We start from the raw sequence: 57671 nt of genomic DNA on the forward strand, positions 1-57671 counted from the left end.
AGACCATCAGATCATCGTCACCGGTCCCAACGGCCATGTGGGCGTTGATCGTCCAGCACAGGCCGCCGAACATCTTGATCTCCCGAAAGCCCTCCGGACCGGCCGCCGCGGCGACCGCCGACCGGATCCGCTCGGCCAGAACCTCGTTGTAGGACATCGGGAGCCTCCAGCCGCATAACACTCAGGTTCTCGAGGGACCTGCCGTCCCCTGTGGGATCTATGCGAACCCTCCCCAACGTGGCGAGGTCACATCAACGTCAGCGTAGCTTCGGCGCGCGCAGAGGTGCTGCACACCGCCGGCTATATCCCTGCAACGACAGCCGCGACTAGTCATCCCGCGAGAGAGATCGTTTGTACCGAGCGCGATCTCGGGCCCACCACAGGATCAGCCACACGCCTGTAGCAAACATGGCACCCAACCAGAAGTCGAGAGTCACGCTGTCACCGTCCTATCTGTGATCATGTTCGGCGCTCTTGTGGGCGCCGTCCTTTCCTGGCCCGATCCCGCTGAACGATGATCTCGCTGGTTCTCTCGGGGAGGTCGATGGGTGGCAGGTAGTCGTCGGTCCGGTTGAAGATGTCGCCGTTGAGCATCTTGTCGGCGGCTTCTTCGTTCCCTTCGGCCTCGGTGACCTTGATGAGGTCGAGACGGCAGACCTCGTCGTAGGGGGCGGCCTGGCAGGCGACCTCGGAGACCTGACGGGCAACGTCCAAGTCTCCTTCGGCGAGGGCGTCGGTGACGAGGAGGTGGGCGGTGTCGACGATGGCGCAGCCGATTGTCTCGTGGACGCGTTCGCTGTCGAGCAGCCAGCTCCACCCCTTCTCCCGCAGCAGGCTGAACGGTGGCCCCTGGACGAGCGACATCGCCGTCTTCAGGTCGTCGATGCCTTCGGCTCCGCGTGCCTGGCCGCGGACGCGCAGCCGTCTGAACAGGTCGAGGTCGACCAGGACTTCTCGCAGCTGGTAGGTCTTAACGCCGGTCTCGAGGTAGGTGGGCGTTTCGTTCGCGGCGGGCAGGTAGGGCTGCCCGGTCTGCGGGTCGGTGCCGAGCCAGGTCCGCAGGGAGCTGATATCGGTTCTGGCTCTGGATGCCGCGATGCCGAAGGCGTCGGCGATCTCGTTGGCGGTGGCACCCTTGGGATGCAACGCGAGGTAGGCGAGGATCTCGACGAAGTAGGGCTTGCGCTTGGTGATGACCGTCTTGAGCTGGCCGAACGCCATGGCGTTGACCGGACCGAGCACCGTCAGCCGGGGGCGCGAGCTGGTGGGGTTGAGCCAGTCGGCGAGGTCGTCGTCGAGAGTCGGGTCGGTCTCGCGCACGGTTCGGGCGACTTGCTCGGAGACGACGGGGGCGAGGGTCCCGATGTCCTGCGCGGTGGTGGCGGCCGTCGCGGTGTAGTCCTCGGTGGCGTTGGGCAAGAGGGATCCATCGCCTGCCGGACCCACATCCTCACGGGGTTCGGTCAGTTCCTCTCGCAGCGCCCCGGCCTGGTCGGCGAGGGCGCGCCAGCCGGGCGCTGGCTGCTCGAAGGTCGGGGTCTTGATCGGCTCGCTCTCGCGGGTCACGTCGACGATGGCGGCGCAGGCGGTCGCTTCCTCGCTGGTGAGCCCGGCCGCTTGGAGGTCGAGCCCGAGGGTCGGCGCGTGCAGCTGCCCGGCGCGGTCGACATGGATCTCAGTTGCCTCGGGGACGGTTGCAGACAAGGTGAGCAGTGCAGCGCCAACCCAGGGGGCGGGCGTGGTCAGGAGGGGCGCGAGCTCGGCCGTCCCGTCGCTGATTGTGAGGATGACGCGGTAGGGGTCCGGGTCACCCCAACCGATCCCTTTCGACGTTGTCAGGTCGCGGGTGAGGGAGGGCACGATCTGGTGCCCGTCACGGTGGTGGTGCAGGCGCACCTGGTCGAGCGCGGCAAGCTCGTCACCGAACCCGATCACGGTGACCTCGACGAGCGTCGACCACGGGTTGAGGGCCAGCTCGGCGGCGATATGCCGGGCCAGCCCCAGAGCCCGGTCCGGGTCACCGCTCAGGGCCACGATGCCCAGCTGCTCCAGGTTCACCAGGTGCACACCGGTTGCGTCGCATCCGATGGTCACGAGCATGGGGTACGGCGGGAGCACGCCGGGCTCGTCAGGCAGGGACTCATCGAGGCGGATCGTCCACTCTCGGCCGCTGCCGGTCCAGGGCTGGGGAAGGTCGCCATCGTGGACGAGGCGCAGCGTCACGCTGCCTGTCGCAAGGGTCGCCGTGAGCAGGGCCGGCGGCGGCTGTCCTGCGTGGGCGCATGCTGCGGCCAGGTGGTTCAGGACACGGTTCAGCTGCTCGATGGGTGCGGTGAGCGGAGCGCCGGAGACGAACGCTGTCTTCTCGACCGCTCGCAGCTCGTCTGGGGGAGGGGCGATGACCTGCCCGGGCCGGCGGTAGCGAAGCTGGGTGTTGCGGTGCGCGCGGACCGCGGCCAGGGTGAGCGCGGCCAGGACAGCGCCTGCGCCGCTCAGCCCCGGCAGCAGCCATCCGGGTGCCGTTGTCTCCGCCTCGTCGGCTGCAGCCTCATCGTCCGCGGCGACGCTGGGGCCAGGCGCGGACTCAGGTGACGGCTCGTCAGTGGCGTCCGTGGGAGCAGGCGTCGGCGTCCGCTCCGCTGGGGGTGTCACGGCGGTCGGTGGTGGGCTGGTTGGCCCTGCAGTGGGCGGGGTCGCGTCTGCAATCGCGGGCTGCTCGGTCGCTGCTGTTGCGGGTTGGGGCTGTACGGGGATGGTGATCTGCCAGCCGGGGCGGATCAGGTCCGGGTCGGTGAGCCGTGCACCATCAGGCTGGACCGTGTGGCGGGTGGCGTCGAAGAGTTCGGGGTAGCGCATCGGGTCTCCGAGGCTGGCTTCGGCGATCTCGGAGAGCGTGTCACCGGGTTGGACGACGTACTCGTCGCTCGCGGGATTGGGTACCGCCTCTGGAGCATCGCGGGGCACCTTGAGGACCACGCCCGGGGTGATGAAGTCGGGTCTGCCGCCCAGCAGGGAGACGTTGAGGTCGACGATCTCGGGGAATCGGGTGCCGTCACCGAGGAGTCGGTCCGCGATCTTCCAGAGACTGTCTCCGCGCTTGACCGTGTAGTCGATGCTCGACCGCTCAGAGGTGGCGTTCACGGTGGCCTGGGCGGGCGCGGCCTGCGGGAGGACGGGCGCTGGAGAGGCAGCCGCCGGGGGAGGGGCGTGGTGGGCGGGCGCGGCCGCGACAGCGTGGGCGGGCGGGGCCGGGAATGCCGCGACGACCGTGGGAGGGGCCATGAACAGCAGTGCTGCCACGGCGACGAGGCGACCGACCGCTGCCTGCGGCCCATGCAGACCAGGTAGCGAGGGAGCCGGCAGGCCGCGGATCTGGGCAACGGCCTCCAGGACGACCCAGATGGCGACGAAGGCCCACGCGATCCACGCCACGGCGGCGATGACGACCAAGGCCAGGGTGCCGTCGTCGGGACTGAGTAGCAGGGCCCGCAGTTCCGCCAGGTCGGTGTGCCACGGGGCGGCGCCGATGGCGACGAGCAGGAACGGCACTCCAGCGAGGAGCAGCAGGATGGCCAGGGTGGCGGCCAGCCCCATGAGTCGCTGACGAAGGGTGGGTGGGGTCACTGCTCGCTCCCTCCCAGGCTGCGGACGACGCGCGCCGTTGCGGTGCTGGTGACGGTCAGGTCGCGGATTCCGATGATGCTCAGGAACTTGGGCTTGTAGGTGTCGGTGACGATGACCGTGATCGTGTCGCCGCCGGTGATACGGACGTTGCCGATGACGTCGGCGGCTGCCAGGTATGCCTGGGCGGCGCTGTGTGCTGCCTGCGGGTCGAGGGTGACCTGCTCGCCCATGATGGCCGGTGCGGCCTGTACCCGTTCTCCGCCGGTGCGGGCTGCTTCGGCGGCGATGTTGTGGGCACGTTGTTTTGCGTGGACGTGCCCGCCGAGGTCGACGGCCAGGCCGACGAGCATCATCATGATGAAGCCGGTCACGGCGAGCCAGATGGTGATGGAGCCACGTTCGCCCCGGCTGGGATGCGTCATCCTCGTTCTCTCCAGGTGTCGATGGGCGAGCTGCTGGTGGCCGTGATGAGCCGGCTACCGGGGACTCCAGGCACTGAAAGGTCGGCCAGGTCGAGGCGGCACTCCACGGTGGCGGTGACCGAGCCGGGTTCGCCCACTGTCTTGGCGAAGTCGGACACGTCGACGGTCACGGTCACGCTCAGGCACCGGATGCCTTGGTTGGCCAGGCTGGCCTGGCCGGCGCTCTGGGCGCCCTGGGACGCCTGTGATGCCGACCGGGCGATCGAGGCGGTGCGGGCGGCGTCGGCGGCGGCGGACTCGACCGCGGAGTGGGTGATGGCGGTGCGGCCACCGAAGATGATCAGCCCGACGAACAGCATGAAGGCTGGCAGCCCGATCGCGGCCTCCACGGCGGCTGAGCCACGCTCGATCCGACCACGTCTGCACCTGGTCACGGGGCCGTCAACCTCTCCACGGGCAGCGAAGCGGACTGGACGATCGCTGGCGTCCAGCCCGGGATGACGCTCAGGGCGTGCCCGGTGACGGCAACGGTGACCGTGGTCGCGGTGCGGTGTGCGGACGCTCGTGCGTTGACGAGCACGTCCTCTCCGCCGGCTTGGGTGATGAAGTCGGACGCGGCCGAGACTCCGTCGGAGGTGCTGCCGTTCTCGCCCGCTGCGGCTCTCGCACCTTGCTGGGCGGCAGCGATCGCCACGGTGCGGGCGTGGTAGAAGAGCGCGGCCTGCATCCCCAGGAACATCACCGCGAACAGCGCAGGGAGCAGGACGACCATCTGGATCGAGGCCGAGCCGTGTTCTCCCGCCCGCCTGCTACCGGATGTTGGCGGCCTGGGTTTCCACATAGGCCCTCACAGCCGCGACCACGATGCCGACGATGGCGATGACGGCAACCGCCCAGAGCACGTGCTCCGTGGTCACCGAGCCCTTCTCATCGCGGACCCGCACGCGGGTGTCGAGGCCGAGATAGAAGGTGAGGAGGAGTGCGAGCAATCGGTTCATCTGAGTGTTTCCTTTCTGAGGCGGTTCCCTTTGGATGGTGTGGTTGTCAGGTGCTGCCGAACATCCGCAGCACGGACGGGGCGACCAGCAGGGCCATGAAGATGACCCCGAGCAGGGAGCCGGGAATTGTCATCCGCTCGCCGACCGCGTTGGCTTCGCTGATCTCGTCGTTGAGCATGGCGGTGCGCATCGCGGCTGAGCGGGCACGCAGGTTGGTGTAGACCGATGCGCCCTCTTCCCCGGAGAGGCGCATGATGTCGGCGAAGTCGTCCAGCTCGGGTAGCCCGAGCTCGTCGGCCAGAGCGTGCAGGGCATCCCACGGCGGCTGGCCGGACCAGCGGGAGCGGGTCAGCTCTTCGGAGAGCCTGGTGAAGACCCACGAGTTGCCGACCTGCGCGGCTGCCTCCATCGCTTGGCGCACCCCGGAGCCGTTGTGACGTTCGAGGGCGACCAGGTCGATGTAGGCCCCCAGTGCGCGAGTGAACTCGAGACGAGCCTTGCCAGCATCATCGACGGCGTTGTAGTTGGGCAGGAAGAACATGACCACGGCCAGGGCGAGCGAGGCAACGGCCGGGATAGCGACGGGGAGCCCGAGCCCGATCTGGTCGAAGAAGAACCCCAGCAGCGGCGGGATGAGCAGCCCCATGAGCGCCATGACGATCTTGTCGCCATAGAAGCGTGCCAGCGGGATCCGCAGCAGCGCCAGCTCCCGGTGCGGGGTCCGGATCCACAGCGCCGGCGGCAGTGCCTTGAGCGCCCACACCCCGATTCGCTCCTTCCCCGTGGCCGAGGTGAGCGGGCCGACGGCGTTTGCGCGGGTGCGGCCGGGCGTGAGCCGGGCCAGGGCCTCGGCCAGGTCGGGTTCGGCCGGGATGAAGCGGGCAAGGAGCAGGACGACACCGAGGCTGAGCAGCGCGCCGCTGAGCAGAGCCAGGTTCAGTCCGGTGCTCATCGGGCGCCCTCCCGCACGCTGGTGGGGGCCGGGGTGAGGAATCTGGGCGATGCCTGTCCGATCGCCATGCGCTTCAGCCACAGGAGCGTTGCAATGTAGGCCGCAAGCAGCGAGACCAGGACGATCTGCCCGAGCGGGCTCCGGTAGGGCTGGACGTAGCTTCCCGACATCGACAGGACGACCAGCACCCCGACGCTGATCAGCGTCACCCACCGGGCGGTGGCGCGAGGCTTGGCGCGGTCCGCCTCGACCTGACGGCGGGCGCGCACATCGGCCGCGACCGACTCGGCGAGAGCTTCGAGGACGCTGGCCAGCCCGGCGCCCCTGCGTCGGGCGCCCAGAATCAGGTTCGCCGCGACCAGGTCGCCGGTGGCGTCGTCGAGCTCATCGGCGAAGGCCCGCAGCGCGTCCTCGGTGACCCACCGGGCCCGCAGCCGAGCCACCAGGCGGGTGACCTCGGGGGCAATCGCGGCAGGGGTTGACCGCAGCGTGGCCACCAGAGCCTGCTCAAGACCAACCCCGACGGTCAGCACGCCCGAGAGAGAACGGGTCCATTCCTCCATCGCCTCCAGCCGCTCGATCCGCGCGGCGGCCGAGGAGGAGGAAAGCAGCACGGGCAGCCCGACGAAGGCGACGGGCACCAGCACCAACGCCAGCACCCACCCGGTGACGAAGTAGGCGACAACGCCAGCGGCGCACCCGGCGACGATGAGGATCCGGGTCTGTTTGCTGAGCCTCCGCACGCTGCGTGGGCGGGAGGGGCGCTGCACCACGGGGGAGGGGCGCAACCCCACGAACAGGCCGATCACTCCTGCGACGACCAGCCCGCCGGCCAGGGCGGGGACCAGGGCGTTCATGAGCGCTCCTGGGTGTGCGCGAGATAGCCGGCGACGTCGAAGCCGTGCGCCGCGAGGTCAAGGTAGGCGTCCGGCAACACGGCGGGCACGGCCGTGCCGTCAGGGCCGGGCGCGAACACGTGGGTCGTGGCGTAGCCGGTGTCACGCTCGCCGGGGTCCAGGGCGATGATCTCGGCGACCCGGCGCAGCCGCGTCGTGTGCCCGCCCTCGTCGATGGTCCGCAGGTCTAAGTGGACGATCACGTCGATAGTGGCAGCCAGTTTGCTGGTCGCTAGCGCGTGGGTGACGTGCGGGCCGGCCTCCATCGCGCACGTGACCAGCTTGCGGATCGCTGCGACGGCGTCGGAGGCGTGCGTGGTGGAGATCGACCCGGTTCCCGACTCCATCGCTTTGATCATCGCCCAGATCTCCTTGCCTCGGACCTCGCCGACGATCTGGCGCGAGAGGTTGAAGCGGAAGGAGTCGACGAGGGCATCGTCGAGGGTGAACTCGCCAGCCGCCCGGCCGTCCGGGCCGCGCTCGCCCGAGCCGGGGCGCGCCTCCCACGGGTGGACGATCCGGTGCCGGTCCGGCAGCTCGTGCAGGTGCAGCTCGTACTCTGTCTCGAAGGTGCCCAGCGCCTCCTTCGGGTGGAACTCGGCGCACAAGGCCCGCACCAGAGTGGTCTTGCCGGCTCCCTGAGAGCCCGAGACGACGATGCTTTTGCGGGCCCGCACCGCCGCACGCAGGAAGGAGGCCGCGACCGGTGAGAGCATCTGGCGGGCCACCAGGTCATCGAGGGTGATCTCCATCAGCCTGTGACGACGGATCACCACGGACGGGCGCGGCGTGACCCAGGCGGCAGCCGCCAGCCGGGACCCGCCGTCGAGGCGCAGGTGCAGCCTGGGTTGGGCCGCAGAGAACCCGCGAGCGTTGACCTCCGAGCGTGAGGCGAGGAAGACGAGGAAGTCGATCAGCTCCTCGTCGGAGTCGGCAACCGGGGGCCCGTCGACGAGGGAGCCGTCAGTGAGCTCGAGCAGGACGTTGTCGTGGCCGGTGATGATGATGTTCTCCACCCGGTCGTCATCGACCAGCGGCTGGAGACGTCCCAGCCGGAACAGGGAGTCGAAGACGGCCCGAGCCAGCGCATCCTGCTCCGGGCCGGACAGCGTGGGCAGGCCGGCGTTGACGCGGTCCGCGACGGTGGTCTCGATCAGGTCGAGCACGACCGTTCGGCCCAGCTCCTCCTGCGCGATCCGGTCCAGCCGGGCCCGGTCGGCGGCGACTGCCTGGCTCAGCTGGTCCGAAGCCTGGGCGCGCAGAGCAGCCACCAGGGGCCAATCCACGCTAGCGCCGTTCGGTGCGGCGCTCTCACTCAGGGGGCGCCCCGCCCCTAAGAGCGGGTCACCGGGGACGTCGCGCCCATCCTTCGTCGGTGGCGCGGGCTGGGCGAAGAGGGGGAGTTGGGGGAGCGCGCCCGGGTGGTCTTCAGAGACTCGGGTTGTCATGACGGGGTTCCTTCGAGCAGCTCGGTGCGACGGCCAGCGATCGTGGAGTGGATCGCGGCGATGGCCGAGGTCAGCGCCCGCGCCAAGGGTCTGGTCTGAAAACGCTTGGGCGGAGCGGCTCCACGGGAGAACACCGCAGCCGAGTCGGGGTCGTCGGGCAGGGACGCCAGCACGGGCAGGTTCACGACCCCGGAGACTTCACGGGCGGTGTAGGGCTGTCCCTCGCCGACGAGGATGACCGATGACTGGTGCCAGTCCCCAGGGCCGCGTCGGAACGTCTCGGCCCAGGAGCGCAGTGCCGAGAGGTTGGGCAGCGTGGTGCGGCTGAGGAGCAGCGCCAGGTCGGCCGCCTCGAGGAGAGGTTCTGGTGAGCCGTGCATACCCAGTCGACCCGCATCAACGATGACGTCCTGCCCGGTGCTCTCCAAGTCGGCCAGAGTCTGCGCCAGGGGAGCCCACAGATCGCGCACCGCCCGGGCTTGGGTGTGGGAACGGATCCCGGCGACGAAGGAGACGGTGGTGCCCTCGATCGGACGTGCCACGTCGGCGAGCGCATCCTCGAGGTCGCTTGCGGTCAGTGCCAGCTCGATCAGCCCTGCCTCGTACTCCCGCGTCCCGCGGAAGTAGCCGGCGAGCAGGTTCGAGCCACCGGTGGGGTCGGCCTCGACGAGCAGCACCGGACGTGGCCACAGCAGCGCCAGTCCAAGTGCTGTGGTGGTCACCCCGGGCGAGCCGGATGCCGAAGCGAGGGCCAGGACTGCCATCAGCGCTCCCTCGAGTCCAGGACGAGGGTGATGTTGCCGGTCGCGATCCGGGTGGCGAGCACCGCGGCGTCCACTCTCGGCACAAGCAGGTCGACAACGGTCTGCCCGCTCTGTGTAGAGGTGTGGACGCCGACCACCGTGGCCTCGCTGGACAGCGGCGTGCCAGCCGGGAGGGTTTCACCCTGAGCAGGGGTGACGACAACACGCACCCGGTCGCCGTACTGGAGCTCGAGCCCTGGAGCCCGCTCCGGGGTCAGCGCGATACCGACCACCGACTGCCCCTCGTTGGGCACCACCTCGGTGGTTAACGAGTTGGGCGTCAGCAAACCGCCCGCCGCGATGTCCAACGCGGCCCGTTGCCCGACGACCTGGTCGAGTTCAGCGGAAGAGACCGGTGTCAGGGCCGGGTCGGCGCTAACCCGCAGCCGGGCCAGGTCCTCGGCACCGATCACCTCGCCGCGCTCGATGGTGGTCCGCGCGACGAGCACCTCCTGGGTCGTGGTCGTGGCGGTCCACGCCCAGCCGGCCAGCAGAGCGCCGACACAGATGGCGCCGATCGCGGCGACCACCAGCGCCGGCCTGCGCCGCAGCCTGGGCGGAGGAACGAGCGTGGACGCGCCCGAACCATCCTGGTTGATCGTCCCCTCGACCCGAGTGGCTGTGCTGCTCATCATCCCTGCCCTTCCGCTGGCCCGTTACTGCACGAGCACCTGCGCTTCCCCGACCGCGATCGCGACCGATCGTGTGAGACCGTCCATCCGGATCGTCCCGGTCTGCCCAGCCCCCGCCCACGTGACGACCCAGCTCGACGTGGCACTGACCGTGTACTTGGCGCCCGGTTTCGTCGAGCTCGACCTCTCGTACACGTGCCCGCAGTCGGGCGACTTCGACTTGCCGTACGCCGCCGTGTAGGGCGTGCCGGCAGTGGCGCACTGGACCACCGTGCCGTCGCCCATGTCCCAAGTGATTCGAAGGACCTCGGCGGTGGCCGTGACCGTGATCCCGCCGGCGCTGGCCGACGCCGTGATCGGTCCCACTGTGTGACTGTCGGCGTTGGCCGCCCACATCCAGACCGGCATCCCCACGATCCCGACGCTGCCTTCGCCCGGCTCAGGGGTGATGCCGATATCGATCGCCCGCAGGTTCATCTGCTCGACCGCCATCTCAGCGACCTCGCGTGGCGTCGGTCCCGCGCCGGAGTTCGGTGGCGGGTCGGGCGCCCAGATGAGAACCAGTTGGCCGGTCTGCGGTTGATAGCAGGTGTACACCGCGCCGTAGTCCGCGTATTCGCCCTCCCAGAAGGCGTCCCCTGGAGGAGGCTGAGGATTCGCGAGTGCGACATAGCACTGGTGCTGATTCGACCAGTACCCACGCTCGTTGCTGCACGGCACCGGTCCAGACGGCGGGTTCGCGATGCCACGCGCCGGGCCGTCCCAGAAACAGGCGACGCCGGACCCCGTGTCCTGCGGGCCGTCGTCACCACCACCTCCGGCATTGGGAGGGGTACCCGGCACCTCAACCGTGATGAGGCAGATCCCTGTCTCTGGATCGGTGACTTGACAGACCGGCTCGGCATGGCTTGCCGAAGGGACAAAGACCAGGAAACCGCCCAAGGTCAGAGTGAAGACAACGAGTCGAACTACGAGGTGGCGCATGGCGTCCGCTCGATGTCCTGGCTTGAGGCCACGCGCCACGCATCCTCCGGGTTGGTGTCCCACTCGTAGTTCGCCACCTGGAATTGAATCCAACCGGTGTCCGGTCGGTCAGGGCTGATGGCCGACTTCCCGTCCTGGTCGACGACGTCAACGCCGCTGACGTCGAAGCACAACTCGATCTGGACTGTGGGGACTTTGCCGGCGGAGGGGTCTGAGTTGTCGAGGTTGACCGACGTGACTTCCAGCTCGACGATCTTTGTCTCGCCGATCTGACGCAGCCCTTGTTCCCGTTCCCTCTCGAACAGGTTCCTCTGAGCGGTCAGTTCGGTGCTGATCGCGACATCCTCGAGAAGGGTCAGCGACCTGCTGGAGTCCTGGCGCAGTTGGCTGCGGACGTCGTAGAACTCTCGCAGTACGGCAGACGCTGCGTTGGCGGCGATCTCGCTGTCAGTAGGCGGCGTCGCAGTGGCGGTGCTGGTGGTGGGTGGCGCCGGGGAGGTGAGAGTGGGCGCAGCGCTGGTGGTGGGGCTAGGGACGGGAGCAGGGCCGTCGCTGGCGCACGACGTCACCGCGGCGACAATCAGTGCTGCCGTCGCGACACTCCCTGCCAGTCGTGTGCGCGTCATGATGAGGAACCTTCGCTCATCACCATGTCTGGTGTTGAGCTCAAACCGACGTCCTGCCGACCAATGGCGAGGCCGCCGTCCGAGCATCGTACGACACGCCTAGCGTTCTGAGCTCGACGAATGTCCATGTCATTTCCTTCTGCCTCGGCAGTCGAGATTTCGCCTTTCACAGTGCAGGTGTCCCGCGCCGATCGTCAGCCTGCGCCCGTCCTCCGCGAACCACCTCTCAGAAATGGGATACACGTCTTGCAGATCGAGGGGGGCTCCGTGCCCGGCTGGCTGTGGACGAACCGACCGAAACGGGGCCTGTGGACCCCTCCAGTGCACCTTCACGCCAAGGAGGTATGCGACGGTGACCGTATCGATGCGCGTGATGTCTGCCGGGGACGGCTATCGGTATCTGCTCAAGGGAGTCGTCACCGGGGACCGCGACCGGAGGGACCCCAACCCGATGGTCGGGTACTTCACCGAAGCGGGGAACCCGCTCGGCCGCTGGCTCGGCTCAGGTATGCATGCGTTCGGTAACGGGGACATCAAACGGGGTGACATCGTTACCGCCGAGCAACTGCAGTTGCTTCTGGGCACAGGACACGATCCGGTGACCGGGGAGCCGCTGGGGCGGGCGTTCCCCGCATACGACCGGTTGAAGGTCAGGATCGCCGCCAGGGTCGCCGACCTCCCGGCCGACCTGACGCCCGAGCAGCGTCATCAGGCCGCCGCGACGATCGCGGCCGAGGAGGTCGCCGCCGGCACGCGACGCGCGGTCGCCGGCTACGACTTCACCTTCAGCGTCCCGAAGTCGCTCTCGGCGCTGTGGGGGATCGCCGATATCGGCACCCAGGCACTGATCGTCGAGGCACATCACCAGGCAGTCGCGGAGGTGCTCGAGTTCATGGAGCACGAGGTCGCCACCACCCGCAGGGGAGTGAATGCTGGGGACGGCGCGGTCGCCCAGGCCGACATCGTCGGAGTCGCGGCCACCGCCTACGACCACTGGGACTCCCGCCTCGGTGACCCGCAGCTGCACACGCATGTGGTGATCTCTAACAAGGTCAAGACCGTCGATGACGGGCGATGGCGCAGTCTGGACGGGCGCCCGATGCACGCCGCTGTCGTCGCGATCTCCGAGCACTACAACGCCGTGCTCGCCGACCGGATCACCCGGCTGTTCGGGATCGAGTGGGAGCAGCGCGACCGCGGTGAGGACCGAAACCCTGCGTGGGAGCTCGCGGCTGTCCCCGAGCTGCTGGTGCGGGAGTTCTCCAGCCGCTCGCGCCACATCGACGCCGAGAAGGACCGACTCATCGACCAGTACGCCGCCACGCACGGGCAGCGCCCCTCCCGCACCAAGGTCATCGAGCTGCGGGCCCGGGCTACGCTGGCGACCCGTCCCGAGAAGGTCATCCGCCCCTTCGCGCAGCTGAGCGAGGACTGGCGTGCCCGGGCCGGCTCGGTCTTGGGGACGGGCGCGCTTGAGTGGGCACGAGTGGTGACCGCCCGTCCCGTCGCCCGTCCCACCCTGCGGGCCGACGACATACCCCTCGATGTGATCGGCGAGGTCGGGGCCTCGGTCGTGGAAGCGGTGGGGGAGAAGCGCTCGACCTGGCGGCACTGGAACCTCTGGGCCGAGGCATCCCGCCAGACGATGGGCTGGCGTTTCGCCAGCATCGAGGACCGCGAGGCCGTTACCGCCACGATCGTCAACGCGGCCAAGCAGCGATCACTCACCCTGACCCCGCCGGAGCTGGCGACCAGCCCGGAGGTGTTTCGCCGCCCGGACGGCACCACCACGTTCCGCCCTCGGCATTCAGTGGTGTTCACCTCGACGATGCTGCTCGACGCCGAGGACCGCCTGCTCGCCCGCTCACGCGACCTCACCGCCCCTGATGTGAGCCTGGCAGTGATCGAGCAGGCGACCACCAAGGAGCACCTACTCAGTGCCGAGCAAGCCGACACGCTGGCACGCATCGCCGTCTCCGGGCGGCAGGTCGACCTGCTCATCGGCCCGGCAGGTGCCGGCAAGACCACCGCGATGCACGCCCTGAAGACCGCCTGGACGAGCACCCATGGGAAGGACAGCGTCGTCGGTCTCGCCCCGAGCGCGGTCGCGGCGCAGGTGCTCGCCGAAGACTTGGGTATCGGGTGCGAGAACACCGCCAAGTGGCTACACGAGTACGACCGACGACGGGCGCAGTTCCGCGCCGGTCAGCTCGTCATCATCGACGAAGCCACCCTGGCCGGCACCCTCACCCTGGACCGACTCACCGCACTGGCCGCCGAGGCGGGCGCGAAGGTGCTGCTGGTCGGCGACTGGGCACAGCTGCAGTCTGTCGACGCAGGAGGGGCGTTCACCCTGCTGGCCAGCGCCCGCCCCGACACCCCCGAGCTGAGCGAGGTCCATCGCTTCACCCACGAGTGGGAGAAGACCGCATCGCTGAGCCTGCGGTTCGGGCGCACCGAGGTCATCGGCACCTACCTCGCCAAGGACCGAGTCCGCGAAGGCAGCACCGACGAGATGATGGACGCCGCCTACCTCGCCTGGGCCGCCGACGTCCAGGGCGGGCGCTCCTCGATCCTGGTCGCCGAGGCGAGCGAGACGGTCCATTACCTCAACCGTCGCGCCCGCGCCGATCGCATCATCGCCGACCCGGTCGGTGACATCGAGGTCAGCCTCGCCGACGGCACCCAGGCCTCCGAGGGCGACCTCATCATCACCCGCCGCAACGACCGCCGACTGCGAACCCTCCGTGCCGGCTGGGTCCGCAACGGGGAGCGCTGGACCGTCACCCAGGTTCACGAGGACGGGTCCATGCAGGTCCAACGCACCGGGGTTGACGTCGGCGGGTCGGTCATCCTGCCCGCGGCGTATGTCGCCGAGCACGTCGACCTCGGCTACGCCGTCACCGCCCACCGCGCCCAAGGCATCACCGTCGACACCTCACACGTCGTCGTCTCACGGGGCACGACCCGGGAGAACTTCTACGTGTCCATGACCAGAGGGCGGGAGTCGAACACCGCCTACGTCGCCCTCGACACCCCTGATGACGGTCACACCCCACCAGAGCCGGACGACGTCAACGCCCACACCGTGCTCTACGGGGTGCTCCAGCACACCGGCGCCGAGCTGTCCGCGCACCAGATGATCACCGCAGAGCAGGACCGGTACTCCTCCATCGCCCAGATCGCGGCGGAGTACGAAACCATCGCAGCCGTCGCTCAACGCGACCGCTGGATCGACCTGATCGAACACTGCGGCCTGAGCGAGGTCGAGGTCGAGCAGGTGCTCGCCTCTGACTCCTTCGGCCCGCTCACCGCCGAACTGCGGCGGGCCGAGGCGAATCACCACGACGTCGGCCAGCTCCTGCCAGTCTTGGTCGCTCGGCGCTCGCTCGACAGTGCTCAAGACATCGGCGCCGTACTCATCAGCCGGCTCCAGAAAGCAACCCACGCAAGGCCGAGCCGCCGCCATCGTGAGCCAAAGCTTCTCGCCGGCCTCATCCCCGTCGCCGACGGCCCCATGAGCGATGAGATGGCCGCCGCCCTGACCGAACGCGCCGGCCTGATGGAGGCGCGAGCGATCACACTCGCCGAACAAGTCGCCCAAGCCAACGCCCCCTGGTTGAAGCGTCTTGGCCGGACCCCCGCGACCGACCCGGACCGGAGTCGATGGCTCCACGAAGTCAGGATCGTTGCTGCCTACCGCGACCGCTACCGGATCGATGCACGTTACGCGCTGGGGGAGCCACTCACCGAGGCGCAGAAGCTCGAGGCCGCACGAGCCGAACAGGCAATCCGCCGGGCCCGAGCCATCACCGACGCCACGGACTCCCAGGACGGGCAACGCCGAACACTCGGACCGACGCTCCGGGTGCTCGGGTAGCGCTCCACCGCGGCCACTCCGGGCGAGTTGTCCACCAGGATCGGTCCGGTCGTCCCGTCTGGTCGTGCCGGCGGCGTAGAGCAGGACCGACTCCGCAACGAAGGGACAACTGATGCTGACACTATGTCTCATCCTCAGCGCCGCACTCTACGGCTTCATGCAGCGCTACATGCCCACCAACCGCGCAATCGCCTGGCTCCGCACTCCACGCGGCCTCAAGTGGGCCCTCCCCATCGCCGTCATCGCCACACCCGCGTACCTCGGCCTGACCGCGCTCGCCATCCAAGGAGCTACCCGACCCGACCTTGGCTGGCTCAATGTGCTCGTGTTCTTGTTCTCCTGGAATGCCATGAAGTTCGCATGGATTGGGGTGTTCAGCCTCCCGGCAATGCTCCGCAACGCCATCGGTCGGCGTCGATACGAGGAGCAGATCGCGGCGCACTGATCCTTTCTGTCCGGACCGTTCCCTTAGTCTTACTTTCGAACGACGCGGCAGTGAGTACACCACGGGGAAGGGGCGCCGATGAGTGCATCTGCGGTCACGCTCGCCCTTACCGAGGATGCCTGCACGCCTGCGGTCGCCGCACCCTGGATTGGCCCACTCGTGGCACTTGGTGGTCGTACCGCTCGGTACATCGCGAAACTAGACACCGGCCGCCAGCTGGTCGTCGTGCTCTCGGTTCCTCAGCGAGACTTTGCCGCTGCGCTCACCGGCATGGGCTGGATCATGAACAGCGCAGCGCCCGCCCCCAACGAACCCCTCGACGTCCTGCGCCAGCTTGAGCCCGGCACTCCAGTCCGGGTGGTCACCCATACAGAAGTCATAGCCGACCACTTCCGCGCCGTCGACGAGGCCAACAAGATTCCGCGGATCCGACTGTTTGGGTCGCAGTGGCTGGCAACAGGTATCCACGCCGCCGCTGTGATTGACGAGGAACTCGACAAGGCGATCCGCCAGCCGATCCCCAGGCCGGGGGTCGTTGCGCAGATCGCGCGCCTTAGCGAGACCTGGGAGGCCCGGCTAGCGGCTCCCCAGGCCGATCTAGCGATCATCGGGACGCTCAAGTGGCTCTTCGAAGACTTGGGTGCCTACCTGACTCGGGAAGGTGAGACAGTCGTACCTGATCCGATCAACGCCGAGCTCAGCAAGCTCGGGGTAGACCAGCGAGCTCGGTTAGTTGCTGGTCTGGGCGGCTCGCTTGCTGACCTGCTTCTCCCGGCAAACAAGAACTGCGCCACCTGGTACACCCGGCTCTACGCCGCAGCTCGCTTCGCCGATCACCTGCCGCTTCCCAGCGACATTCGCTGCGTCATTCTCGATGGTTCGGGCGCGATCAAGTACGTGGCGGAAGTGGAGGCTCCCATCGTCATCTGCATTCTGGACCGCTCAGTCGCAGACGAGACCGCCGCCGAAATTGCGGTGCAGTTGCGGAACTCGCGGGGCGAACCCATCTCCCTCAAGGAGGATCTCGGCTGGTACCCGCCCGCTGGGATCGAGGCACTTGCCTTCACGGTGCCGCTTTGAGCCGGATCGATTCGCTCAATCAGCGGTATGCGGCCTCGGCCGCCGTGGCGCGTGCCGGCGTGCAGATCACCGCAGTCGGCGATCCTTCCGGTGCGCGCTTCAACGCAGCGGTACGCCGCCTCGTGGTCGCACTACGCGATGACGGCCCAGGGCTCTGGGATGACTTGATCGGGGCGTCTAAGGCGCTGCGATGGCGGCTTATCACCCAACCGCAGCCCATCGAATTCAACCCCGGCCTTGTCCAGCTCGCCGGGGAGGTTGGTCGGCAAGCGCGTCGGCTGCGGGGAGCCGTTGCAGATCAGCCACTCCTCGACGAGCTCGCTGCCTCAGCACTCGCTGTCGCCGAAACCGACCCGCTCGTGGGTGCAGTGCTACTCCGAGACTGCCTCGAGGCGGGTATCTGCGAGTGCGTCGTTATCGCTGCCAGCAAACCTGCTCAAGCTTCCCTCGAACTCTGGTTGAAGGATCACGGCATCCTCGTCCTCACAGCTGGCGAACTCGAGCGCGACCAGCCGGAGCGCGATCAGGCGTACGTCGTTGGACCGCCGCGCTTCTACCGTTCGTCACTCGTCACAGCGCCGGTGACGAGTGGAATCAGCTTCCTCCTCCCGGCATGGTTCGGCGACCGCAGCGTGCCCCGCTCCGCCATCGCCGCCTATGCCGAAGGAGCGATTCGGGTCGAGGCCAAGTTGTTCGCCGAAGGTGACACCTCGGAACCTGTCCTCGATATCCCCGAAGAGGCAGAGGACGAGGACGTCTACCTTCCGCAGCCGTTGTGGGGCACCCGCTCCTCGGATGACCGCGAACCTAGTTCCGAGGAGGTCGAAGCCCGCAAGGTGCTCCTCAGCGGCAACTTGGCGATGTGGCTCGATGACGGCGAACGCATCCGCTCGCTTGACCCCGAGCAGCCCGTCGGTGAGCGCGTCACGTATACCGAAGTCGCCGCCGTCCGGGCCGGCACCTATCTGCTGCTCCGCCAAGGCGCGACCGAACGCGGTGCGCTCTACCACGCCGCCCTCGCGAAACTCGGCCAGCGCGGGGGCACTGTCGACGCCGCACAGCTCTCCTGGAAACGCGGCTTGTCTGACCGTCTGGAACTCCTTGGTTACCGGAGAGTGGTGAAGGAACTGCGCGCGGCTGGCGTCAAGACCGCCGATCGGGCACGAGCGTGGACGAACCCCAGCCTGATTCGTCCCAACAGCGACCATGACTTTGAAGCGTTGCTGCAATGGCTCGACATCCCGATCCAGCCGACATTTGGCTACGCCACGCTGCTACGCAAGATGCTCTATCAGGTGAGCGCGGAGATCGGGAAGCAGCTCGAAGCCGCTGTTTCGGCTGCCGACCTGACGGAGCTGGAGACGACTGGCCACCTCAGCCTGGACGTGAAGACTGCAGGCTTCCGAGGCATCCTCGCAACCCGCGTGCTTGGGATTGCGCCATACTCCGAGATCGTGTCGCGGCACGATGCAAGGGTTCCGTTTGAAGATCGGAGTGGGCAGTGGCTCGAATGATGCCTGCCTATTGCCCGGACGACGCCCCGCCGGGAGAGAAGGCTGTATATGCCGCGCTGCGCGACGGTGAGGGCACCGAGGAGTGGGTGGTACTCCATTCGCTGGGGATTGCTGACCACGTCCGCCAGGTCGAAGGCGAGGCGGACTTCGTCGTCCTGGTTCCGGACACCGGCATCCTTGTCATCGAGGTCAAATCCCATCGATCGATAGACCGGCGGTCGGACGGCACGTGGAAACTCGGCAACGACGCGCCCACAGCGCATGGACCGTTCCGGCAGGCCAATGAGGCCATGCACAGCCTGCGCTCCTACTTGGAGAGGAAACACGTCGACCTGCGCTCTATCCCGATGCTCTCGGCCGTTTGGTTCACCGGCGTGCGCGCTCGCACCATGCTGCCCGCGAACCCCGAGTGGCACGACTGGCAGGTCATTGACTCCGAAGACGTGAAGTCCGCACCTGCGGCGATCCTGCGCACGCTCGCGGCAGGCACAACGCACCTTGACGACAAGATCAAGTACTTCTCGTACGGCGGTGTCGGACCGGACAGCGAGACCGCTAAGCGGATCGCCAACCTGCTCCGCCCCAAGTTCGAGCTGGTCACAGTCGCCGGTGATCGTCGGCGTGCCCGCGAGTCTCAGCTGGTCAACTTCATTGAAGAGCAGTTCCAGGCGCTCGATGCCGCTTCGGACAACCACGCAGTCCTGTTTACGGGACCAGCGGGGTCGGGCAAGACCTTCCTCGCGATGGAGTCCGCCCGCCGCGAAATCGCCACCGGTAACGAGGGCCGGCTGCTCTGCTTCAACCGCTTCCTCGGCAAACGACTCGCCAACGATCTGGCGGGCCTTAACGGGCTCAGGGTCAGCACGTTCCACCAAGAGCTGCTGCGCCTGGCAGGGATCGACCGGGTCCCGGAGGGGGCCGGACCCACGTTCTGGGCTGACGAGTTGCCCGAGCGGGCGATGGAGACACTCCTCGACGGCGGCAGCTCGCTGGTCTCCGACTTCCTCATCATCGATGAGATACAAGACGTCGCCACCGACACGCACCTCGACGTCCTCGACCTCTTGGTCACCGGTGGGCTAAGGGAAGGGCGTCTGCTCCTCTTCGGTGACTTCGAACGACAGGCGATTTTCGATAACGAGACCGGCCGCGACCGGCTGCGGTCACGCGCTCCCTACATGTCGACCTACAAGCTGATGCAAAACTGCCGCAACTTGCCGCGCATCGGGTACCAAGTGAATCTGCTCAGTCATCTGCAGCCTGGCTACCAGCAATTCCGACGACAAGACGACGGCATCGACCCTGTCTTCCGCCAATACCAGGCGGGGCAGGACCAGTCGGCGCTCCTCACCACGGCGATCCGCGGGCTCAAAGACGACGGCTATGAACTCAGCGAGATCGTCGTCTTGAGTCCTCTGCGAGACGCGTCTACCGCAGCCAGCACGAGCGACCCATGGCTCCGGCAGATCTTGAAGCCCGCCGATGGCCTCACCGCCCGTCCCGGTCAGGTTCAGTACTCGACCATCCATGCCTTCAAGGGACTCGAAGCGCCTGCTGTCGTGGTGACCGACCTCGATGCGGCCACCACCACGGATAACTTCGATGCGTTGCTCTACGTAGGACTCACCCGTGCTACCGACCGCCTTATCGCCCTCATCGAAGCCAGCACACTCCGTCGCGCCGTAGGAGGCACCACATGAGCGGACTCGAGGCCCGTGCCATCGTTGAAGCCGAACTCCGGCGCGAACTGTTCGGCCCCCTCGGTTCGGAGGAGCCTTCCGGGAAGCCGGTCGACTGTTCGAGTGGCACGCTCACATTCGCTACGGCCGAAGAGAGCCGAGGACGGTTTCACGACGGCCCCACGATGCAAGAGATCCTCACCATCGGGACGCCGCTCACGCGCTACGGCATCGGAGTGCTCTATAGCGGCGCCGCGAGCGGTGGCACGGCTATCGGGGAGTCAGGCGATGGGGATGTCGACCTGACTGGCATACCGGGCGTTGCCCGTAATGAGGAGGACCCTGACGGACCGCCCGTTGAGATACGGGGCTCGCTGCGGCACGACGAGGCCGACTCCGACGACTTCGATCTCACCGACGCCAACAGCTTTAAGCCCTCGGCGATGGCGATCTCGTTCCAGTGCCGCGTCTCGGACGTGGGCTCACTCGCAGTCACCGTGACCGGCGCCCACTACGAGAGGATCAGCGTCCACATCCCGGGGGTCTCTAAGGCGGTCGATTGGTGGCGTCGACGGCCCTTCACGCTCACCGGATCGGTGCCCGGAACTGTCCTTAGAGACGAGACGTATCGGCTCAAGATCGTCGAGACCACGGCAGAGGGCGACCCACCTGGAATCTCACCGACGACCCGTGTCTTCAGCCGCCCGGTACCAGGAGTCGACGACCCGGGGCTGCGCCTGGTGACGGTGGCGGTGGTCAATCAGGTGATGGGAACCGGGCCGAGCAGCGCCTTGTTCCAGATGGGCTTCACCGTCGCAACCGCTGGCGGCCTCGTCATCGAGCCGTACCCCGAAGTCGAGCTGCCTGACCGTGACGATGAAGAGCAGTCGATCGACCTGCTGTACCGCAACAAGCGTACCTACGCCATCGGGCACGGCTGCGCTGCCGAGTGGGAAGGCGGTGCCGGATCACCTGTCCCGCTGGTACGCGCCGTGGCACTGCCGGCCTACGAGGTCGTCAGCCTCACCCCGAACATCTACCTCACTGACGAGAACGGGCGCTACCGCCTCGACTCGGAGGGTCAGCGCCAAGCGGTCACCGTGAGCATGAAGGAGCTGGCTGACTGGACCGCCGAAGGGCAAGCACAGGTTGAAACCGTGCTGCGTCTCTACGGCGACTGGATCGATACTCGCAAGCAAGAGATCGACGACCTGCCTCAGCGCTTCCAGGACGCAGCTCGCCGCCACATGGCGCTCGCGGAAGGGGCGCTCGACCGCATGAAAACCGGCTGGCAGTTGGTCGGCTCGCATCAAACAGCTCAGCAAGCCTTCCGATGGGCCAACGAAGCCATGCTCTACCAACAAGTGCGTTCCAATTTCCCACTGCGTGAGGTCGAGCGAGGCAAGGACGATGTCCTGCGCGTCAACGGGACCCATCCTGCACCGGTCATCCCGGCGGGCAGGGGCACTTGGCGTCCCTTCCAGATCGCCTTCATTCTCGCCAGCCTTCCCGAGTTGGTCGATCCCTCTCGAAAGACCCGCTCCCTGGTCGATTTGATCTTCTTCCCGACTGGTGGCGGCAAGACCGAGGCGTACCTCGGCGCGTGCGCGATCAGTCTGCTCGCACGCCGGCTGCGCAATCCCGACGACGCGGGCACCGACACCCTGATGCGCTACACGCTGCGGCTGCTGACTGCCCAGCAGTTCCTGCGTGCCGCCTCGCTGGTCTGTGTGCTTGAGGCAATCCGTGACGACCACACCGATGTGCTTGGTGCCTCACCGTTCGGTATCGGGATCTGGCTGGGTGGCTCCTCGACCCCCAATAGCTGGCGGAAGGCCGTCGACGTCCTCGCACGCCTGCGGCGCAACCCGCATGAGCAGAACCTCTTCTTGCTCTTGCGCTGTCCCTGGTGCGGAGCGCAGATGGGCACCAAGCCCAAGGGCAGAGGTGGCCAGGATGTCATCGGGTACGAGCAAGTGGGGCGCGACCGGGTCGTGCTGCGCTGCGTCGACTCCCAGTGCCGCTACTCGCGGCGCTCCGGCCTGCCGGTGCATGTCGTCGACGAGGACATCTACGAAGTGCGTCCCTCGATCGTTATCGGTACCGTCGACAAGTTCGCCATGATGGCCTGGCGTCCCCAAGCCCGGAACCTCTTCGGCCTCGACGAGCGTGGCGAGCGGGTAGTTTCTCCGCCCGGTCTGATTGTCCAAGACGAGTTGCACCTGATCTCGGGCCCGCTCGGTTCGATGGTCGGCCTGTACGAGCCAGTGATCGACGAGCTGTGCACCGACCGACGAGGCAAGGAGCCGATCCCACCGAAGGTCATCGCCTCCACGGCAACCATCCGCCGCTATGAGGACCAGATCAAGGGACTCTTCGGCCGTGAAGAAGTCGCGCTGTTCCCGCCACACGGCTTGGAGGAAGGCCGCTCATTCTTCGCTGAGCCGGCGCGGCTAGCAGACGGTTCGCTTGAGCCGGGACGCCGCTATCTCGGAGTCATGAGCGCCTCTCTCGGTTCGATGCAAACCGTCCAGACCCGCGTGGCCGCTGCGACCCTGCAGGCGGCGACAATGGTGCCCGAATCGGACCGCGACGGCTACTGGACGAATCTCAACTTCCTCAACTCACTGCGCGAGCTCGGCAACACCGTCTCACTGCTGGAGTCCGACGTTCCTGACTACCTGACCGGGCTGGTGCGCCGAGACGGCATCGAGCCGCGCTGGCCAAACCGCACGATGGAGCTCACCTCCCGCCGGCGGTCGGATGAGATCCCCAAGGCCATCGAGCAACTCCAAGCCCGCTATGTCCCAGCACAGGAACGTCAGGAGGCCATCGATATCTGCCTCGCCTCGAACATCATCGAGGTCGGTGTCGACATCGATCGCCTCGGACTGATGACCATCGTTGGCCAGCCCAAGACCACGGCACAGTACATCCAGGTATCTGGTCGCGTCGGCCGTCGCGCCGACGTCAGCCCGGGCCTGGTGATCACCATCTACGGCGCGGCCAAGCCGCGTGACCGCAGCCACTACGAGCGGTTCTTGACCTATCACCAGCAGTTGTACGCCCAGGTAGAACCCACCTCCGTAACACCCTTCGCTACCCCGGTGCTCCGACGCGCATTGCACGCCGCCGCTGTGGCATACGTCCGGCAAACCGCACCGGAAGACCTGCCGCCATACCCGTTCCCGTCGATCGAGTACGACGCAGCCATCGAGCTGCTCCGCGAACGTGCCCTCATCGCCGACGCCGGCGAAGTACCCGTCCTGGAGCGCATGGCCGACAAGCGCGCCCGACAGTGGGATGGCTGGGAACGCACCATCTGGGAGGCCAACCCGGCTCCGTGGGGTGACCCCAAGCAGGGCCTTATGCGCTTCGCTGGCACGCTGCCGGATCTCGACAGCAAAGCCACCATCTGGGATGTACCCACCAGCATGCGCAACGTCGATGCCGAGTGTCGGCTGGCGATCTCGCTGGCCTATGCCCACGCCGATGCTGAAGTGGAGGACGGACTATGAGCACCGGAGCAATAAGGCGAGCCCAACTCGTCACTCCCTTCGGTGTGGGCGCGATGAGCGTCCTCGTCAATGGCACCTCAGTCATCACGGCAGGGCTGGATCACTGGTACGACACTGACGACGCAAGCAGCCTCGCTTTGGAGGAGTACCAGGAGCACGACTGGCGACTGGAGGCCCGCCTGAGGGTCTCGGAGTTCCGCCTGCCCCCGGACTACCGCTACCAGGGGCAAGGCAACGACAACCGCAACGTTAAGCTCACAGTGCCGGTTCTGCGGTTCCCGCGCTGGTGCTTCTGCATGTTCTGCAAGCGCCTTGAACTCTCCACTCTCACCATGCAACAGGCGGTGGCCTGCAAGGACAAGAAGCACGCCGACTGGAAGTACAAGCCGCGCATGTCGCAGGTGCCATTCGTGGCCGTCTGTGCCGCCGGTCACCTTGATGACTTCCCGTTCGACAAGTGGGTACACCGGGCCCAGCGCCCCACCTGCAAAGGAACGCTGCGCCTAAAGTCGCTCGGCGGCGGTGGACTTGAAGGCCAACGTGTCGTCTGCGACGGCTGCCAGAAGGACCGGACGTTGCGGGGCATCACCGAGGCCCGCTTTGTCAACGGCGAAGAGCACACAAACCTCAGCGACCAACTGTCCTCACCCGACGACCCCTACCTCTGTACCGGGGCGCGTCCGTGGCTCGCCAAGCTCGACGGAGCCTGCGGACAGCCCATGCGCGGAGCATTGCGCGCCGCGGGCAACGTCTATTTCCCGAAGGTTGAGTCCTCCATCTATCTGCCTCGCAATGAAGGCGCGGTCAGCGCCGAGATGCACGACCTGATGCGCCATCCAGCAGTCAGCACCACCATGCGAACGTTGCACAGCATCTTCGGGGGAGGGCTTGAGGTCGAGATGTTGCGCGCGCAGCTACTCAAGAACGTTCCCCCGGAGCTCTTCGGTCCCATCTCCGACGACGAGCTCATTGCCGGTTACCGCGACCTACTCGGTGTCGGAGAAGAGGAACCTGAATCGGGTGAGGAGTCCGATGCCGAACTCCTCACCGGCGACGACGAGTGGCGCTACCCGGAGTTCCAGCACATCCGGGAAACCCCGAAGGATGACTACCTGACCGCTACCAATCCGGGCATCCACGCCGATCTCAATCCCCACCTGGAACGAGTGCGCTCGGTTGACGTCCTCCGCGAGACCAGAGCACTACGTGGCTTCACCCGCGTCCGGGACGACGCATTGAAGCTCAGCGTCGGCAAGGCCCTTCTGCGCCGCGAGCCGCTCCCGCCCGTACAAGACTGGCTACCCGCTTACGTCGTGAAGGGCGAGGGCATCTACTTCGAGCTCGATCCTGCACGCCTGGCAGCGTGGGAAGCTCGCGCCGAAGTCCACGCTCGCGCCCAGAAGATCACCGACCACTACGGGCGGGTCGCCTCGCAACGAGGCCTCCAGGACCGCACCCTCACGCCACGCTTCGTGCTGCTGCATAGCCTGGGTCACCTGCTCATCAACGAGCTGGTGTTCGCTTGCGGCTACAGTTCCGCCTCGCTCCGTGAGCGGCTATATGTTTCAACCAATGCTGGACGTGAGATGGCGGGCCTCCTGATCTACACTGCAGCCGGCGACTCCGAAGGGACGATGGGCGGCTTGGTGCGCATGGCCCGACCTGACAACCTGCGGTCGGTGTTCGCGTCCGCGATCTCCGACGCCCGTTGGTGCTCGACGGACCCGGTCTGCATGGATGCCGGCGAGAAGGGACAGGGACCGGACTCCTGCAACCTTGCTGCCTGTCACGGCTGCGCGCTGCTCCCCGAAACCAGTTGTGAGGAGTTCAACCGCTTCCTCGACCGGGGACTGGTTGTCGGGACGTTCAGCGACCCAACACTGGGCTACTTCTCGGGCCTCGCCCTCTGACAGCGCCAGGGAAAGAGGGCGGTTCTCCCGCGTGGCAACGCGGTCCGGCGGGCGCTCGCGGATACCGTGGTGAACGGCGGTTGCAAACTGTCGGCGAAGCATGGCAGACTCCGACCAAATCAAACATTTGTTTGAACGAAGGAGTGACATGGGTACGTTCACGTGCGTTGAGATCTGCGCTGGAGCAGGGGGCCAGTCGCTCGGCCTGGAGTTGGCTGGCTTTGAGCATGCACTCGCCGTCGAGATTGATCCAGACGCCTGTGAGACGCTCCGATTGAACCGCCCCGAGTGGGACGTCCGCGAGGTCGACGTCCACCACCTCGACGGTGCCGAACTGGAGGGCACGATCGACCTGTTCGCCGGTGGCGTGCCTTGCCCGCCTTTCTCTATCGCTGGAAAGCAGCTTGGCGCCGACGACGAACGAGACCTCTTCCCGCAAGCCCTTCGCCTCATCGAGGAGATGAAGCCCAAGGCCGTCATGTTGGAGAACGTCAAAGGTTTGGCGACCGCCCGCTTCAAGGACTACCGCAAGCAGATCACCGACCGCTTGGAGGAACTCGGCTACAAGTGGGACTGGCAGGTCCTCAACTCCAGCGAGATGGGTGTCCCGCAGCTGCGTCCCCGCTTCATCCTGGTCGCCTTGCAGCCCGACGCCTACGAGCACTTCCAATGGCCCCACGCCGAGAAGACCCCGCCCACCGTTGGCGAAACGCTGCGCGACCTGATGGGCGCCAACGGCTGGCCCGGTATCGATGCGTGGGTCGAGAAGGCAGACGCCATTGCTCCAACGCTGGTCGGCGGGTCGCGCAAGCATGGTGGCCCTGACCTCGGCCCGACCCGAGCGCGCGCAGCATGGCTGCGGCTTGGCGTCGACGGTCGCTCGATCGCTGCAGCAGCGCCCTCTGACGATGACGCGGTTGACCACACGCCCAAGTTGACGCTCGAGATGGTTGCGAAGATCCAGGGCTTTCCGGCGGGTTGGAAGTTCTCAGGTCGTAAGACGGCTGCCTACCGCCAGATCGGAAATGCCTTCCCGCCACCCGTCGCCAAGGCGATCGGGGAGCAGATCAAGAAGGCCATCGAAGCCGCACAAGCTGCCAGCCGGAACACCAATCTCCGGGCAGTCAGCTGACACTTCGATTACGCGCCGCTTGGTCGCTCGCGGCTCCGCCGACGCCTCTCCTCAGCCGTGATGGCATCGCGGATACTGGCCGGCCACGGTCTCCACTTCTTGACCCGGTAGTACGTCCAGACACGGGCACCTTCGTAGTGTCGCCGCTGGTACTCGATCTCCCAGCCAAGGAAGCGGAGGTCGCGTAGCCGACGCTGCCAGTCCTCCTGGAACTCCTGCGCGCTTGCGACGATGCCAAGGAGATCGGTGCGCACCCAATCGCCGTCGAACGCCCTTAACAGTTCGCCGATCCGACGTTGTGGTTCCGCGTAGTTGATCGCGGCTCGGATACTCTCGGCATGCACGTCGTACGTCTGGAAGTAGTCGCGCTTTCCCGCGTTGCATTCCTCGCACAAGGGCTGCAGGTTCTCCTGCTCGTTACCGCCGCCCCACGACTGCGGCACCTTGTGGTCGACGACGAGCTTCACGCGGTCTTCCTTCGGGGTCTTGCCACACTGGAAGCACCGCTGCGGCGCCAAGACCTGTGCACGGACACGAGAAGAGATCGCTAGGTTCTGCGAGTCCGGCGCGTTGGCTGCCCAGCCCCGGAGCGGATATCGCGGGTTGCCAGGTGGCGTGGGTACGGACGGGATGTCGAAGTAGCGCCGGAGCTCGCGCAGCCGCCGGTCAATGTGCTCTTGGGGCTCACCGAGAGCGTCCGCCATGAACAGGCGGACCTCAGCCATGGTGGGCGCATTGTCACCACGGCGCCGGTACAGCCAGCCGTAGAGCGTGCGCAGCGCAGACGGCCCGAGCAAGCTGAACAGCTCCTCGCTATCCGGCTCGGGAAGCGGCCGCTCCTCTGACACGATTTCAAACGTAGCCGGCGGGTCTCGACGCCCTTTATTCGCCGCTCCGGTCGGCCTACTTCTTAGTCTTGGGGAGGCGAGGTGCCTCCACGCTCACCACTTCGCCATCCCGGGCCGCCCGCCAATGTCGGCCCTCCAGCTCGACCGTCCACGGCTCGTCAGGTTTAGCAGGAACCACGCGGACGCTGACCACCTCGCCGTCTTGGGGAACTTCGACACCAAGCTGACGAGCGACCGCGCGATGGACCGCGTAGTCACCACCGGGGATCAAGTAGCCCTCTCGCCGGAGCACCGTGCGAGCACCATGCCCGTTGTCGCGCACTCGGGCCATGTAGTCAGCTTGCTTGCCGAGCGTCGCGATGGTGTTGCGCCCGATCCGCCGTCCGGTCACCTGGCGCAGCAGCTGGGTGACCCGCGCCTGACCCGATTTCGGGGCGAGGACCGTCTCAAGCGTCTCCTCGCTCAGGCTGAGCAGGATGTTGGGCGGCAGTTCGGCGTCGTAGTGCAGCCAGTCAACCTGCGTCCGGCCGCGCTTGTTAAGGCTGGTCTTACCGTCACGGTTCTCGCTAACCCGACGGTTCTCGTCCTTTGCGCGAACGACGCCGAGACTCCAGGTGTTTCCAGCGTCACTGGCGGTAGCCACCAAGAGCAGGTGCCCGAAGCATTCGGGCGGCAGCATCCAGCCGCCGAGGGTCTGAGAGTACTTGCAGTCGATGTCATGCCCGACCACCCGGTAGTCGAGGAGCTCACCGTCATCGATGACGTCGTCGAACTCTCGCCGCAGGTTGATCTCCAGCAGCGTGCCGTAGTGCGTCTTCTCCGTCTTGAACAGCTGATCCCAGCGGAAACGGCCCGTGTGCTGCCCGTCGTAAAGCTGGTCGAACGTCTCGCGGAAGACCTGCGCTGCCCGCTCTCCGTCAGGGTCAGCGCGACGGAAGGCTGAAGCGACCAGGTCACGGATGGGATCGGGATCGAGTGCACTCAGCAGCGCGTCCTCGTTCCAGGTCTCATTCACGCCGACAGCCTAGAGGTCCAGCACTGCTGGCTGACGGAGTGAGGTCAGGAACGAGCGGCCCTGACTGTAGCGGCGATGCTCGACACCACACTCTCTGCTGCCTCGTGCTCCCAGAAACGGAGCACCCGCCAGCCGGCGACTTCCAGTGAGTCAGTGGTGTTGATGTCCCGATCCCGATTCGTCTTGATCTTGTGCGGCCAGTAGTCCGTGTTGTGCTGGAACTCGGGCCGCCCGTGTTCAGGGCAGCCATGCCAGAAACACCCGTCGATGAAAACGGCAATACGCTGCTTGGTGAACACGATGTCGGCACGTCGGCGCAGCGATGGCTCAGGCCGGATTGCCACCCGATACCTGAATCCCTGAGCGTGCAGCAGTCGCCGAACCGCCAGTTCAGGACCCGTGTCACGCGAGCGGTTGGCCTGCATGTTGCGCCGTCGGCCGGGGGTAGATGCCCACGATGCCTGCCGAGTCATGCGAACAGGCTCGCACGAATGTCCATCCTCGGCACCGTCACGGACGCGATGTGTGCCCGTGGGGGCCGTACAAGACGTTACGCCGACAGGTCCACGCGGAGTTGCCATCGACTGGGACCCGTCCGTCGACAGGGGAGGCCTAACGACGTAGTGCCTGACCAGCCAGCCGATTCATTGCACGCGGCGTCAATCGTGAGAACTGTCCACAGGGCTGGACTCAACCGGTGCGGACGTCGTCTCGTTAGGAGCAGGATGGGGCTATGTCCAACGACGGTCGGATGGGATGTTTCCAGGCCCGTGTCACCCGCGACGGCGAAGCTATGGTGCGCGACGGCCAGCCCTACTTCGCTGTGAATCGTCTTATGGAGGAGAACCCTGTGGACAGGGACCGGTATCTGTACGAGATCCAGTTCGCGGACGGGACCTGGATGCTCGCCCGCGAGGACGACTTGGCGGCGGGGGTCAGGACGCCGGACCGATGATGGTCGTGGCGAGACTTACGATCACGTCCAGCCGTTGTGAATCCGACGCTCGGATGGCGGGGGCCTGAGGTGCGCCGAGGAGAGCGAGGGCGTCGTAGTGGAGCGTCAAGTGGCCCGCCGAGACCGCACGCGGCTCCAGGTCCCAGTCCAACCCCCTCTTTGGGAGAGACACGGCGGCCATTCTGGTCATGAGATCGAGTAGGTCTCGTGCTGGAAGCAGGTGTTCGACGAGGCGAAGCGACGTGGTCCCGATGTCATGGGGTTGCCGCGGCTCGCGGCTGTCCAGTTGTTGGGCCGACCCGACCCACCAAGACCATGTTGTGTCGGGCGGCACTTGCCACATGCTCGGCCAACTGGCGATAGCGGACCCTTCGTCGAGAACGGAGCGCAGTCGCCGAAACTGGTCGACGCCCTTGTCGAACAAGGCGGCGACCTTGAAGCTCTCAGCGAGAGTTGCCGCGTCAACCGGCCACTTCGTCTCAATGATGATCATCAGGCGCTGATTGGGGTCCCAGGCCACGACATCGAGATCGCCTACCGTGCGACCCTGGGTGTCGTTGATCCGGACACCTTCGGCCGTGAGACAGCCCGGGATCTCGCGCAGCCGCTGAGCCCATCTCGTGGCGCGCTCGCCAAGGACATTGCCGAGCTGCCCGGCCTTGCTGGGGCTGGCCGAGGCCGCGCGCAGGAGCGTGCGTTCGTAGGCAATGGGGAGATGATCTCGCTCGGAATCAGCATGAAGTCACCGTTCGGAACTAGCGGTGCGGACAGCGGGCTACTGCCCCGCGAGAACGTGCACATCTCAATGAAGGCGCGCGCCGCGGATGTCGCAACCCGCTGAGCCAGCGCGCGCTCCAGGTTCGACGGGCGGATGGCCCAGAGCATCGCCTCCGGCGCACCGAAGTGGAACGCGCCAAGTTTGTTGAGATCAATCTGTGAGAGCAAGAAGGCGTAGCACGTTCGGGACTCGGCGAAGGTGATCCCGCCGAGATTTAGTTCATCGGCGACTGCTGCTCCCTGCTGTCGGAGCCCGGCCTCTGTTTCGGTCCAGGCCTGCAACCGCAGGTGCAAGGGCAAGCTGTTGAGGAGAATGACTGCCGACGGATGACGCGGCGGCCTCCATGCGAATCGGGTTTGCTTAGCACGGATCCACCGGTGAGTTGGGGGCGGTGAGCGTGACGCAATGACGAGATGCCCTCCCGCGATGGGAGATTGGGACTTGCGACGGTTCCAAAATCCCGATCGGGGAAGCGCATCTCTGGGATGAGACTCTCTCACACTCCGGCAGCCACGTCAGCGGTCTTCGATGACCCGAACCTGACCGGGTCGGCCGGCCTGGTCCCGATGCTGCGGCCTGGTCCCGATGCTGCGGCCTGGGCGCCCTGTCGGACGAGCGGCTGAGCGTTCCCACCGACAAAGGCGCCAACGCCAGCGCCAAGGTCACCGCGCTGGTGGCGGGGATGGTTGCCGGCGCCGACTCCCTCGAGGACATGGCCCTGTTGCGGCACGGCGGGATGGGTCGTCTCTTCGAGCGCTGCTACGCACCCTCGACGTTGGTCTCGTTCCTGCGCACCTTCACCTTCGGGCACGAGCGCCAGCTCGACGTCTCGATACCATCGTCAAGTGAGCAGATCGACGTAGGTGCGGAGGCTGGGCGTGACGACACCTGACGACTACTCGTACCTGTGGAAGGCGCGAGCGTCGTATGCGGCGAACGAACACATCCTTGCGTGGTGGGGTGTGCCTCAAGACGAGGTACTTGGGCGCCTCATTGACGAGTTTGCATGGTTGTACCCGTGGCACATTGTTGAGGCCATCGTCGCGGTCACCCCAGAAGATGTCGTAGCCGCCTGGCGAGAAGAGGACCCCCTCTGCGAGCAGTACGCCTGGTACAACGTCCTGTTGTACTTCGGGGTCGCCCGGGCGCGGACGATCGGCCTTGAACAGGCGATGCGACCACCGGAGACCCTGATCTGCCTCAGGTGCAACAAGGCATTCCGCCAAGATCAAGTGGGAGCGTCAACGGCTCGCAGACTTGGCGACATCAGCAACATCCGGTACTGCCAATATTGCTCCAGCGCTGCGTTCGCTGGCGGAAGCGACCTGGACGACCTGAGACTCTCGGACGCCGACATCGCTGACTGGATTCGCGCTGTGGCGACGCTCACCGGACTGATCCCAGCGCAGAACTTCTTCAGCGGCGGTGACTTCCTGGAGACGGTCTCCGGCGATAGCGCCCGGTCACAACTTCTTGACCTTGCGGCTCGGCGGCCGACTGCGAAGCGGATCAAGGACTCGTTCGAGTCGTGGCTCAACCTACTCACTGTCTCCGGCGTGCTTCCAGATGGAGCGCACCACACCGTCCGCGGCGTCCGATCAGTTGCCGCCGACGGCCATGTATGCCTATCTATGCCCGAGCGCACGCTCGATGACTGGCTGTCGGCGTACGGCGTCGACCATGAGAAGGAGCCGCGATACCCCGACAGCAACTACCGAGGAGACTTCCTCGTGGGTGGCTCTTTCATTGAGTTCTTCGGGCTCGTCGGCAACCCCGACTACGACGCGCGAATCCAGGAGAAACGTGTAACCGCCGAGAAGTACGGCATCGACCTGATCGAGATCTACCCAAAAGACATGCTGACGTGGGCCGCGACCCAGAAGTGGCTGGCAAAGCGCCTTGGATTCGACTTGGCGACACGTGAGCGGCGGGCTCTGCCGACGCAACCGCAGGTCCTGAGCAAGGCCGAGCCAGCAATCCCCGAGCCAACCCCGGCTGGTCCGGCAGAGGGCTGGTACGCCGATCCGACTGGCCGCGGGGCTTCGAGGTGGTGGGACGGCCGCTATTGGACGCACAGGGTCACCGACGCGGCAGGAGCCACCTTCTCCGACACGCCCTATCCCGGGCGGGACGACCAGGTGAACCGAGGAGCCGAGATCGAGGGCCAGCAGACGTGGGAGCTCCTCTCGAGCACCAAGTTCCCCTGGCCGGGCGAGCTCGAGGGCGCGGCACTGGTCACCCACCTCGAGCTGGTCTTCCGCTGCATGGATGCAGAGGAGAACCGTGCCGGAGCCGAGGGTTACGGGACGGCCCCGGCGGCCTACGCTGAGGCCGCCGGGCACCTGCGGCACGCACGAAACCATGGAGGCGAGGCGGCGGTCCTGGCCCGCGCGATGGAGAGCGGGCTTGGGCCCGGGGCAGGGCGACGAGACATCTCGGCGCGGCTGGCTGCGCTCGAAGGAGCGGGAGTTCACTCCAACCAGGTCGAAGCGGGCATGACGGCTGACTACCCTCCGCCAGAGGTGTAGGTTGGACCGCCCGAAGTGCCTACCCCGCGTGTGGCGGCCCCACCGCCATCACCAGTCGCCCGGTTCCACGACCCGGCACGCACGCACAGCCGGTGCTGTTCCTTTCCGGCACTCCGGCGGCCGCCACTGGGTTGCGCTTCATCGAGGAGCCGACCGCAGCGCGCGGCCTGCAAGACGTGTCGCTCTCGCGTCCCGGGTACGGCTGCTCGACACGCCGCCCGGGGCGTCGGGTCGTAGACGTCGTCGGCGACGTCGACCAGGTGTTGCATCAACTCGAAATCGATCGATGCTTGGTGCTCAGTTGGTCGGGCGGTGGCCCGCACGCCCTCGCCTGCGCGGCCCGGCTGCCACAGGCATCGGCTGTCGCCACGATCGCCTCCGGGGCGTCCCTCCGCGCTGCCGACCTCGATTCGGTCGACGGCATGACCGAGTCCAAAGTAGCCGGCTGCGAGGCAGCGCCATCGGGTGAGGAGTCGCTGCGGCTCTTGCTCGAGCGAGACCGCCCGGGCATGCTCGCCGCCACGGCGGCGGAGCTTCTGCCGATCATCGCGACCAGCCTGGCTCCAGCGGACCGTCGTCATCTGAACGCGGAGTTCGTCGCCGACCTGCACGCCAGCACCTACTCGGCCCTGCGTGACGGCGTCGACGGCTGGTGCGACGACGTCCTTGCCCTCGCGGGGACTAGGTTTCGACCTCGACGAGATCGTCATCCCCACCCAGGTGTGGCACGACTCCAACGACCTGCTTGTTCCGATCGCGCACGGCCGCTCGCTTGCGTCCCGCTTGGTCCGCGCCGAACTGCACCACCTCGACGATGCGGGCCACCCCTCCCTCGTGGTCGGCCGGATGCAGGCCGAGCAGCTGACCGGCAACCTCACCCGCGCCGGGGTGCGAACCGACGAGCTCGTGTTCTCCGCCTCCGGCGCGAGCCGCCTCGCGCGTACCCTCTACGGGTCACTGCGGGACCGCTCGCTCAGCCTGCCCGACGACCCTGAGACGCGTGCCGAGTTCATCGCCACGCGCATGGTCGAGACCAGCACCAGCACGGTCAGATTGACGAACCCGCCGGCGCACGATGACATCGTGGCTGCTGTCGGCATGGTCGTCGTGGACCTGACGAAGCGGCCGGACCTCGGGCGGGGGAGTGTGCGGGTGCCGCTCGGGCTGATCCCCCGGCGGACGGTGCGCGACGCGACCCGGCACTGCCGCCTGCGGATGACTCTGCGGCGAGCTGCGAGCACCCGGGGAGCGCATGCGGGCGCGGCTCTCATCATCCCGGGGAGCGCGAACGACCTGGATCGGCGCTGAGGCCTCACGCTTACTCCCGCGGAGAGCAAACTGGATCGATAGGGTCGATCCATGATCTCGGGGGGCGGCTGGGCGATGCCGGTCGGAGTTGATCGACGCAAGGGCTGGTGGGGCGTCCGTTACCTCGGCTCAGTATGTGATCAGGCGGGTTTCCGGTTCGATCCCACGCCTTCGGACGGAGACGTGTACTCGCTCGATGGGCAAATCTTCATGACCACAACCCTTTCGGTGTTTGTACAGGTCAAGTGCACGAGCCGACCGATCACACGGGCGCGCAGTTATCGGATCAGGCCAGGGTGGCGACGCAACTGGGAGAGGCTCGACCTCCCCGGCTACTTCGTAGTGGTGTCAGTCCCCCCGGATACAACAGACTGGATGGAGCACAGTTCGAAGCCGTGGACGACGGTGCTGAAGTCAGCAGCATTTTGGACACGGATCGACCCCCTACCTCCGGACAGGAAGTCGATCACGGTGAAGGCGAGTGATCGCCTGACTGTGGACACGCTCGACTTGTGGTCCGCAGACTTGAGGGCTCGGGCTGCGGCCTATGGTTTTGGAGGTGGGACCGCATGACCGAGAGCGCACGGTCTGTTGTTTTGGACTACCTCATTGCAACTGGATGGCGGCACAAGGCGGAGGGCCCCTCAGGCGAACTCTGGGCGCGTGGCTCCAATGAGACGGTGCTGCCACGCCGCCTGGAAGTGGATTCGCCGCCATGGAACCGTCTTGCGCAGGCCCTCGCCCTGGCCGACAAGGAACCGGTAGAGGAAATCCTGACTGAGTGGCGCAGAGCGGTGAAGGAAGCCGAAGAGATCGCGGTCTCGTCGCAGGTCCGGGTGCGTGAGGCCCCCGGTCGGGTGGAACTGGACGTGCACCTGAGCGGCCACGGCGTGCGGCAAAACGAGACTCGTGCCTACGAGTTTGGAACCTTCGTTATGCGCGCCGCGGAGTCTGTGAAGGAACTCGTTAAGTCAGCACGCGGTACCAGGCATCACGCACGAAATCTCGTGGTCGTAGGCGGTCCGCTTCCGGGCTCTGTCCGTGTGGTCCTCCGAGAGCCTGACTACTCAGACTCGACAGCGTTGATCACCGACGCTCCAGAGACTGTGGAGGGGGTGGCGCTCGTCTACCTTGCGGGAGTGTTTGCAGCCGCCAACGATGCCGTTTCGTCACCAGATACCGAGCAACTAGTCGCACAGCTCTCCCCTCTGTCAGTGCGGGCGCGGCTCAGTGTCGCTCGGTTGGCTGACACCGTGCGTGAAGCCGGATGGAACGTATCGGGCACGATTCGGCGGGGTAGCCAGGAAGCACCGATTCACCTCGCCGTAGCGGGCGCCGACTTGCTTAGCCGAGCCTCCCGCGAGGGAATTGAGTCCGAGGAGACGATTCCCGTCGTCGGCACTCTCGATGGCTGGGTCTGGTCTCGTTCGGAACTGACAATGCAGACCGAGAGCCGTGGCCTCATCCGCGTTTCCGTACCGATGTCGCTCCAAGTGCGGGTCGGCGAACTACACGCGTCGCCGAACACCGAGGTGATCGCGCGGGTGGCGATGTTCACCCGTCGTGTTCTGGGCACAGGAGCGGCTCTCCAGACGTCCTTCTCGCTTGTGAGCATCCAACCCGCCAAGGGTCCGACCCTCGTATGAGTAAGCGGGGATCGGACTAAGATGCTGGACTTCACAGCCATCGACTTTGAAACGGCCAACTCCTACCGGGGCTCACCCTGTGCCGTCGGCTTGATCCGGTATCGGAACGGTCAGCCCGTTGATGAGCGGCGGTGGCTGATCAGACCTCCGGAGCAGGTCGACTATTTCGCGCCCTTCAATGTCGCTCTGCACGGCATCGACGCCGACACGGTGCGAGGTGCCCCCCGGTGGCAGACTGTCCTCCCGGCGATTGTCGACTACATAGGCGATGACGTAGTGGTCGCACACAATGCGGGATTCGACATTGGAGTGATCCGGTACGCCTGCGCCGTCGACAACATCGAGTGGCCTGAAATGCGATTCCTATGCACTCTCGTGATGAGCCGCCGTGCCATCAGGCTTCCCTCCTATCGGCTGCCGTTCGTGTGCGAAGCAGTGGGGTTCGAGATGGGGGACCATCACGATCCGTTAGCAGACGCTCGGGCAGCGGGCAGGATCATTTTGGCTCTGGCCGAGTTGGCCGGCACGGATCAGCTAGCCGAGGTGGCCGCTGCCCACCACATGAGCATCGGCCGCATGAGTAGCGGTATCTACATCGGCAGCGTGGCGACCTCGGGCGGCGGCACTGGGCTGACCTTCCCGGGAGTCAACCCAGAAGCAGACCCTGACGGGTATCTGTTTGGCCGGGTCGTCGTCTTCACCGGCACGCTGATGAGCATGACCCGACAGATCGCCTGGGAGGAGTGCGCTCGCGTCGGGGCGCGGGCAGATAAGACACCCACCAAGAGGACGAACGTGCTTGTCGTGGGAGACATCAACCCGGCGGTTCTCAGGCCCGGAGCCAACATCACGGGCAAGGCGCGAAAGGCCTTCGAACTCCAAGACGAGGGCCAGCATATTGAGGTCATGACGGAAGACGACTTCCTGCGTTGCCTCGATGGAGGCGCGTTCGACAAGTTCGTCCTTCCCGATGGAGGTGTCAAGGAACTGACGATTCAACCGAGGGAGAGGAAGGTGCCCTTGGACGCGCGACAACCCCCTGCCGAGCCGAAGCCTCACAAACCTCCCAGGCCGCTACGTCGGGAGTGGGTCCCCACTGATCAGACCTGTTCGGTGGAGGGATGCAGCGACACGGCCATGTTCCGCACCCGGACCAAACCCGCGTTCTGCAACGTCCACATAGGCGCCATCCTGTGGCAAGGGGGTCTGATCGCACTTGAGTCGTTCACCCACCCGCAGGACTACCTACTGACTCGGTGTGTTCAGTGCGAGAACGTCGCCCACTACAGGTTCGAGTACGTCCAGCAGAAGATCGGCGAGGGAGAGAGAACCTGCCGCGCCTGCTATTGGCGGAAGTGGTCCCAGGAGTCAATGCGCCTGGAGGGCCGGTTCGCGAACCTCACCCCGGTCACATACGCTGACGCGCAGGCGATAGCCGAGGCCCACGGCTTTCGCTATCTAGGACCACTGACCAACCCTTCTCTGCCGAGCGATCCTCACCGAACTGAGTGTGTTCGTTGCGGCAAGATCACAGCCGAGAGGCTGGCAGACATAGCCTTTGGATGCACCTGCACCCCGCGCGAGTAGCGCGCACGTCTCTCTCACAGCACCCTCACAAACGTCCTCACACGAGGCAGGACGAGAGCTGCCCTGAGCGGACAGAGGTGCCGAGAGGGATCTGGAGGTCGTGGACGAGCAGCAGGTCCTGGGGTCTCCTGTAGATGCGGCTGACAGCTCGTCAGCTGACGTAGGCATCACGACGGTCCAGTCTCGGATCCACGGGTGGTGGTTGGTTGTGACTCGCGCAGGGAGTACCGGTTCTACTCGGGACGATAGACTCGCAGAGACAACCTGAAGATCGGTGCACCCCCAGGGGGCACGGCCCCGGTTTTGCAGGGGACAACGGGGACGAACGAGATCCAATTTCGTGCTCAAACGGTCGAATTCGCTGGCCCTGAGCACGATTCGATCAGGTTCAAGTCCCCCCTCGGACACCGGACGTCCCCCGTGTTCCTGCAGGTCAGGAGCGCGGGGGACAATCTGTTCCGGGTCCGGCAGAACCTGCCGTAGGCGCTCGCGCGGGGACCGAAGCATCGTCCCAGCCGCCGGAGTTCATGGGTCCCGGAGGGCGCCCCTCGATCGTCGCGCCCTGTCGAGCGCGGCGACTCACGCCTCCTGCCGTGCGCGGACTTTGGCGGCGCGCTCCTCCCGCTTCTCGACGAACCGGGTCGCTTCGGCATCAAGGGCCGCCACCGCCGAGGCGAGCTGGTCGCGTGCCTTCTCGCCCTCGGAATCGAGGCCCTCGAGCTCCCATACGCCCCACTGACGGAGCAACGGCGCGACGATATCGTCGTGGTGGATGCGGAGGTCGTAGATGCCGGCCATCGCCATCTGTACGGCCTTGCGCCCGAACCCCGGGATGATCGCACCGGGCATCTGGAAGTCGACGACCTCGTCGGTGATCGCGCGCATCGTCTGGTTGGGCGCCAGTTCCAGCGCGCCCTGGATGATGTTGCGGTAGAAGATCATGTGCAGGTTCTCGTCCTTGGCGACCCGAGTCAGCAGCTTCTCGGCGATCGGTTCGTCGGTGAACTTCCCTGTGTTCCGGTGTGAGACCCGAGTAGCCAGTTCCTGGAACGAGACGTAGGCGCACACGTTGAGCAGCGGTTTGTCGCCTGAGTCGTAGCCCGTCTCCATCGTCTGCATGCGGGCCCGCTCCAGCTCGTCGGGGTCCACGCCGCGGGTGACGAGCAGATAGTCGCGGATGCAGAATGCGTGGCGACCCTCTTCCGCGGTCCACCGGTTCACCCAGGAGCCCCACGCGCTGTCACGGCCGAACGCCCGCTCGATCTCACGGTGGTAGCTCGGCAGGTTGTCCTCGGTCAGCAGGTTGACCTCGAGCGCGGTGCGTGCGATCTGGGACAGCTGGGACTGGTCCGCCGACCACGCCTCGCCACCGAGCTCCGCGAAATCGCGACCGAGCGACCATGGAACGTACTCGTGCGGCATCCAGTCCTGTGCCACCTGCAGATGCCGGTTGAGGTTCTCCTCGGCAACCGGCTCCAGCGCCGCGAGCAACTGGGTCGTGTCGAGATCGGGCATGGGTCCTCCCCAGGTGGGTGCGGGGCGTGAGCGGCGTCACGTCCGTGGATCCTCAGCCTGCACCCTTCCGTCGCCCGAGTCCACCCACCGCGACCGGTCTCGTCCGACCGCCGCCCGTCCTCGGCCTCCCTTCGTGACGCGTCCGTGGCCCGGACCGGACCCCTCGGCCGGTGTCGTCTACCGCTGCCACTGAGCCGTTGCCGACGGCTGACGACGCCCTTGCCGAGCGTCCTCGCCGCGTGCTGGTCGCGGGCGTCTCCGGAGCCGGCAAGAGCACCCTCGCGTGCCGGGTCGCCGACACGATCGGCGCTCTCCACATCGAGATGGACGGGCTCGTCCGCGGACGGAACTGGACGGAACGAACCCGGTTCGCCGCCGATGTCGAGCGATTCTCGCGCGGGTCCACATAGGACACGGAGTGGGCAGTACTCGACGGTTCGCCTACCGCTCCTCGACCGGTGCGACCGCATCGTCCGCTTGGGCCCGGACCACCGGGCGGCTGCCCGCGCGGCGGGTCCAGGCAGCGATGTGGTCCAGGCCGGCCCTCGATCGTCCGGCTGGAGAGCCACGCACAGACCCAGCGATGGCTCGAGTCGGTGCTCGCCACCTCACCGTGAGCCGAGGAGCCTCGCAGAGCTCGCGTGCTTCAGGCGCCGCGCCGCGAGTCCGTCGACGACCTCGGTGCAACGGAGCCGATACGTCAGCGGGCGCGGGGGGCCTTGACCGACAGCACCGGGCAGTCCGCCTCCAGAAGGATGCGCTGCGCGTTCGAACCGAGGACGAGCTTGCCGATGGGGCTGCGTCGACGCAGCCCGATGACGATGAGGGTGGCGCCGACCTCCTCGGCCACCTCGATGAGGTCGTCGGTCGGGTCGTTGCCACGCACCAGGGTCATCACCTCGAACTCACACCCCGCCGCGGCCAGCTCGGCGCGGACCGCCTCGAGCTCCTCCTCGGTCCTGATGGCCTCGTCGCCGTCGAAGGACACCCCGCCCTTGTGCGAGTTGATGACCACCAGCTTCTGGTGTCGGTCCTTGGCCTCCTGCCGGGCGGCATGGAGTGCCGCATGCCCCTCAGGGGTGGGTACGTACCCGACAACGACTGCCATGTGGTCCTCCTCGACCTTCGCACGACCCTGGGGGAAGGGTCATCGCCTCTGTCTCCGCAGGATATCGAAGCCGACCGGTGCGTAGGCTGGCAGGTATGTCTGACACACCGGGGAGCAGTGGGTCCACGACGTCGACCCGGCCGGCGGCGCCTCGCGACGAGGTCGTCCAGCTGTGCCGTGACTTGATCCGTATCGACACAAGCAACTTCGGGGACGGCTCGGGGCCGGGTGAGGCGGAGGCTGCGGCTTACGTCGTCGACCGACTCCGTGAGGTGGGTCTGGAGCCGCAGGTCTACGAGGCCGCGGCCGGCAGGATCAGTGTCGCCGTCCGCATTCCCGGTGCGGACCGCGAACGTCCGGCCCTCTGTGTCCACGGACACCTCGACGTCGTGCCGGCTCAGGCCGCCGACTGGGAGGTCGATCCGTTCGGCGCAGAGCTGCGCGACGGTTGTGTCTGGGGGCGCGGGGCCGTCGACATGAAGGGGATGGACGCGATGATCCTGGCTGTCGTCCGTCACCTCGCACGCACCGGCGAACTCCCGCCGCGAGATCTCGTCGTCGTGTTCTTCGCCGACGAGGAGGCCGGGGGCGTGCAGGGGTCGCACTACATGGTTGAGAACCACCCCGAGGTCTTCGACGGGGTGACCGAGGCTGTGAGCGAGGTCGGTGGCTACAGCGTGACGGTCGAAAGCAGCGACGGCACGCCGACGAGGGCATACCTGCTGCAGACGGCCGAGAAGGGCATCGCCTGGCTACGACTACGGGCGCACGGCAGAGCCGGCCATGGCTCGGTCCCGAACTCCGACAATGCGATCGCGCATCTCGCTGGGGCGCTCGCGCGGATCGCGGCCCACGAGTGGCCGCGTGAGTTCATCGCGTCGACACGCACGTTGCTCGACGGGTTGGCCGACCTGACCGGCATCCGATACACCGACGACGACGTCGAGGATCTGCTCGATCAGATCGGGGGAGCCGAGGGCTTCGTGCGAGCTACGCTCCAGGACACGGCCAACCCGACGATGCTCGGCGCGGGATACAAGCACAACGTGATTCCACAGGAGGCGACGGCGGCGCTGGACTGCCGGTTCCTGCCCGGCCACGAGGACGACCTGCTGGCCACGTTGAAGGATCTCGTCGGCGGAAACGTGGAGATCGAGGTGGAGCATCAGGACATCGCGCTGGATGCGCCCTTCGAGACCCCGCTCGTCGAGGCGATGAAGGAAGCGCTCCTCACGGAGGATCCTCGGGCCGTCGTTCTGCCGTACTGCCTCTCGGGCGGCACCGACAACAAGGCACTGTCCCTCCTCGGCATCACCGGGTACGGTTTCGCGCCGCTCCGACTGCCCGCCGATCTCGACTTCGCGCCGATGTTCCACGGCATCAATGAACGCGTTCCCACCGAGTCACTCGAGTTCGGGGCCACCGTCCTGCACCGATTCATCCAGCTGAGTGCTCGGGACTGAGTCAACCGGGACGAGCGAACCGGGCTGAATGAACCGAGAAGAGTCAGTAACGAGCCCGGATGATCTTGCGTCTCAGCCAGGTCCTGCGCCGCCCACCGACATAGATGCGGGTGCGGAACAGCTCCCAGTGGCCGTACTCCGCGTCCTCGGTGAGGCGGCGCCGCATGTCCGACTTGGTCACGTCGCGGGTGAAGTCGAGCACCCGGATCTCATATTCGCCGCGGTAGCGTCCCCCCGGCCCCGGCGCGATGACCCGGTCGGTGGGGACCGCGGGGTCGGGTCCGCGTGTTCCGTCTGTGTCGTACATCGGTGCCATTGTCACCCATTGGCAGTAATCTCGCTGGCATGAGCCCTGATCCTCGCGCTGCCCTCGCCGTCCTCACAGCTGCGCTGGAACGGCACCTGGAGGCGTGCGCGTCGAAGCACGGAGACGACGATCCGGCGATCATCGTCGCCGCCGACGCCCTCGCGGACGCATTCGACGCCTACGACGAGGCGCTTCTCGACACCTACGGCGAGGTCACACCCCTCGAGATCTATGACGGGGAGGGGATCGACGAGTTCGAGGACGAGGACGAACTCGACGATGACGATGAGGACGACGAGGACGATGAGGACGACGATGAGGACGACGACAGCGACGAGAGCGAAGACTTCGACGAGGACGACCTCGACCCGGACCCGGACGACGACTTCGACGACCACCTCGAGGACGACGACACCCTGAGCCGCTGACCCGGGGGCCCTCATGGAACTCGGGATCAACCTCGGATATGTCGGGCTGCGCGGCCAGAGCGCTGTCCGCAGCGCTGCCGGACCGGACGCCGGCGCACGCGCCCGCGCGGACCTCGAGACAATGATCCAGGCGGCCGTGCTCGCCGACCACCTCGGCTACCGCGTCGCATGGGTGGCAGAGGCCTACGGGTCGGACGCCCCGACGATCATGTCGTGGGTCGGTGCGCGGACGACAGCGATCGATGTCGGCTCGGCCGTCCTCCAGATCCCGGCGCGAACACCGGCCATGACAGCCATGACCGCGGCCACACTGGACACCCTCACCGGCGGTCGGGTCCGGATCGGCCTCGGCGTGTCCGGGCCGCAGGTCAGCGAAGGGTGGCATGGCGTCCCGTTCCGGCATCCGCTCGGACGGACCCGCGAGTACGTCGACATCATCCGACAGGTGCTTCGGCGGGAGCGACTCACCTATGCCGGACGCCACTTCACCCTGCCTCTTCCGAACGGACCGGGCAAGGCGCTCAAGCTCACCATCAGTCCGGTCCGCGAGCACATCCCGATCTATCTCGCCGCTGTGGGCCCCAAGAACCTCGAGCTCGCGGGGGAGATCGCCGACGGGTGGCTGGCGATCTTCTTCGCGCCGGAGCGGTCCGAGAGGCAGCTGGAAGCACTGCGACGTGGGCGCCGTGCGGCCGGCCGGGGTACGACCGACGACCCGCTGTCCGGCTTCGACGTCGTCCCCACCGTGCCGGTCGCGGTCGTCGACGACGTCCGCGAAGGGCTCCGCCGCATCGCGCCCTACGCGGCGCTGTACATCGGCGGGATGGGCTCTCGTGAGCAGAACTTCTACAACCGCCTGGCCTGCGAGATGGGTTTCGAGGATGAGGCGGCACACATTCAGGACCTCTATCTCACCGGCCGCCACCGCGATGCGGCCGATGCCGTCCCGGATGAGTTCCTCGACGCCACCTCGCTCGTGGGACCCAGGGAGCGGATCGCCGACCGCCTGGAGCGGTACCGCGCGGCCGGGGTCACGACCTTGACGGTGGCGCCCTACTCCACAACGTTGGAGGAGGGCGCTGAACTGCTCCGCATCATGTCCGAACTCGTCCTGGGGTCGCGCCGGTGACGACCTGCCTCCTCATTCGCCACGGACAGTCGGAGGCGAACGTCGACGGGATCCTGGCCGGTCACCTGGACAGTCGCCTGACCGACGCGGGCACCACCCAGGTTCGTCGACTCGCCGAGACCCTTTCAGCCGTTCCTGTCCGGCTCGTGGTCACCAGCCCGCTGCAACGGTGCGCGGTGACCGCTCGAGAGATCGTCGCCGCCCAGCCAGGGCGTCCGCACGCCCAGCCCGACGAACGGATCGTCGAAGTCCGGTACGGCGCCTGGACCGGACGCCCGCTCAAGGAGTTGGCGTCGGAGGAGCTCTGGTCCGCGATCCAGTCGACGCCGAGCTCCGTGACCTTCCCGGCTGACCCGGTGCATGCCTCGGAGTCGATGACGGCCATGACCGATCGCGCCTGGGAGGCCTGGCAGGAGTGGGATCACACCATCGGCGAGACCTACGGCGCGCAGGCGGTCTGGGCGCTGGTCTCGCACGGTGACGTCATCAAGGCACTTCTCGCGAGGGCGATGGGGCTGGCTTTGGATGCCTTCCAGAGTATCGTCGTCGACCCTGCATCCGTCAGTGTCGTGCATCGGATGGGTGACCGGACGGCCGTGGGGGCCATGAACGTCCGCGAGGATGTCATTCAGCGTCTGGCCGAGGCCGCATCCTCCTCCGGCCAGCCCGCCGCCAACGCAGGAACCGTAGGTGGCGGCAACGGCTGAACGTGCCGATCGACGCCGTCGGGGCGTTGGGCGACGGTTAGGGTGACTCCATGCCGACCATCGACTTCGACCCCCCGACCAGGTGTGTCGTCGGCACGGTGGGTCCCCCGGGTGAGCGGACCTTCTTCGTCCAGGTCCGCGCCGAGGGCCGATCCGCGGCCGTCTCCATCGAGAAGTTCCACGTGACGACCCTCGCGGACCGGATCAACGACGTCCTCGACCGCGTCGCCGGAGCCTCCGCGAGTGAGACCGCGGCCGCCCTGGTCGCCGACAACGACCCGCTCGAAGCGCCGATCGAGGAGGACTTCCGCGTCACGACCGTCCGACTCCTCTGGGACGCCGAGCGCGGCGCGGTCGTGGTGGAGCTCTACGACGAGGACCCCGACGAGGCCGAAGCGGCGCAGGGCATCCGGGTGTGGCTCAGCCCCCAGCATGCCAGGGCGTTCGCGCGCCGCGCGCTCGCGGTTGCCGCCGCCGGCCGACCGCCGTGCCCGTTCTGCGGCGGGCCGCTCGAGGCCTCCGGCCACATCTGCCCGCGCGCGAACGGCTACCGCCGCCAGTGAGCCGACCCGCCCAGCCGCAGGGCGAGCGTCCGATTCCGGACGACGTCGTCGAGCGGGCCCTGGCGTCCGAGGACCTCATGGTCGAGGGGCGCATCCTCGTCTCGAGCAACGCCGCTCTCCTCGTCTCGCTGTCGGTGGACAGGCGGCGACTTCACGCCATCTACAAGCCGGTGGCGCGCGAGAGACCCCTCTGGGACTACCCAGACGGCACTCTCGCCGGCCGGGAGCGAGCCGCGTACCTGGTCTCCGAGCTGGGCGGGTGGCACGTCGTGCCTCCCACGGTGCTGCGGGAGGAGGGTCCGTTGGGTTCAGGGTCGGTTCAGCTCTGGGTCGACGGCGAGAGCTCGTCCGTCGTCGACATCATCGCCCCCGGTTCGGTCCCCGACGGCTGGACCGCCGTCATCGAGGGCAGTGACCAGCACGGTTCGGCCGTGCTCCTCGTCCATACGACCGATCCGGCCACCCGTCGCGTCGCAGTCCTGGACCTGGTGCTCAACACCTCGGACCGAAAGGGCAGCCATCTCATCCGGTCCGCCGCGACGGACCACGTGTGGGGTGTCGACCATGGCGTCTCCCTCGGTGTCGAGCCGAAGGTGCGCACGGTGCTGTGGGGATTCATGGGACAGCCGTTGGGGGACGCCGACCTCGAGCCCGTCCACCGGCTGCGGTCCGCTCTGGAGGACTCCCGCAGCGACGAGCTCGCCCTGCATCTCACCCAGGACGAGCTCGCCGCGCTGGCCGAGCGGACCGACGCCCTGCTCGAACAGCGGGTCTTCCCGGGACCGAGCCCGGACTGGCCGGCTGTTCCGTGGCCGGCGCTGTGACGCGCGCCGACTAGGCTTGCCTCCCGTGATCTCCTGGCCCACTCCTTTCGTGCCCGCCGTCCCGGGCACCGGCGCAGAGTTGTTTTTGCACGACCAGAGAACGGACAGCCTGCGCCCTGTGCGGCCAGGGCGGGTCGCCCGGATCTACGCCTGCGGGGTGACACCCTACGACTCGACCCACCTCGGGCACGCCGCCACCTACGTCGCTGGCGACCTGCTGCACCGGACACTGCTCGACGCCGGTCACGAGATCCTGTCCGTGCAGAACATCACCGACATCGACGATCCTCTGCTCGAGCGTGCGGACCGGGACGGAGTCGATTGGCAGGACCTGGCCACCGCCTCGATCACGCTGTTCCGCGACGACATGACGGCCCTCGCCGTCATCCCGCCCACCCACTACCTCGGGGTGGTGGAGTCGATGTCGGTGGTCGTGGCCGCCGTCAGGAGCCTCGTGGACCGTGGTCTCACCTACGCCCTCACCGACGATTCGGGGGCCCGTGACGTCTACCTGGATCTCTCCATGGTCTCTGCCCCGGCCGGTGCCCTCAGTGGGCTCGACCACGAGGCGATGGTCGGCCTCTCCCATGCTCGTGGCGGTGACCCCGACCGCCCCGGCAAGCGCGATCCGATCGATCCGCTGCTGTGGCGCGGGGAACGGTCCGGGGAACCGGCGTGGGATGGCGGCGATGGGCTTGGCCGGGGTCGTCCGGGATGGCACATCGAGTGCACCGCGTTGGCGCTCGAGCACCTCGGAGCGCCCTTCGACGTCCAGATCGGGGGACACGATCTCGTCTTCCCGCACCATGAGATGTCAGCGCTGCAGTCGGTCGCCCTCACCGGCGCCCCGACCTACGCGGACCACCACCTGTACCAGGCACTCGTTGCCTACGACGGCGAGAAGATGAGCAAGTCGAAGGGCAACCTCGTCTTCGTCTCGGCGCTGCGCGAGTCCGGCGTCGACCCCATGGTCATCCGTGCCCTGATCCTCGGCCAGCACTACCGGCGTGAATGGGAGTACACGGACGACCTCCTGCGCGCCGCCGAGGCCCGCGTCGCGCGCTGGCGTGAAGCCCTCTCGGTCAACACCGGTCCGGATGCCCAGGGGACGATCGACCGGATCAGAGCCGCCCTGGCCGACGACCTGGACGGCCCCAGCGCGCTCGAGGCACTCGATGCCTGGGCCGACCGGACGCTGACCGCTGGGGGGCACCACGACGACGGACCGGGCTTGGTGTCCAGGGCAATGGACGCCCTTCTGGGACTGCGCCTGTGAGGAGGTCCCGCACGCGGGAGGTGCCGCCCTCGGAGACACGCTCCGCGCTGGGGTCAGCTGTCGCCAGCAAGGCCGGCTGAGCCGGGATCCGACTCACCGCGTCGACGCAGGAAGCGCTCGAACTCGCGCGCGATCGCCTCGCCGCTGGCCTCGGGAAGGTCGGCTGTGTCCTGGGCCTCCTCCAGGGCTCCGACGTATTCGGCGACCTCGTCGTCACCCTCGGCCAGCTCGTTGACCCCTCGCTCCCAGGCCCGGGCGTCGTCGTCGAGGTCGAGGTGGTCGATGGGGGCGTCGAGGATCTCCTCCAGCCGGGTCAACAGTGCAAGCGTCGCCTTGGGCGATGGGGTGTGTCCTGCGTAGTGCGGAACCGCGGCCCAGCACGAGATGGACTCCAGGCCGCCCTGACCGGCGGCATCCGCGAGCACACCGACGATGCCCGTCGGTCCTTCGTACCGGCTGATCTCGAGGTCATACCGGTGCAGGGTCGCCTCGTCGTCCGACGTGGCAGTCACCGGAATGGGGCGCGTGTGCGCCACGTCCGCCATGAGGGCGCCGAGCGTGATGACCGTGCTGGCCCCGATCGCGTGGGCGAAGTCCATGATCTCGATGACGAACGCGCGCCACCGGAACGACGGCTCGACCCCCTGGATGAGGATGACGTCCCGGCCGAGCGTGGTGCGCTGTGCGAGGAGCATCCGGGTCGTGCGCCAGTGGATCCGGCGCCGGCCGTCATCGACGATGACGCGTGGCCGGTTGACCTGGAAGTCGTAGTAGTCCTCGGGATCCAACGCGGCGATCGGCTCGGCCTCCCAGATCAGGGTCAGGTGGTCGATGAGGGCCGTCGCAGCCTCGCCCGCGTCGTTCCAGCCCTCGAAGGCGGCGATGACGATCGGGTCGGCGAGCTCGGGGATGTCATCGAGTTCGATCATGCCGACACCTTATGTCTAGGCTGTGGCACGTGCTCGCACCTCGACCTCCCGCGGCCCTGCTCTGGGACATGGACGGCACCCTCGTCGACACCGAGCCGTACTGGATCGAGGCCGAGCACAACCTCGTCGAGGAAGCCGGCGGCCGCTGGTCGGAGCAGCTCGCCAGGCAGCTCGTCGGTCAGGACCTTTATGTGTCCGCGGAGTTCATCCGGGCCAACTCACCGATCACACTCGGTCCCGAGGAGATCATCGATGCGCTCCTCGCCACGGTGGTCGCCCGGGTCGAGCGGCACATCCCGTGGCGGCCCGGTGCCCGCGAGCTCCTGCTCGCCGGCTCGGCAGCGGGCATCCGGATGGCCCTGGTGACGATGTCATGGACCCGACTCGTCGAACCGGTCATGGACGCGCTTCCGGCCGGGACCTTTGACGCCGTCGCATCCGGGGATGTCGTGGCCCACGGCAAACCCCACCCCGAGCCATACCTGCACGCCGCCCGGGAGCTGTCCGTCGATCCGGCCGACTGCTTGGCGATCGAGGACTCCCCGACCGGGGTCCGGTCCGCGACGAGCGCCGGTGTCCCCACCCTTGCGGTACGCCACATCGTCGACATCCCTGCCATGCCGGGCGCCCTCCCCCTCAGAAGCCTCTCGGATGTGGCGGTGGAGGACCTCGGCGCGCTTCGGCGTCGGGCGGCCGAGTCCTTCGTCACGGTGTAGGCACACATGCCCCGCGATCGGACGGGGTCGCTCCTGCAACGCTCGGCTCGAGCGCCAGAGTGGCGGCGGTGATCGGGAGAGGAGGGGGCGTGCCGCCGAACTCCGGGCAGAGTTCCTGGAAGTCACACCACCTGCAGAGCGTGGAGGTCCTGGGACGCCAGTCTCCCGTCCGTGCCGCTCGCTCGATCGCCGCCCACACCGCCTTGATGTTGCGCTCGACGGCCAGGAGGTCGGCCTCGTCGGGGGAGTACCTCAGAACCCTCCCGTCGCCGAGGTAGACCAACTGGAGCAGGTCGGGGACGGCGCCCCGCAGTCGCCAGAGCACGAGCGCGTAGAAGCGCAGCTGGAACAGCGCCTTGCCCTCGAATCGCTCGTCAGGACAACGGCCGGTCTTGTAGTCGACGATCCTGACCTCGCCGGTCGGCGCGACGTCGAGGCGGTCGATGTAGCCGCGGAGCACGAGCCCGTCCACGTCCGCCTCGACGTACAGCTCACGCTCGGCCGGCTCGAGACGGGTGGGGTCCTCGAGCTCGAACCATCGGCGGACGAGCGCGCCGGCCTGGTCGAGCCAGCGCTTGTCGCCGTCCTCCTCCGCGGCGGGCAGCTCGGCGAGAGCGGGCTCGAGCTCGACGAGGGCCCGCCACCGCGGTGCCACGAGCTGGACGGCACGCTCCGGTGTCCGTTCGTGGGCCGGCAGCTCGAACAGCTCTTCGAGGACGGCGTGGACGAGAGTTCCCCTGGCGGCCGCCGGGCTGGGGGGCTCGGCGAGCCGGTCGACCGTCCGGAACCGATAGAGCAGCGGGCACTGTTTGAAGTCCGACGCCCGGCTCGGGGAGAGGGCTGGGGTCATGTGTCGAGGGTATGCGCGCGGGCCGACAGCGGTCAGTCCTCCGGGTCGTACCCGAGGTTCGGAGCAAGCCACCGCTCCGCGGTACGCCGATCCCAGCCCTTGCGTTCGGCATACTCGGACACCTGGTCCGGCCCGAGTCGGCCGACGACGAAGTAGCCGGCGTCGGGATGGCTGAAGTACCAGCCCGACACCGACGCACCAGGCCACATCGCCATCGACTCCGTCAGCGTGATCCCCGTGGCGGACGCGACATCGAGAAGCTCCCAGAGGGTCTCCTTCTCGGTGTGGTCCGGACACGACGGGTATCCGGGCGCGGGTCGGATCCCGACATACCGCTCGGCGATCAGGTCCTCGCTGGCGAGTGACTCGTGCGGCGCATACCCCCAGTGCTCGCGACGCACCTGTTCGTGCAGCCACTCGGCGAACGCCTCGGCGAGGCGGTCCGCGAGCGACTCGAGGAGAATCGCCGAGTAGTCGTCGTGGTCGGCCTTGAGCCGGGCGACCCGCTCCTGGACACCGAGCCCCGCGGTGACGGCGAAGGCTCCCACCCAGTCCTCGATGCCGGACCCGGCCGGGGCGACGTAGTCTGCGTTCGCCTTGTTCGCGACACCATCGCGGTGCCGCCCCTGCTGACGAAGTGTGTGCAACGTGTGCCGCACCGCCTGGCGTGAGTCGTCCTCGAAGACGTGGATGTCGTCCCCCTCCGAGCCCGCGGGGAAGATGCCGAAGGCAGCAGCAGCCGTCAGCCACTCCTCCTCGATGATGCGGTCGAGCATCTCCTGGGCGTCGTCGAACAGGCGCCGGGCGGCTTCTCCCGAGGACGGGTTGCTCAGGAGGTCCGGGAACCGCCCCTTCATCTCCCACGACAGGAAGAACGGGCCCCAGTCGATGTACTCCCGAAGAACCCCGAGATCCTGCCGCTCGATGACGTGCCGGCCGGGACGTCGGGGCCGAACCGGCGGAGTGGCGGTGAAGTCGATCGACGGTGCGTTCGCCCGAGCGGCGGACAGGCTGATCAGTGGCCGCTCGGTCGACTTCGCCGCGTGGCGCGTCCGGATGGACTCGTAGTCGCGGCGGATCCCCGAGAGGAACTCGTCCCGTCGGGTGGGGGAGAGGAGTGACGAGACGACCGGCACCGACCGTGACGCGTCCTTGACCCACACCACCGGAGCGGAGTACCGCTCGTCGATCTTCACCGCCGTGTGCGCCCGCGACGTCGTGGCGCCCCCGATGAGGAGCGGCACCTGCCAGCCCTCGCGCTCGAGCTCACCGGCCACCCGAACCATCTCGTCCAAGGACGGCGTGATCAGCCCGGAGAGGCCGATGACATCGGCCTCGTGCTCGCGGGCCGCCTCCAGGATGCGCTGCACGGGGACCATGACACCGAGGTCGATTACCTCGTAGTTGTTGCACTGCAGAACAACACCGACGATGTTCTTGCCGATGTCGTGGACATCGCCCTTGACCGTCGCCATGACGATCGTTCCTTTGGTCGAGCCGGCCGCCGCTCCGGCCTCGATGAAGGGAATCAGGTAGGCGACGGCTCGTTTCATCACGCGCGCGCTCTTGACGACCTGAGGCAGGAACATCCGGCCCGCTCCGAAGAGGTCCCCCACCACGCCCATCCCGGCCATGAGGGGTCCCTCGATGACCTCGATGGGCTCACCGCCACGCCCCGCGATCAGAGCCCTGAGCTCCTCGGTGTCGGCCTCGATGAAGGCATCGATCCCCTTGACGAGGGCATGACTGATCCGCTCCTCGACCGGCAGCGACCGCCACTCCTCCGCATCGGCGGGTTCCTCCTGCTCACCGGTGCTGTTGAACCGCGGGGCGATCTCGACCAGCCGCTCGGTCGCGTCCGGGCGTCGGGCGAGGATGACGTCCTCGATGGCGTCCCGGAGCTCGGGGTCGATCTCGTCGTAGGTGACGAGCGCGCCGGCATTGACGATGCCCATGTCGAGACCCGCGGCGACCGCGTGGTAGAGAAAGACCGCGTGGATCGCCTCGCGCACGGGGTTGTTCCCGCGGAACGAGAATGACACGTTGGACACTCCGCCGCTGACGAGCGCAGCCGGAAGGTTCTGTTTGATCCACCGGGTCGCCTCGATGAAGTCGATCCCGTAGCGGGCGTGCTCCTCGATTCCAGTCGCGACGGCGAAGATGTTGGGATCGAAGATGATGTCCTCGGCCGGGAAGCCCACCTCCTCGGTGAGGACCCGGTATGCCGTGCTCACGACCTCGATCCGTCGCTCCAGCGTGTCGGCCTGGCCGTCTTCGTCGAAGGCCATGACGACCACCGCGGCCCCGTACTTGCGGCAGAGCCGGGCCTGTTCGACGAACGGGCGCAGGCCCTCCTTCATCGAGATCGAGTTGACGATCGGCTTGCCCTGCACGCACTGCAGGCCCGCCTCGATGACGTCCCATGCGGAGGAGTCGATCATCACGGGCACCCGGCTGATGTCCGGCTCACTGGCGGCGAGGGTGAGGAACCGACGCATCGCGGCGACCCCGTCGATCATTCCCTCGTCCATGTTGACGTCGATGACCTGTGCGCCGTTCTCGACCTGCTGGCGGGCCACCGAGAGGGCGGCGTCGTAGTCGTCGGACTGGATGAGCCGCCGGAACCGCGCCGACCCGGTGATGTTCGTGCGCTCACCGATGTTGACGAACAGGGAGTTCTCGTCGATGGTCACGGGCTCGAGGCCGGACAGGCGCATGGCGGGCCGGAGGGTCGGGATCTTCCGAGGAGCGGCGGAGCCGCCTGCGTCGGCGATTGCGGCGATGTGCTCCGGCGTCGTCCCGCAGCACCCACCGATGATGTTCACGAGCCCGGAGTCCGCGAACTCGCCCATGACAGCCGCCATCTGTTCGGGGGTCTCGTCGTACTCCCCGAACGCATTGGGCAGACCGGCGTTCGGATGGGCGCTGACGAAGGTGTCGGCGACCCGGGCGAGATCGGCGAGGTAAGGCCGCAGATCCGCAGCGCCGAGCGCGCAGTTCAGGCCGACGGCCAGGGGTCGGGCGTGGCGGATCGAGTGCCAGAAGGCCTCCGTCACCTGGCCGGAGAGAGTGCGGCCGGAGGCGTCGGTGATCGTGCCCGAGATGATGACGGGCCACCGTCGACCGTGCCGCTCGAACAGTGTCTCGATGGCGAAGATGGCGGCCTTCGCGTTGAGGGTGTCGAAGACCGTCTCCACGAGGAGGACGTCGCTCCCGCCGTCCACCAGTCCGCCGACCTGCTCGAGATAGGCGTCGGCGAGCTCACCGAAGGTCACGTTGCGGGCCCCGGGGTCCGCAACGTCGGGACTGATCGATGCCGTCCGGTTGGTGGGCCCCACGGCACCGAGGACGTAGCGCGGGCGGGACGGGTCCTGGGCAACGGCCTCGTCCGCGGCGGTCCGGGCGAGTGTGGCGGCGGCGACGTTCATCTCGTAGGCGAGATCGGACATCCCGTAGTCGGCGAGCGAGATGCGCTGGGCGTTGAACGTATTGGTCGTGATGAGGTCCGCCCCGACCTCGAGATAGGCACGGTGGATCCCGAGAACCGCGTCCGGCTGGGTGAGAACCAGCAGGTCGTTGTTGCCCTCGAGGTCGCTTGGCCAGTCGGCGAAGCGGGCCCCCCGGTAGTCGGCCTCACCCAGGCCCAACCCCTGGACGAGGGTCCCCGTGGCGCCGTCCATGACGAGAAGACGCTCCTGTAGAGCGGCGGTGAGGGACGCCGTGGCGTCCGGGCGAAGCACAGGCACGACCACCAAGTATGGCAAGCGCTGCCCTGAACGCCGCTTAGTCTTGCCATATGGCACCCTCAGAGCGAGGCGGAACCGAGCGTGTCTCGGGTCTGCGGATCGGGTCGCTGGCTGGGGTCCCGGTCTACATCGGGTGGTCGTGGCTCATCCTGGCGGCGATCGTCACGGCGATCGTCGGCCCGTCGGTGGCGGCGCAGCGCCCGGATCTCGGCGTGCGGGCCTACGGGGTCGGTGTGCTCGTCGCGCTCGGCTTCCTGCTCTCGGTGCTCGTGCACGAGGCCGCCCACGCCGTCAGCGCCCGGGCGTTCGGGTTCCAGGTGCGGCGGATCGTGGCCGACCTCATGGGGGGCCACACGGCGTTCGACGGTCGCACGACGCCATGGTCGCAAGGGTTGACCGCTCTGGCCGGCCCGATCGGCAACCTCGTGCTCGCGGCAGTGGCTCTGCCGGTGGCGATGGTCCTCGACACCGGGGTGTGGGCGTACCTGGCCCAGACGATTGCCCAGGTCAACATCCTGTTGGCTCTCTTCAACCTGCTCCCGGGCATGCCGCTCGACGGAGGACAGATCCTCCTCGCCATCGTCTGGCGGATCACGGGATCCCCGAACCGGGGGGCGGTTGCGGCCGGGTGGGGCGGTCGGATCGTGGTGCTCTTCGTCGTGGCGTGGTTCATCCTGCTTCCCCTCGCCGACGGACGCCCGCCGGAGCTCTTCACGCTGTTCTGGGTGGTGCTGATCGTGGGTTTCCTCTGGCGTGGAGCCAGTCAGTCGATCCTCGTCGGGCGCACTCGGGCACGGGTGGAGGCCACGCCCCTCCCGCAGGTCATGCGCCCCGTGGTCATCGTGCCCGCGACGGCACCCATCTCGACGTGGTGGGCCGGTCCGGATCGGGTCTACGTCACGGCGGACGTCGAGGGCCGGCCCGCCGGAATCGTGCGCGCCGATGTCGTCGAGTCCGTGCCCCGCGACCAGTGGCCAGGGGTCCCCGCCTCCGCCGTTGCGGTCAGCCGATCGCCGGGATGGGTCGTCGACTTCTCGGAGCCTCCCGACCTCGGCGACGTCCTGCGCGCCATGGGTCGGTCCGGTCAGGATGCGGTCCTCGTCCGCGAGGCGGGCCAGGTGCGGGGGATCGTGTTCGAAGCAGATGCGGTGCGTGCCGTCCAGTAGGTTCGACCCCGTGACCAAGCGCGACCGTCCCGATGTGCCCGTCCCGGCCGACCAGGGTGCCGCGACCGGCGAACACCTGCGCCGGGGTCCCTTCCAGGTAGGGGAGCGGATCCAGCTGACCGATCCCAAGGGCCGCCTCCACACGATCACGCTCGAGCCGGGCAAGCAGTTCCACACTCATCGCGGATACCTCCGGCACGACGACCTCATCGGTGCGCAGGATGGCTTCACGGTCACCAACACGGCCGGCGTGGAGTACCTCGCGCTGCGCCCGCTGCTGGCCGACTACGTCATGTCGATGCCGCGAGGTGCGGCAGTGGTCTATCCCAAGGACGCCGGGCAGATCGTCACCATGGGCGACATCTTCCCCGGGGCCGTCGTGGTGGAGGCCGGTGTCGGCTCCGGCGCCCTGTCGATGTCACTGCTGCGCGCGGTGGGGGACACCGGTCGCCTGCTGTCCTTCGAGCGGCGGGCGGACTTCGCCGAGATCGCTCTCGCCAACGCCCGCGCGTTCTTCGGAGCCGACCACCCGGCATGGACGGTCACCGTGGGTGACCTGGTGGAGGAGCTACCGCGGCACGTCGATCCCGGGACGGTCGACCGCGTGGTGCTCGACATGCTCGCGCCGTGGGAGTGCCTGGAGGTCGTCGCCGACGCACTGCGTCCCGGTGGACTCGTCCTCTGCTACGTCGCGACGACGACGCAGTTGTCCCGGGTGGGCGAGGCCATGCGCGACCTGGGCTGCTTCACCGAGCCCTCGGCCTGGGAGTCCTTGGTCCGAGGGTGGCACCTGGAGGGACTGGCCGTTCGCCCTCAACACCGGATGCACGGACACACCGGCTTCCTCATCACCACCCGACGGCTTGCGCCCGGCGTGACCCCGCCGCTGCGCAAGCGTCGTCCGTCGGCCGGGTTCGCCGCCGCCGACGATGCCGATGGCGCCGGGGATGACGAGGGCGCCTGGTCGGCCGAGTCGCTGGGGGAACGCCAGACGTCGCCCAAGCGCGCCCGCAAGCTCCGACGTGCCATCACGGACGGGCCCACCGCCTGACCCGCTCGAGGACTGACGCGACCACCATGCGATTGCCTCTTCACGGGTGCGGGACATCTCGCCTGCACGGGGTTAGTGTCGAAGCATGAGCGAGACGCCGAGCTACCAGCGCACCCGTGACCTCGAGGCGCGGGTCGCTCAGCTGCAGTCGAACCTCTCGACGGTGTCGTCGCAGAACGACCGCCTCGTGCGCACCCTAAGGGACGCCCGCGAGCAGATCGTGGCACTCAAGTCCGAGGTGGACCGGCTCGCGCAGCCGCCCAGCGCATACGGCGTGGTCCTCGAGACCTTCGACGACGACACGGTGGACATCCTCACCGGCGGTCGCAAGATGCACGTCGCCGTGAGTCCGACCGTCGAGGTGGACGACCTCGGGGTGGGACGTGAGGTCATGCTCAACGAGGCGATGAACGTCGTCGCCGTTCGTGGTTTCGAGCAGGTGGGGGAGGTCGTCACGGTCAAGGAGGTCCTCGACACCGGCCGGGTCCTCATCGTGGCGCACGCGGACGAGGAGCGCGTCTGCCGGATGGCGGAGTCGCTCGTCGAGGTTCCCATCCGAGCCGGCGACTCGCTCATGCTGGAGTCGCGGTCAGGACTGGTCTACGAGAAGATCCCGAAGATCGAGGTCGCCGAGCTCGTTCTCGAAGAGGTGCCCGACATCGCCTATGAGGACATCGGAGGTCTCGGGCGGCAGATCAGTGCGATCCGGGACGCCGTCGAGCTGCCCTACCTGCACCCCGACCTGTTCACCGAGCACCACCTCAAGCCGCCCAAGGGCGTGCTCCTCTACGGCCCGCCCGGATGCGGCAAGACGATGATCGCCAAGGCGGTCGCAGCATCGTTGGCCCGCAAGGTCGCGGAGAAGGAAGGCAAGGAGCTGACCAAGTCCTACTTCCTCAACATCAAGGGACCCGAGCTGCTCAACAAGTACGTCGGCGAGACGGAGCGCCACATTCGGCTCATCTTCCAGCGGGCTCGCGAGAAGGCCTCGGACGGCACCCCAGTGGTCGTGTTCTTCGACGAGATGGACAGCCTGTTCCGAACGCGCGGGTCCGGCGTGTCCTCCGATGTCGAGACGACGATCGTCCCCCAGCTGCTCTCCGAGATCGACGGGGTCGAGCGCCTCGAGAACGTCATCGTCATCGGCGCCTCCAACCGTGAGGACATGATCGACCCGGCGATCCTGCGTCCGGGACGGCTCGATGTGAAGATCAAGATCGAGCGTCCGGACGCCGAGGCCGCCAAGGACATCTTCAGCAAGTACCTCACCACCGGGCTACCGCTCCATGCGGACGACCTCGCTGTGCACGGCGGGTCGGTCGAGGCCACGGTCGAGGCGATGATCCATGCCGTGGTGGACAGGATGTACTCCGAGATCGACGAGAACCGCTTCCTCGAGGTCACCTACGCCGGCGGCGACAAGGAGGTCCTGTACTTCAAGGACTTCAACTCCGGCGCGATGATGCAGAACATCGTCGACCGAGCGAAGAAGATGGCGATCAAGGACTTCCTCGAGACGGGGCAGCGGGGTCTTCGCGTCGACCACCTCCTCGCGTCATGCGTGGATGAGTTCAAGGAGAACGAGGACCTCCCGAACACGACCAACCCCGACGACTGGGCGCGTATCTCCGGCAAGAAGGGCGAGCGGATCGTCTACATCCGCACGCTGATCAACGGCAAGTCCGGCTCCGAGCCCGGTCGGGCCATCGACTCGGTGAAGGGGACCGGACAGTACCTCTGAACGCCCGCCCCGCACACTGGCCCGAGGCAGGGCACCGGGTCAGGCGTGGACGGCGTCGAAGAGCGAGCGCTGCGGCGGGGCGTAGGTGGGGTCGACACCGTCGAACAGGCTGCTCACCGACTCGCCGGCGTGAATCCGGCTGATGGCTTCGGCGAAGAGACCGGCGACCGACCTGACCTGCAGCTCCGGCCACGCCCGCGGGGCGGGCACCGTGTCGGTCGTGACGACCTGGGAGATCATCGGGTGCGAACGGAGCCGCTCGACCGCCCGCCCCGCGAACAGGCCGTGCGTGCAGGCGACCGCGGCCTCGGTGCAGCCGGCGTCGGCGAGCTTGTCGAGGAGCTCGATGATCGACCCTCCCGTCGCGATCTCGTCATCGAGGATGATGGCGCGCCGCGCGCTGACGTCACCGACGATGGAGTCGATCACGACCCGGTCGTCGGCGAGTCGGCGCTTGGAGCCCGCGGCGACGGGCAGACCCAGGAGCCGGGAGAACTGAGTGGCGTCCTTGGCGTTGCCGAGGTCGGGGGAGACGACGATCGAGTCGCTCAGGTCGGTGCCGCGGAAATGGTCGGCGAGCACGCCCAGCGCCGTCAGGTGGTCGACCGGAACGCTGAAGAAGCCGTGGACCTGAGGTGCGTGCAGCGTCATGGTGAGGACCCGGTCGGCGCCGGCGGTCGAGATGAGGTCCGCCACGAGGCGCCCACCGAGACTGATCCGGGAGGCGTCCTTCTTGTCCGATCTCGCGTAGGCGTAGTGGGGGATCACCGCCGTGATCTGGGCGGCCGAGGCCCCGCGGGCTGCGTCGATCATGAGCAGCAGCTCCATCAGGGAGTCCTGTGTCGGGGGCACGAGTGGCTGGACGATGTAGACGTCCCGCTGGCGGCAGTTGGCGAGGAGCTGGGTCTGCAGGCAGTCGTTGGAGAAACGGGTGATCGTCGCCT

At 67.3% G+C, this 57671-nt stretch carries 49 protein-coding genes and 1 pseudogene (1 of these 50 running past the window's edge); 28 read left to right on the forward strand and 22 right to left on the reverse strand.

From position 1 onward, the window contains the following. Positions 1 to 459: 459 nt before the first annotated feature. The 12 genes from GA707_RS14790 to GA707_RS14845 all read right to left on the reverse strand — a co-directional run bounded on the left by GA707_RS14790 (position 460) and on the right by GA707_RS14845 (position 11472). Positions 460 to 3624, reverse strand: coding sequence for a LysM peptidoglycan-binding domain-containing protein (locus GA707_RS14790; RefSeq protein WP_152179226.1), 3165 nt, complete (start codon positions 3622 to 3624; stop codon positions 460 to 462). After that, complete coding sequence (locus tag GA707_RS14795) at positions 3621 to 4046, reverse strand: pilus assembly protein TadG-related protein (protein WP_152179227.1); 426 nt, start codon at positions 4044 to 4046, stop codon at positions 3621 to 3623. Before GA707_RS14795 ends, GA707_RS14790 begins: the two co-directional genes overlap by 4 nt. Next, positions 4043 to 4480, reverse strand: a complete 438-nt coding sequence (locus tag GA707_RS14800; RefSeq protein WP_226963822.1) for a TadE/TadG family type IV pilus assembly protein — start codon at positions 4478 to 4480, stop codon at positions 4043 to 4045. Before GA707_RS14800 ends, GA707_RS14795 begins: the two co-directional genes overlap by 4 nt. Continuing rightward, complete coding sequence (locus tag GA707_RS14805) at positions 4477 to 4818, reverse strand: TadE/TadG family type IV pilus assembly protein (protein WP_370460045.1); 342 nt, start codon at positions 4816 to 4818, stop codon at positions 4477 to 4479. The genes GA707_RS14800 and GA707_RS14805 overlap by 4 nt, the downstream gene beginning before the upstream one ends. A 37-nt stretch (positions 4819 to 4855) precedes the next feature. After that, positions 4856 to 5044 (reverse strand): hypothetical protein, encoded by a 189-nt coding sequence (locus GA707_RS14810; RefSeq protein ID WP_152179229.1) that lies wholly within the window; start codon positions 5042 to 5044, stop codon positions 4856 to 4858. Positions 5045 to 5090: 46 nt separating this feature from the next. Continuing rightward, positions 5091 to 5996, reverse strand: a complete 906-nt coding sequence (locus GA707_RS14815) for a type II secretion system F family protein (RefSeq protein WP_152179230.1) — start codon at positions 5994 to 5996, stop codon at positions 5091 to 5093. Next, positions 5993 to 6853, reverse strand: coding sequence for a type II secretion system F family protein (locus tag GA707_RS14820; RefSeq protein ID WP_152179231.1), 861 nt, complete (start codon positions 6851 to 6853; stop codon positions 5993 to 5995). The genes GA707_RS14815 and GA707_RS14820 overlap by 4 nt, the downstream gene beginning before the upstream one ends. Continuing rightward, positions 6850 to 8178, reverse strand: coding sequence for a CpaF family protein (locus GA707_RS14825; protein WP_226963823.1), 1329 nt, complete (start codon positions 8176 to 8178; stop codon positions 6850 to 6852). Before GA707_RS14825 ends, GA707_RS14820 begins: the two co-directional genes overlap by 4 nt. 158 nt (positions 8179 to 8336) lie before the next feature. Continuing rightward, positions 8337 to 9104 (reverse strand): hypothetical protein, encoded by a 768-nt coding sequence (locus GA707_RS14830; RefSeq protein ID WP_152179233.1) that lies wholly within the window; start codon positions 9102 to 9104, stop codon positions 8337 to 8339. Further along, positions 9104 to 9775 carry an SAF domain-containing protein gene (locus tag GA707_RS14835; RefSeq protein WP_226963824.1) on the reverse strand — a complete coding sequence of 224 codons (672 nt, stop codon included), beginning with the start codon at positions 9773 to 9775 and terminating at the stop codon, positions 9104 to 9106. Before GA707_RS14835 ends, GA707_RS14830 begins: the two co-directional genes overlap by 1 nt. Positions 9776 to 9799: 24 nt before the next feature. After that, entirely contained in the window at positions 9800 to 10495 is a 696-nt protein-coding gene (locus GA707_RS14840; protein ID WP_226963825.1) for a hypothetical protein, read from the reverse strand. Positions 10496 to 10743: 248 nt separating this feature from the next. Next, the gene (locus GA707_RS14845) at positions 10744 to 11472 is read right to left on the reverse strand and encodes a hypothetical protein (protein WP_152179235.1); all 729 of its coding nucleotides are present in this window, start codon (positions 11470 to 11472) and stop codon (positions 10744 to 10746) included. A gap of 265 nt (positions 11473 to 11737) precedes the next feature. Between GA707_RS14845 and mobF the strand changes: the two genes are divergently transcribed. From mobF to GA707_RS14885, 8 genes are all read left to right on the forward strand, one after another. Continuing rightward, positions 11738 to 15265, forward strand: coding sequence for a MobF family relaxase (gene mobF, locus GA707_RS14850; RefSeq protein ID WP_370460046.1), 3528 nt, complete (start codon positions 11738 to 11740; stop codon positions 15263 to 15265). Positions 15266 to 15377: 112 nt separating this feature from the next. After that, complete coding sequence (locus tag GA707_RS14855; protein WP_152179236.1) at positions 15378 to 15710, forward strand: sulfate permease; 333 nt, start codon at positions 15378 to 15380, stop codon at positions 15708 to 15710. Positions 15711 to 15788: 78 nt separating this feature from the next. Continuing rightward, complete coding sequence (locus tag GA707_RS21355) at positions 15789 to 16790, forward strand: hypothetical protein (protein WP_226963826.1); 1002 nt, start codon at positions 15789 to 15791, stop codon at positions 16788 to 16790. After that, positions 16787 to 18304 carry a hypothetical protein gene (locus tag GA707_RS14865; RefSeq protein WP_193315359.1) on the forward strand — a complete coding sequence of 506 codons (1518 nt, stop codon included), beginning with the start codon at positions 16787 to 16789 and terminating at the stop codon, positions 18302 to 18304. The genes GA707_RS21355 and GA707_RS14865 overlap by 4 nt, the downstream gene beginning before the upstream one ends. Continuing rightward, positions 18301 to 20004 carry a nuclease-related domain-containing DEAD/DEAH box helicase gene (locus GA707_RS14870; protein WP_152179402.1) on the forward strand — a complete coding sequence of 568 codons (1704 nt, stop codon included), beginning with the start codon at positions 18301 to 18303 and terminating at the stop codon, positions 20002 to 20004. The genes GA707_RS14865 and GA707_RS14870 overlap by 4 nt, the downstream gene beginning before the upstream one ends. After that, positions 20001 to 23501, forward strand: coding sequence for a helicase-related protein (locus tag GA707_RS14875; RefSeq protein WP_152179237.1), 3501 nt, complete (start codon positions 20001 to 20003; stop codon positions 23499 to 23501). Before GA707_RS14870 ends, GA707_RS14875 begins: the two co-directional genes overlap by 4 nt. After that, the gene (drmB, locus tag GA707_RS14880) at positions 23498 to 25411 is read left to right on the forward strand and encodes a DUF1998 domain-containing protein (RefSeq protein WP_152179238.1); all 1914 of its coding nucleotides are present in this window, start codon (positions 23498 to 23500) and stop codon (positions 25409 to 25411) included. Before GA707_RS14875 ends, drmB begins: the two co-directional genes overlap by 4 nt. Before the next feature lie 148 nt (positions 25412 to 25559). Next, the gene (locus tag GA707_RS14885; protein ID WP_152179239.1) at positions 25560 to 26543 is read left to right on the forward strand and encodes a DNA cytosine methyltransferase; all 984 of its coding nucleotides are present in this window, start codon (positions 25560 to 25562) and stop codon (positions 26541 to 26543) included. Between the two features lie 8 nt (positions 26544 to 26551). Here GA707_RS14885 and GA707_RS14890 read toward each other — a convergent pair whose 3' ends face one another. From GA707_RS14890 to GA707_RS14900, 3 genes are read right to left on the reverse strand one after another with little or no spacing between them, the layout of a single operon-like run. After that, a complete protein-coding gene (locus GA707_RS14890; protein ID WP_226963827.1) occupies positions 26552 to 27391 on the reverse strand; it encodes an HNH endonuclease in 840 nt (279 codons plus the stop codon). Positions 27392 to 27446: 55 nt separating this feature from the next. Next, positions 27447 to 28406 carry a NaeI family type II restriction endonuclease gene (locus GA707_RS14895; RefSeq protein ID WP_226963828.1) on the reverse strand — a complete coding sequence of 320 codons (960 nt, stop codon included), beginning with the start codon at positions 28404 to 28406 and terminating at the stop codon, positions 27447 to 27449. 44 nt (positions 28407 to 28450) lie between these two features. Then, a complete protein-coding gene (locus GA707_RS14900; protein WP_152179241.1) occupies positions 28451 to 28879 on the reverse strand; it encodes a very short patch repair endonuclease in 429 nt (142 codons plus the stop codon). A gap of 260 nt (positions 28880 to 29139) precedes the next feature. On the opposite strand from GA707_RS14900, the gene GA707_RS14905 reads away from it, so the two are divergent. From GA707_RS14905 to GA707_RS14940, 8 genes and pseudogenes are all read left to right on the forward strand, one after another. Next, positions 29140 to 29361 (forward strand): hypothetical protein, encoded by a 222-nt coding sequence (locus GA707_RS14905; RefSeq protein WP_152179242.1) that lies wholly within the window; start codon positions 29140 to 29142, stop codon positions 29359 to 29361. A gap of 220 nt (positions 29362 to 29581) precedes the next feature. Further along, entirely contained in the window at positions 29582 to 30202 is a 621-nt protein-coding gene (locus GA707_RS14910; RefSeq protein WP_152179243.1) for a hypothetical protein, read from the forward strand. 422 nt (positions 30203 to 30624) lie between these two features. Then, positions 30625 to 30965 (forward strand): annotated as a pseudogene (locus GA707_RS14915) (IS1380 family transposase); the annotation flags it as partial. A 52-nt stretch (positions 30966 to 31017) separates the two neighbouring features. After that, positions 31018 to 32667 (forward strand): DUF2510 domain-containing protein, encoded by a 1650-nt coding sequence (locus GA707_RS21360; protein WP_226963829.1) that lies wholly within the window; start codon positions 31018 to 31020, stop codon positions 32665 to 32667. 633 nt (positions 32668 to 33300) lie between these two features. Continuing rightward, on the forward strand, positions 33301 to 33975 hold the full coding sequence (locus GA707_RS14925; RefSeq protein ID WP_152179244.1) for an alpha/beta fold hydrolase: 675 nt from the start codon (positions 33301 to 33303) through the stop codon (positions 33973 to 33975). A gap of 75 nt (positions 33976 to 34050) precedes the next feature. Next, positions 34051 to 34548: a DUF4365 domain-containing protein gene (locus GA707_RS21840; RefSeq protein ID WP_226963855.1), complete on the forward strand. Its 498-nt coding sequence runs from the start codon at positions 34051 to 34053 to the stop codon at positions 34546 to 34548. Further along, positions 34545 to 35621: a hypothetical protein gene (locus GA707_RS14935; RefSeq protein WP_152179246.1), complete on the forward strand. Its 1077-nt coding sequence runs from the start codon at positions 34545 to 34547 to the stop codon at positions 35619 to 35621. Before GA707_RS21840 ends, GA707_RS14935 begins: the two co-directional genes overlap by 4 nt. A gap of 21 nt (positions 35622 to 35642) precedes the next feature. Beyond that, a complete protein-coding gene (locus GA707_RS14940) occupies positions 35643 to 37208 on the forward strand; it encodes an exonuclease domain-containing protein (RefSeq protein ID WP_152179247.1) in 1566 nt (521 codons plus the stop codon). A gap of 579 nt (positions 37209 to 37787) precedes the next feature. Here GA707_RS14940 and GA707_RS14945 read toward each other — a convergent pair. Then, positions 37788 to 38723 carry an acyl-ACP desaturase gene (locus GA707_RS14945; protein WP_152179248.1) on the reverse strand — a complete coding sequence of 312 codons (936 nt, stop codon included), beginning with the start codon at positions 38721 to 38723 and terminating at the stop codon, positions 37788 to 37790. A 197-nt stretch (positions 38724 to 38920) separates the two neighbouring features. Between GA707_RS14945 and GA707_RS14950 the strand changes: the two genes are divergently transcribed. Further along, positions 38921 to 39133, forward strand: coding sequence for a hypothetical protein (locus GA707_RS14950; protein ID WP_152179249.1), 213 nt, complete (start codon positions 38921 to 38923; stop codon positions 39131 to 39133). A 290-nt stretch (positions 39134 to 39423) separates the two neighbouring features. Here GA707_RS14950 and GA707_RS14955 read toward each other — a convergent pair whose 3' ends face one another. Continuing rightward, positions 39424 to 39831: a universal stress protein gene (locus tag GA707_RS14955; protein ID WP_152179250.1), complete on the reverse strand. Its 408-nt coding sequence runs from the start codon at positions 39829 to 39831 to the stop codon at positions 39424 to 39426. A 95-nt stretch (positions 39832 to 39926) separates the two neighbouring features. On the opposite strand from GA707_RS14955, the gene GA707_RS14960 reads away from it, so the two are divergent. After that, a complete protein-coding gene (locus GA707_RS14960; protein ID WP_152179251.1) occupies positions 39927 to 41294 on the forward strand; it encodes a M20/M25/M40 family metallo-hydrolase in 1368 nt (455 codons plus the stop codon). A 43-nt stretch (positions 41295 to 41337) separates the two neighbouring features. Here GA707_RS14960 and GA707_RS21845 read toward each other — a convergent pair whose 3' ends face one another. Beyond that, entirely contained in the window at positions 41338 to 41601 is a 264-nt protein-coding gene (locus GA707_RS21845; RefSeq protein WP_370460047.1) for a DUF5703 family protein, read from the reverse strand. A 38-nt stretch (positions 41602 to 41639) separates the two neighbouring features. Between GA707_RS21845 and GA707_RS14970 the strand changes: the two genes are divergently transcribed. From GA707_RS14970 to mshC, 6 genes are read left to right on the forward strand one after another with little or no spacing between them, the layout of a single operon-like run. Continuing rightward, the gene (locus tag GA707_RS14970; protein ID WP_152179252.1) at positions 41640 to 42029 is read left to right on the forward strand and encodes a DNA primase; all 390 of its coding nucleotides are present in this window, start codon (positions 41640 to 41642) and stop codon (positions 42027 to 42029) included. Positions 42030 to 42042: 13 nt separating this feature from the next. Beyond that, on the forward strand, positions 42043 to 43158 hold the full coding sequence (locus tag GA707_RS14975) for an LLM class F420-dependent oxidoreductase (RefSeq protein ID WP_152179253.1): 1116 nt from the start codon (positions 42043 to 42045) through the stop codon (positions 43156 to 43158). Further along, on the forward strand, positions 43155 to 43865 hold the full coding sequence (locus GA707_RS14980) for a histidine phosphatase family protein (RefSeq protein WP_152179254.1): 711 nt from the start codon (positions 43155 to 43157) through the stop codon (positions 43863 to 43865). Before GA707_RS14975 ends, GA707_RS14980 begins: the two co-directional genes overlap by 4 nt. A gap of 50 nt (positions 43866 to 43915) precedes the next feature. Then, positions 43916 to 44428 (forward strand): DUF3090 family protein, encoded by a 513-nt coding sequence (locus tag GA707_RS14985; protein ID WP_152179255.1) that lies wholly within the window; start codon positions 43916 to 43918, stop codon positions 44426 to 44428. Then, positions 44425 to 45252 carry an SCO1664 family protein gene (locus GA707_RS14990; protein WP_226963830.1) on the forward strand — a complete coding sequence of 276 codons (828 nt, stop codon included), beginning with the start codon at positions 44425 to 44427 and terminating at the stop codon, positions 45250 to 45252. The genes GA707_RS14985 and GA707_RS14990 overlap by 4 nt, the downstream gene beginning before the upstream one ends. Before the next feature lie 25 nt (positions 45253 to 45277). Beyond that, positions 45278 to 46528 carry a cysteine--1-D-myo-inosityl 2-amino-2-deoxy-alpha-D-glucopyranoside ligase gene (gene mshC / locus GA707_RS14995; RefSeq protein ID WP_152179256.1) on the forward strand — a complete coding sequence of 417 codons (1251 nt, stop codon included), beginning with the start codon at positions 45278 to 45280 and terminating at the stop codon, positions 46526 to 46528. Between the two features lie 53 nt (positions 46529 to 46581). Here mshC and GA707_RS15000 read toward each other — a convergent pair whose 3' ends face one another. Then, positions 46582 to 47457 (reverse strand): PAC2 family protein, encoded by an 876-nt coding sequence (locus GA707_RS15000; RefSeq protein ID WP_152179257.1) that lies wholly within the window; start codon positions 47455 to 47457, stop codon positions 46582 to 46584. Between the two features lie 29 nt (positions 47458 to 47486). Between GA707_RS15000 and GA707_RS15005 the strand changes: the two genes are divergently transcribed. Then, positions 47487 to 48173 carry an HAD family phosphatase gene (locus tag GA707_RS15005; RefSeq protein WP_226963831.1) on the forward strand — a complete coding sequence of 229 codons (687 nt, stop codon included), beginning with the start codon at positions 47487 to 47489 and terminating at the stop codon, positions 48171 to 48173. On the opposite strand, the gene GA707_RS15010 is transcribed toward GA707_RS15005, so the two are convergent. Both GA707_RS15010 and metH read right to left on the reverse strand, forming a co-directional pair. After that, positions 48163 to 49023 (reverse strand): PD-(D/E)XK nuclease family protein, encoded by an 861-nt coding sequence (locus tag GA707_RS15010; protein WP_152179259.1) that lies wholly within the window; start codon positions 49021 to 49023, stop codon positions 48163 to 48165. The two genes, GA707_RS15005 and GA707_RS15010, sit on opposite strands and share 11 nt — an antisense overlap. A gap of 32 nt (positions 49024 to 49055) precedes the next feature. After that, positions 49056 to 52703 (reverse strand): methionine synthase, encoded by a 3648-nt coding sequence (gene metH, locus GA707_RS15015; protein WP_255425094.1) that lies wholly within the window; start codon positions 52701 to 52703, stop codon positions 49056 to 49058. A gap of 116 nt (positions 52704 to 52819) precedes the next feature. Here metH and GA707_RS15020 point away from each other — a divergent pair, with 116 nt between their 5' ends. The 3 genes from GA707_RS15020 (at position 52820) to arc (ending at position 56727) form a co-directional block, all read left to right on the forward strand. Continuing rightward, the gene (locus tag GA707_RS15020) at positions 52820 to 53935 is read left to right on the forward strand and encodes a site-2 protease family protein (RefSeq protein WP_152179261.1); all 1116 of its coding nucleotides are present in this window, start codon (positions 52820 to 52822) and stop codon (positions 53933 to 53935) included. Positions 53936 to 53945: 10 nt separating this feature from the next. After that, positions 53946 to 54986: a tRNA (adenine-N1)-methyltransferase gene (locus tag GA707_RS15025; RefSeq protein WP_370460048.1), complete on the forward strand. Its 1041-nt coding sequence runs from the start codon at positions 53946 to 53948 to the stop codon at positions 54984 to 54986. Positions 54987 to 55071: 85 nt separating this feature from the next. After that, entirely contained in the window at positions 55072 to 56727 is a 1656-nt protein-coding gene (gene arc / locus GA707_RS15030) for a proteasome ATPase (protein ID WP_152179263.1), read from the forward strand. A 39-nt stretch (positions 56728 to 56766) separates the two neighbouring features. On the opposite strand, the gene GA707_RS15035 is transcribed toward arc, so the two are convergent. Then, positions 56767 to 57671, reverse strand: the 3' portion of a protein-coding gene (locus tag GA707_RS15035) for a ribose-phosphate pyrophosphokinase (protein ID WP_152179264.1). 85 nt of this gene lie beyond the right edge of the window; 905 of the gene's 990 nt are visible here — the last part of the coding sequence; its start codon lies off the right edge, out of view; it ends in the stop codon at positions 56767 to 56769.

This window comes from Nostocoides sp. F2B08, assembly GCF_009184895.1.
Taxonomy (GTDB): Bacteria; Actinomycetota; Actinomycetes; order Actinomycetales; family Dermatophilaceae; genus F2B08.

Bases quoted from the DNA above. Each gene is read 5' to 3' on its own strand.
- GA707_RS14795 (WP_152179227.1), bottom strand. From the start codon at position 4,046: ATGACGCATCCCAGCCGGGGCGAACGTGGCTCCATCACCATCTGGCTC.
- GA707_RS14805 (WP_370460045.1), bottom strand. From the start codon at position 4,818: ATGGTCGTCCTGCTCCCTGCGCTGTTCGCGGTGATGTTCCTGGGGATG.
- GA707_RS14810 (WP_152179229.1), bottom strand. From the start codon at position 5,044: ATGAACCGATTGCTCGCACTCCTCCTCACCTTCTATCTCGGCCTCGAC.
- GA707_RS14815 (WP_152179230.1), bottom strand. From the start codon at position 5,996: ATGAGCACCGGACTGAACCTGGCTCTGCTCAGCGGCGCGCTGCTCAGC.
- GA707_RS14820 (WP_152179231.1), bottom strand. From the start codon at position 6,853: ATGAACGCCCTGGTCCCCGCCCTGGCCGGCGGGCTGGTCGTCGCAGGA.
- GA707_RS14830 (WP_152179233.1), bottom strand. From the start codon at position 9,104: ATGGCAGTCCTGGCCCTCGCTTCGGCATCCGGCTCGCCCGGGGTGACC.
- GA707_RS14835 (WP_226963824.1), bottom strand. From the start codon at position 9,775: ATGAGCAGCACAGCCACTCGGGTCGAGGGGACGATCAACCAGGATGGT.
- GA707_RS14845 (WP_152179235.1), bottom strand. From the start codon at position 11,472: ATGCTCGGACGGCGGCCTCGCCATTGGTCGGCAGGACGTCGGTTTGAG.
- GA707_RS14855 (WP_152179236.1), top strand. From the start codon at position 15,378: ATGCTGACACTATGTCTCATCCTCAGCGCCGCACTCTACGGCTTCATG.
- GA707_RS21355 (WP_226963826.1), top strand. From the start codon at position 15,789: ATGAGTGCATCTGCGGTCACGCTCGCCCTTACCGAGGATGCCTGCACG.
- GA707_RS14870 (WP_152179402.1), top strand. From the start codon at position 18,301: ATGATGCCTGCCTATTGCCCGGACGACGCCCCGCCGGGAGAGAAGGCT.
- GA707_RS14875 (WP_152179237.1), top strand. From the start codon at position 20,001: ATGAGCGGACTCGAGGCCCGTGCCATCGTTGAAGCCGAACTCCGGCGC.
- drmB (WP_152179238.1), top strand. From the start codon at position 23,498: ATGAGCACCGGAGCAATAAGGCGAGCCCAACTCGTCACTCCCTTCGGT.
- GA707_RS14885 (WP_152179239.1), top strand. From the start codon at position 25,560: ATGGGTACGTTCACGTGCGTTGAGATCTGCGCTGGAGCAGGGGGCCAG.
- GA707_RS14900 (WP_152179241.1), bottom strand. From the start codon at position 28,879: ATGACTCGGCAGGCATCGTGGGCATCTACCCCCGGCCGACGGCGCAAC.
- GA707_RS14905 (WP_152179242.1), top strand. From the start codon at position 29,140: ATGTCCAACGACGGTCGGATGGGATGTTTCCAGGCCCGTGTCACCCGC.
- GA707_RS21840 (WP_226963855.1), top strand. From the start codon at position 34,051: ATGCCGGTCGGAGTTGATCGACGCAAGGGCTGGTGGGGCGTCCGTTAC.
- GA707_RS14935 (WP_152179246.1), top strand. From the start codon at position 34,545: ATGACCGAGAGCGCACGGTCTGTTGTTTTGGACTACCTCATTGCAACT.
- GA707_RS14940 (WP_152179247.1), top strand. From the start codon at position 35,643: ATGCTGGACTTCACAGCCATCGACTTTGAAACGGCCAACTCCTACCGG.
- GA707_RS14945 (WP_152179248.1), bottom strand. From the start codon at position 38,723: ATGCCCGATCTCGACACGACCCAGTTGCTCGCGGCGCTGGAGCCGGTT.
- GA707_RS14955 (WP_152179250.1), bottom strand. From the start codon at position 39,831: ATGGCAGTCGTTGTCGGGTACGTACCCACCCCTGAGGGGCATGCGGCA.
- GA707_RS14960 (WP_152179251.1), top strand. From the start codon at position 39,927: ATGTCTGACACACCGGGGAGCAGTGGGTCCACGACGTCGACCCGGCCG.
- GA707_RS21845 (WP_370460047.1), bottom strand. From the start codon at position 41,601: ATGTACGACACAGACGGAACACGCGGACCCGACCCCGCGGTCCCCACC.
- GA707_RS14970 (WP_152179252.1), top strand. From the start codon at position 41,640: ATGAGCCCTGATCCTCGCGCTGCCCTCGCCGTCCTCACAGCTGCGCTG.
- GA707_RS14975 (WP_152179253.1), top strand. From the start codon at position 42,043: ATGGAACTCGGGATCAACCTCGGATATGTCGGGCTGCGCGGCCAGAGC.
- GA707_RS14985 (WP_152179255.1), top strand. From the start codon at position 43,916: ATGCCGACCATCGACTTCGACCCCCCGACCAGGTGTGTCGTCGGCACG.
- GA707_RS15000 (WP_152179257.1), bottom strand. From the start codon at position 47,457: ATGATCGAACTCGATGACATCCCCGAGCTCGCCGACCCGATCGTCATC.
- GA707_RS15010 (WP_152179259.1), bottom strand. From the start codon at position 49,023: ATGACCCCAGCCCTCTCCCCGAGCCGGGCGTCGGACTTCAAACAGTGC.
- metH (WP_255425094.1), bottom strand. From the start codon at position 52,703: ATGGACGGCGCCACGGGGACCCTCGTCCAGGGGTTGGGCCTGGGTGAG.
- GA707_RS15020 (WP_152179261.1), top strand. From the start codon at position 52,820: ATGGCACCCTCAGAGCGAGGCGGAACCGAGCGTGTCTCGGGTCTGCGG.
- arc (WP_152179263.1), top strand. From the start codon at position 55,072: ATGAGCGAGACGCCGAGCTACCAGCGCACCCGTGACCTCGAGGCGCGG.